The organism is Dyadobacter luteus (assembly GCF_003383615.1).
Classification (GTDB): Bacteria; Bacteroidota; Bacteroidia; order Cytophagales; family Spirosomataceae; genus Dyadobacter; species Dyadobacter luteus.
Genome location: NZ_QNUL01000011.1, coordinates 57672 through 115342, shown reverse-complemented (window position 1 = coordinate 115342; position 57671 = coordinate 57672). Strand labels below are relative to the sequence as shown.

Annotated in this window: 52 protein-coding genes (2 of these 52 cut by a window edge); 27 read left to right on the top strand and 25 right to left on the bottom strand. The window is 43.0% G+C overall.

Translation table 11 applies throughout. The features are described from left to right. Positions 1-606: the 3' portion of a Holliday junction branch migration DNA helicase RuvB gene (ruvB, locus tag DSL64_RS14990; RefSeq protein ID WP_115831728.1), read on the top strand. The gene continues 420 nt to the left of window position 1, outside the view; only the last 606 of its 1026 coding nucleotides appear in the window; its start codon lies beyond the left edge, outside the window; it ends in the stop codon at positions 604-606. 114 nt (positions 607-720) lie between these two features. Then, positions 721-1149: a (deoxy)nucleoside triphosphate pyrophosphohydrolase gene (locus DSL64_RS14985; protein WP_115831727.1), complete on the top strand. Its 429-nt coding sequence runs from the start codon at positions 721-723 to the stop codon at positions 1147-1149. On the opposite strand, the gene DSL64_RS14980 is transcribed toward DSL64_RS14985, so the two are convergent. After that, on the bottom strand, positions 1132-2493 hold the full coding sequence (locus DSL64_RS14980) for a dihydroorotase (RefSeq protein ID WP_115831726.1): 1362 nt from the start codon (positions 2491-2493) through the stop codon (positions 1132-1134). The two genes, DSL64_RS14985 and DSL64_RS14980, sit on opposite strands and share 18 nt — an antisense overlap. A 160-nt stretch (positions 2494-2653) precedes the next feature. Between DSL64_RS14980 and DSL64_RS14975 the strand changes: the two genes are divergently transcribed. Continuing rightward, complete coding sequence (locus DSL64_RS14975) at positions 2654-3349, top strand: ComF family protein (protein WP_115831725.1); 696 nt, start codon at positions 2654-2656, stop codon at positions 3347-3349. A 60-nt stretch (positions 3350-3409) separates the two neighbouring features. Here the strand turns inward: DSL64_RS14975 and gldJ are convergent, their stop codons facing one another. Next, the gene (gene gldJ / locus DSL64_RS14970; protein WP_115831724.1) at positions 3410-4663 is read right to left on the bottom strand and encodes a gliding motility lipoprotein GldJ; all 1254 of its coding nucleotides are present in this window, start codon (positions 4661-4663) and stop codon (positions 3410-3412) included. Between the two features lie 100 nt (positions 4664-4763). Then, positions 4764-8111 carry a transcription-repair coupling factor gene (gene mfd, locus DSL64_RS14965; RefSeq protein ID WP_115831723.1) on the bottom strand — a complete coding sequence of 1116 codons (3348 nt, stop codon included), beginning with the start codon at positions 8109-8111 and terminating at the stop codon, positions 4764-4766. Between the two features lie 305 nt (positions 8112-8416). Between mfd and pnuC the strand changes: the two genes are divergently transcribed. After that, a complete protein-coding gene (gene pnuC / locus DSL64_RS14960; protein WP_115831722.1) occupies positions 8417-9043 on the top strand; it encodes a nicotinamide riboside transporter PnuC in 627 nt (208 codons plus the stop codon). A gap of 62 nt (positions 9044-9105) precedes the next feature. Here the strand turns inward: pnuC and DSL64_RS14955 are convergent, their stop codons facing one another. The 3 genes from DSL64_RS14955 to DSL64_RS14945 all read right to left on the bottom strand — a co-directional run bounded on the left by DSL64_RS14955 (position 9106) and on the right by DSL64_RS14945 (position 10425). Next, positions 9106-9549: a barstar family protein gene (locus tag DSL64_RS14955; RefSeq protein WP_115831721.1), complete on the bottom strand. Its 444-nt coding sequence runs from the start codon at positions 9547-9549 to the stop codon at positions 9106-9108. Positions 9550-9612: 63 nt separating this feature from the next. Continuing rightward, complete coding sequence (locus DSL64_RS14950; protein WP_115831720.1) at positions 9613-10065, bottom strand: ribonuclease domain-containing protein; 453 nt, start codon at positions 10063-10065, stop codon at positions 9613-9615. Positions 10066-10128: 63 nt separating this feature from the next. Further along, positions 10129-10425, bottom strand: coding sequence for a muconolactone Delta-isomerase family protein (locus tag DSL64_RS14945; protein ID WP_115831719.1), 297 nt, complete (start codon positions 10423-10425; stop codon positions 10129-10131). A gap of 291 nt (positions 10426-10716) precedes the next feature. Here DSL64_RS14945 and DSL64_RS14940 point away from each other — a divergent pair, with 291 nt between their 5' ends. The 5 genes from DSL64_RS14940 to DSL64_RS14920 all read left to right on the top strand — a co-directional run bounded on the left by DSL64_RS14940 (position 10717) and on the right by DSL64_RS14920 (position 15773). Continuing rightward, positions 10717-11286 carry an RNA polymerase sigma factor gene (locus DSL64_RS14940; protein WP_115831718.1) on the top strand — a complete coding sequence of 190 codons (570 nt, stop codon included), beginning with the start codon at positions 10717-10719 and terminating at the stop codon, positions 11284-11286. Further along, positions 11258-12805, top strand: coding sequence for an outer membrane beta-barrel protein (locus tag DSL64_RS14935; protein ID WP_115831717.1), 1548 nt, complete (start codon positions 11258-11260; stop codon positions 12803-12805). The genes DSL64_RS14940 and DSL64_RS14935 overlap by 29 nt, the downstream gene beginning before the upstream one ends. Before the next feature lie 502 nt (positions 12806-13307). Beyond that, positions 13308-14603 (top strand): LVIVD repeat-containing protein, encoded by a 1296-nt coding sequence (locus DSL64_RS14930; protein ID WP_199539401.1) that lies wholly within the window; start codon positions 13308-13310, stop codon positions 14601-14603. Positions 14604-14626: 23 nt separating this feature from the next. Continuing rightward, the gene (locus tag DSL64_RS14925) at positions 14627-15211 is read left to right on the top strand and encodes a hypothetical protein (RefSeq protein ID WP_115831716.1); all 585 of its coding nucleotides are present in this window, start codon (positions 14627-14629) and stop codon (positions 15209-15211) included. Between the two features lie 28 nt (positions 15212-15239). After that, positions 15240-15773 carry a hypothetical protein gene (locus DSL64_RS14920; RefSeq protein ID WP_115831715.1) on the top strand — a complete coding sequence of 178 codons (534 nt, stop codon included), beginning with the start codon at positions 15240-15242 and terminating at the stop codon, positions 15771-15773. Between the two features lie 48 nt (positions 15774-15821). Here DSL64_RS14920 and DSL64_RS14915 read toward each other — a convergent pair whose 3' ends face one another. Beyond that, entirely contained in the window at positions 15822-16976 is a 1155-nt protein-coding gene (locus DSL64_RS14915) for a glycosyltransferase family protein (protein ID WP_115831714.1), read from the bottom strand. Between the two features lie 2 nt (positions 16977-16978). Beyond that, the gene (locus DSL64_RS14910) at positions 16979-17836 is read right to left on the bottom strand and encodes a UDP-2,3-diacylglucosamine diphosphatase (RefSeq protein WP_115831713.1); all 858 of its coding nucleotides are present in this window, start codon (positions 17834-17836) and stop codon (positions 16979-16981) included. Between the two features lie 174 nt (positions 17837-18010). Between DSL64_RS14910 and DSL64_RS14905 the strand changes: the two genes are divergently transcribed. From DSL64_RS14905 to DSL64_RS14890, 4 genes are all read left to right on the top strand, one after another. Next, a complete protein-coding gene (locus tag DSL64_RS14905) occupies positions 18011-19462 on the top strand; it encodes an energy transducer TonB (RefSeq protein ID WP_115831712.1) in 1452 nt (483 codons plus the stop codon). Between the two features lie 127 nt (positions 19463-19589). Beyond that, on the top strand, positions 19590-20453 hold the full coding sequence (locus DSL64_RS14900; protein WP_115831711.1) for an SPFH domain-containing protein: 864 nt from the start codon (positions 19590-19592) through the stop codon (positions 20451-20453). Between the two features lies 1 nt (position 20454). Continuing rightward, the gene (locus DSL64_RS14895; protein ID WP_115831710.1) at positions 20455-20631 is read left to right on the top strand and encodes a type II toxin-antitoxin system antitoxin; all 177 of its coding nucleotides are present in this window, start codon (positions 20455-20457) and stop codon (positions 20629-20631) included. Between the two features lie 149 nt (positions 20632-20780). Further along, positions 20781-22961 carry a S9 family peptidase gene (locus DSL64_RS14890; RefSeq protein WP_115831709.1) on the top strand — a complete coding sequence of 727 codons (2181 nt, stop codon included), beginning with the start codon at positions 20781-20783 and terminating at the stop codon, positions 22959-22961. Between the two features lie 283 nt (positions 22962-23244). On the opposite strand, the gene DSL64_RS14885 is transcribed toward DSL64_RS14890, so the two are convergent. The 4 genes from DSL64_RS14885 to DSL64_RS14870 form a co-directional block, all read right to left on the bottom strand. Further along, positions 23245-24777 (bottom strand): M20/M25/M40 family metallo-hydrolase, encoded by a 1533-nt coding sequence (locus DSL64_RS14885; RefSeq protein WP_199539400.1) that lies wholly within the window; start codon positions 24775-24777, stop codon positions 23245-23247. 170 nt (positions 24778-24947) lie between these two features. Further along, on the bottom strand, positions 24948-28235 hold the full coding sequence (locus DSL64_RS14880; protein ID WP_115831707.1) for a S41 family peptidase: 3288 nt from the start codon (positions 28233-28235) through the stop codon (positions 24948-24950). Positions 28236-28305: 70 nt separating this feature from the next. Then, positions 28306-29286 carry a porphobilinogen synthase gene (gene hemB, locus DSL64_RS14875; protein WP_115831706.1) on the bottom strand — a complete coding sequence of 327 codons (981 nt, stop codon included), beginning with the start codon at positions 29284-29286 and terminating at the stop codon, positions 28306-28308. Between the two features lie 153 nt (positions 29287-29439). Continuing rightward, on the bottom strand, positions 29440-30126 hold the full coding sequence (locus DSL64_RS14870) for a response regulator transcription factor (protein WP_115831705.1): 687 nt from the start codon (positions 30124-30126) through the stop codon (positions 29440-29442). 188 nt (positions 30127-30314) lie between these two features. Here DSL64_RS14870 and DSL64_RS14865 point away from each other — a divergent pair, with 188 nt between their 5' ends. From DSL64_RS14865 to DSL64_RS14855, 3 genes are all read left to right on the top strand, one after another. Then, positions 30315-31325 carry an alpha/beta hydrolase gene (locus DSL64_RS14865; RefSeq protein ID WP_115831704.1) on the top strand — a complete coding sequence of 337 codons (1011 nt, stop codon included), beginning with the start codon at positions 30315-30317 and terminating at the stop codon, positions 31323-31325. Between the two features lie 140 nt (positions 31326-31465). Further along, positions 31466-32290, top strand: coding sequence for an enoyl-ACP reductase FabI (locus DSL64_RS14860; protein WP_115831703.1), 825 nt, complete (start codon positions 31466-31468; stop codon positions 32288-32290). Positions 32291-32476: 186 nt separating this feature from the next. Then, positions 32477-33256 carry a hypothetical protein gene (locus DSL64_RS14855; RefSeq protein ID WP_115831795.1) on the top strand — a complete coding sequence of 260 codons (780 nt, stop codon included), beginning with the start codon at positions 32477-32479 and terminating at the stop codon, positions 33254-33256. Between the two features lie 2 nt (positions 33257-33258). Here the strand turns inward: DSL64_RS14855 and DSL64_RS14850 are convergent, their stop codons facing one another. The 4 genes from DSL64_RS14850 to DSL64_RS14835 all read right to left on the bottom strand — a co-directional run bounded on the left by DSL64_RS14850 (position 33259) and on the right by DSL64_RS14835 (position 37546). Then, entirely contained in the window at positions 33259-33906 is a 648-nt protein-coding gene (locus DSL64_RS14850; RefSeq protein WP_115831702.1) for a Uma2 family endonuclease, read from the bottom strand. 65 nt (positions 33907-33971) lie between these two features. Then, positions 33972-34304, bottom strand: coding sequence for a hypothetical protein (locus DSL64_RS14845; RefSeq protein ID WP_115831701.1), 333 nt, complete (start codon positions 34302-34304; stop codon positions 33972-33974). Positions 34305-34309: 5 nt separating this feature from the next. Then, positions 34310-36769 carry a penicillin acylase family protein gene (locus DSL64_RS14840; protein ID WP_115831700.1) on the bottom strand — a complete coding sequence of 820 codons (2460 nt, stop codon included), beginning with the start codon at positions 36767-36769 and terminating at the stop codon, positions 34310-34312. A 48-nt stretch (positions 36770-36817) separates the two neighbouring features. Next, positions 36818-37546 carry a copper homeostasis protein CutC gene (locus DSL64_RS14835; RefSeq protein ID WP_115831699.1) on the bottom strand — a complete coding sequence of 243 codons (729 nt, stop codon included), beginning with the start codon at positions 37544-37546 and terminating at the stop codon, positions 36818-36820. A gap of 347 nt (positions 37547-37893) precedes the next feature. Between DSL64_RS14835 and DSL64_RS14830 the strand changes: the two genes are divergently transcribed. Both DSL64_RS14830 and DSL64_RS14825 read left to right on the top strand, forming a co-directional pair. Further along, positions 37894-38115, top strand: coding sequence for a DUF2795 domain-containing protein (locus tag DSL64_RS14830; RefSeq protein ID WP_013927448.1), 222 nt, complete (start codon positions 37894-37896; stop codon positions 38113-38115). Positions 38116-38296: 181 nt separating this feature from the next. Beyond that, positions 38297-38950, top strand: a complete 654-nt coding sequence (locus DSL64_RS14825; protein WP_115831698.1) for an AlbA family DNA-binding domain-containing protein — start codon at positions 38297-38299, stop codon at positions 38948-38950. A gap of 6 nt (positions 38951-38956) precedes the next feature. Here DSL64_RS14825 and crcB read toward each other — a convergent pair whose 3' ends face one another. The 3 genes from crcB to DSL64_RS14810 form a co-directional block, all read right to left on the bottom strand. Next, on the bottom strand, positions 38957-39325 hold the full coding sequence (gene crcB / locus DSL64_RS14820) for a fluoride efflux transporter CrcB (RefSeq protein ID WP_115831697.1): 369 nt from the start codon (positions 39323-39325) through the stop codon (positions 38957-38959). Positions 39326-39330: 5 nt separating this feature from the next. Next, positions 39331-39690, bottom strand: coding sequence for a DUF3127 domain-containing protein (locus DSL64_RS14815; RefSeq protein WP_115831696.1), 360 nt, complete (start codon positions 39688-39690; stop codon positions 39331-39333). A 77-nt stretch (positions 39691-39767) separates the two neighbouring features. Next, positions 39768-40907, bottom strand: coding sequence for a cystathionine gamma-synthase (locus DSL64_RS14810; protein ID WP_115831695.1), 1140 nt, complete (start codon positions 40905-40907; stop codon positions 39768-39770). A gap of 66 nt (positions 40908-40973) precedes the next feature. On the opposite strand from DSL64_RS14810, the gene DSL64_RS28965 reads away from it, so the two are divergent. From DSL64_RS28965 to DSL64_RS14785, 6 genes are all read left to right on the top strand, one after another. Then, positions 40974-41147 (top strand): hypothetical protein, encoded by a 174-nt coding sequence (locus DSL64_RS28965; protein WP_158547927.1) that lies wholly within the window; start codon positions 40974-40976, stop codon positions 41145-41147. Beyond that, positions 41089-41721 carry a TVP38/TMEM64 family protein gene (locus DSL64_RS14805; protein WP_115831794.1) on the top strand — a complete coding sequence of 211 codons (633 nt, stop codon included), beginning with the start codon at positions 41089-41091 and terminating at the stop codon, positions 41719-41721. Before DSL64_RS28965 ends, DSL64_RS14805 begins: the two co-directional genes overlap by 59 nt. Before the next feature lie 145 nt (positions 41722-41866). Then, a complete protein-coding gene (locus DSL64_RS14800) occupies positions 41867-43450 on the top strand; it encodes a sodium:solute symporter family protein (RefSeq protein WP_115831694.1) in 1584 nt (527 codons plus the stop codon). Between the two features lie 107 nt (positions 43451-43557). Further along, a complete protein-coding gene (locus tag DSL64_RS14795; protein ID WP_115831693.1) occupies positions 43558-44526 on the top strand; it encodes a dihydrodipicolinate synthase family protein in 969 nt (322 codons plus the stop codon). 10 nt (positions 44527-44536) lie between these two features. Then, complete coding sequence (locus DSL64_RS14790) at positions 44537-46528, top strand: SUMF1/EgtB/PvdO family nonheme iron enzyme (RefSeq protein WP_115831692.1); 1992 nt, start codon at positions 44537-44539, stop codon at positions 46526-46528. 28 nt (positions 46529-46556) lie between these two features. Further along, positions 46557-46880, top strand: a complete 324-nt coding sequence (locus tag DSL64_RS14785; protein WP_115831691.1) for an RNA polymerase sigma factor — start codon at positions 46557-46559, stop codon at positions 46878-46880. A 141-nt stretch (positions 46881-47021) separates the two neighbouring features. Here DSL64_RS14785 and DSL64_RS14780 read toward each other — a convergent pair whose 3' ends face one another. Next, the gene (locus DSL64_RS14780) at positions 47022-47759 is read right to left on the bottom strand and encodes a DUF6733 family protein (RefSeq protein WP_115831690.1); all 738 of its coding nucleotides are present in this window, start codon (positions 47757-47759) and stop codon (positions 47022-47024) included. Between the two features lie 1243 nt (positions 47760-49002). Between DSL64_RS14780 and DSL64_RS14775 the strand changes: the two genes are divergently transcribed. Continuing rightward, positions 49003-49878 (top strand): AraC family transcriptional regulator, encoded by an 876-nt coding sequence (locus tag DSL64_RS14775; RefSeq protein WP_115831689.1) that lies wholly within the window; start codon positions 49003-49005, stop codon positions 49876-49878. On the opposite strand, the gene DSL64_RS14770 is transcribed toward DSL64_RS14775, so the two are convergent. The 4 genes from DSL64_RS14770 to DSL64_RS14755 form a co-directional block, all read right to left on the bottom strand. After that, a complete protein-coding gene (locus tag DSL64_RS14770) occupies positions 49875-50309 on the bottom strand; it encodes a DoxX family protein (protein WP_115831688.1) in 435 nt (144 codons plus the stop codon). The genes DSL64_RS14775 and DSL64_RS14770 overlap by 4 nt on opposite strands. Positions 50310-50382: 73 nt before the next feature. After that, positions 50383-51189: an alpha/beta fold hydrolase gene (locus DSL64_RS14765; RefSeq protein ID WP_115831687.1), complete on the bottom strand. Its 807-nt coding sequence runs from the start codon at positions 51187-51189 to the stop codon at positions 50383-50385. A gap of 54 nt (positions 51190-51243) precedes the next feature. Then, positions 51244-52318 (bottom strand): peptide chain release factor 2 gene (prfB, locus tag DSL64_RS14760; protein WP_115831686.1). Its coding sequence is split into 2 segments (ribosomal slippage): positions 51244-52257 and positions 52259-52318, totalling 1074 coding nucleotides; the frame shifts between segments, so codons are not numbered across the junction. 175 nt (positions 52319-52493) lie between these two features. Beyond that, positions 52494-52862 carry a four helix bundle protein gene (locus tag DSL64_RS14755; protein ID WP_115831685.1) on the bottom strand — a complete coding sequence of 123 codons (369 nt, stop codon included), beginning with the start codon at positions 52860-52862 and terminating at the stop codon, positions 52494-52496. A 300-nt stretch (positions 52863-53162) separates the two neighbouring features. Here DSL64_RS14755 and lpdA point away from each other — a divergent pair, with 300 nt between their 5' ends. Both lpdA and DSL64_RS14745 read left to right on the top strand, forming a co-directional pair. Next, complete coding sequence (gene lpdA, locus DSL64_RS14750; protein WP_115831684.1) at positions 53163-54560, top strand: dihydrolipoyl dehydrogenase; 1398 nt, start codon at positions 53163-53165, stop codon at positions 54558-54560. 407 nt (positions 54561-54967) lie between these two features. Further along, positions 54968-56737 carry a response regulator gene (locus DSL64_RS14745; RefSeq protein ID WP_115831683.1) on the top strand — a complete coding sequence of 590 codons (1770 nt, stop codon included), beginning with the start codon at positions 54968-54970 and terminating at the stop codon, positions 56735-56737. A gap of 13 nt (positions 56738-56750) precedes the next feature. Here the strand turns inward: DSL64_RS14745 and DSL64_RS14740 are convergent, their stop codons facing one another. Next, on the bottom strand, positions 56751-57671 hold the 3' portion of the coding sequence (locus DSL64_RS14740; protein ID WP_115831682.1) for a polysaccharide deacetylase family protein. It continues 75 nt past the right edge of the window; the window shows 921 of its 996 coding nt (coding positions 76-996); its start codon lies beyond the right edge, outside the window; it ends in the stop codon at positions 56751-56753.

The following is a 57671-nucleotide window of genomic DNA, read 5'->3' as shown; positions in this document are numbered from 1 at the left end:
GATAGTGGTCCTAATGCCCGTAGCATACAAATCGGTCTGAATCCCTTCACCTTGATCGGGGCGACCACAAGGGCCGGCATGTTGACCTCTCCGTTGAGAGCTCGTTTTGGTATCAATGCACGGCTTGAATACTACGATGCTCAGCTATTAACAACTATCCTGAAGCGCTCTGCAGCCATTTTGGGAACACCTATAGATGCTGACGCGGCATTTGAAATAGCCAGGCGCAGCCGTGGTACCCCACGTATTGCCAACAACCTTTTGCGACGCACAAGAGATTTTGCACAGGTGAAGGGAGATGGGAAAATTACAGTTCCTATTGCGGAGATAGCCTTGCGTGCACTTGATGTGGATCAGAATGGTCTGGATGAAATGGATAACCGGATACTCAGCACCATAATAGAAAAATTCAAAGGTGGGCCTGTGGGACTTTCCACGATTGCTACGGCTTGTGGAGAAGAAGCAGAAACCATCGAGGAAGTCTATGAGCCATTTTTAATACAAGAAGGTTACATGAAAAGGACTTCAAGAGGAAGAGAAGTGACAGAAAAAGCCTACAAGCATTTAGGGATTTTACCAAGACACAGGTCTGGTGAGTTGTTCTGAAAAATCGTTAATCGCAGATTATTAAATAATTATCTCGTTGGTATCGGTAGCCAGCCAGTATCTTTTTAGTACAAAATTTCTTACTTTTGCGGAGAATTTAGTGTAACCGCGTGTATGATTGAAACTCTAGTTCCTGTAAAGTTAGTGGTGAGAGTACCTTGTGCTGTAATTGAACACAACGGTAAGATATTGGCAGGTCAGAGAAGTGCGGCATTATCATTTCCTCTCAAATGGGAATTCCCAGGCGGAAAACAAGAGGAAAATGAAACTGATGAACAGACACTGGCGAGAGAAATACAGGAAGAACTTGGTGTTGAAATCAGAGTTATACAGCCATTACCGGTAACAGTGAAAGACCAGGGATGGCGTGAAATTATCCTGGTTCCTTTTGTTTGCGAGCTGGTAACTACAGATATTCTGCTCACTCCGGAACATGAACAAATCATGTGGTTATATCCGGATGATCTGCCTTCTCTCGATTGGACAGAAGGCGATCTTGGGATCATCCAGAGCTACTATCAATATCTAGCGGTTAAACCGTAATCTTTGTCCTTTTACCGTTTCGTCAAATTGGCCATTTTGATATACCAGATGGCCTGATACAAACGTGTGGGTAACACGGGAACCGAATTCAACTCCTTCAAAAGGAGACCATCCGCATTTGGCATAAATATTTGATTTCTCAACATTTGTGCTTCCATGAAGATCAATCAGCACAAGATCTGCGTGGTATCCTTCACGTATGTAACCTCTCTTTTCAATCTGAAAACAATCTGCCACAGAATGCGTCATTTTTTCTATTGCCGTTTCCAGAGGTATTTTGCCTTGTTTACTTAATTCAAGCATTACATTCAGGCTATGCTGCACCAAAGGAAGTCCGGAAGGTGATTGCCAGTAAGGCTGTGCTTTTTCCTCAATCGTATGCGGAGCATGATCTGTAGCAATAACGTCAATCCGATTTTCTAGAAGAGCCTGTAATATGGCCTGCTTATGATGTGGCGCTTTGATGGATGGGTTACATTTGATCTTGTTGCCAAGCGTATGGTAATCTTCTGCATCAAACCATAAATGATGTACACAAGCTTCAGCAGTAATCAATTTAGGCTGATTGTTTGCCAATACAATATTGCCGTCCTTACGTTCTCCTACCTCAAAAAGATAAACTTCTTCTCCCGTTGAAATATGTAGTATATGCAGGCGTGTATTGTGCTTATGTGCCAGTGAAACTGCAAAAGTGGACGATGCCAGACAAGCTTCCTCGTTTCGAACGAGTGCATGAATATTGTAAGGTACATTCTCACCGTATTTTTCTCTGAAATACTCCATACGTTGCTTCACTGTGGGCTCATCTTCGCAATGCGTTGCTATGAGGCAAGGCGCATTGGCAAAAACTTTCTCCAGTATTTCAGGAGCATCAACCAACATATTTCCGGTAGAAGATCCCATAAATATCTTGATTCCGCAAACCTCCCTTGGATCGGTACGCATGACTTCATCGTAATTGTCATTGGAAGCACCCATGAAGAAAGAATAGTTGGCCAGTGAGGTTTCCTTTCCGATCTGATATTTATCAGCCAGCAGAGTCTGCGTCAGTGCGTTTGGAACCGTATTTGGCATTTCCATGAAGGATGTTACTCCACCGGCTACCGCAGCTTTCGATTCTGTGTAAATGTTGGCTTTGTGAGTAAGTCCCGGTTCACGAAAATGAACCTGATCATCAATAATACCCGGAATCAGGTGCAGCCCCTGCGCGTCAATTACTCTATCCGCATTCAGGTGTTGCAGATCTTTACCAATGCGTGAAATGTGACCATCAGCTATTAGTACGTCAGATTGCTGAATTGAATTTTCATTCACTACCAGGGCATTTACAATAAGCGTTTTCATTCCGGATCAGGATTTAATGACCCTGCAAAGTTATTCAGTGCCGGCACAATTCCGAATGTTATTCAGGGCGGTTTTTTGTTTATTTCCGTATTGCAGAAACAGGTAGGATTGAGTTGAAATTGAAATATTTCCCAACCATCTCATGTATTGACTGTTAGGTATGGTGATACTAAAAAGTTTCTGGCTCGATTTCGTAGACCTGATATTTCCGCGCTGTTGTGAGGCTTGTAACAAAAGTCTGCTGGGTAATGAGGAAGTGATTTGTACAGTTTGTCGCATGACATTACCAAGGATTGAGAAAAATGGTGTTTACGCAGAAGACATTCAATATCGCTTTGTAACAATACCGGAAGTGCTTTCCACGCAATCATTTTTACTTTTTACAAAAAGAGGCAAGGTTCAAAAGTTGCTGCATGGACTCAAGTACCGTGGTAATAGAGAAATTGGTTTGCTGTTGGGATTTATGTTTGGTCAGGAGTTGCAGGAGGAGGGAAGACTTCCATCGGTAGAGTTGATTGTAAGTGTTCCTCTACACAAGCGAAAAATGGCAAAAAGAGGCTATAACCAAAGTGATTTGCTGGCGGAAGGATTGTCACGTTCAACAGGTATTCCCTGGAGTGCAACCGCGCTTGTCCGAAATAAATTTACGGAAACGCAAACGGGAAAAAGTAAGCAGGAACGTCAGGATAACGTCGCTGGTGTATTTGCTGCTGACCAGGGGTTAAATTGCAAAAGTGTTATAGTGATTGATGACGTGCTTACCACCGGAGCTACATTAAGTGCCTGTGTGGAGACGCTGAAAACCGCAGGATGCACAGAGTTTCATATACTCACAATTGCTGTAGCGCAGCACTAATAACGCAAAAAGCCGCTGTTCAACAGAACAACGGCTTTTTGCAAAAGTCTCTTACTATTATTATTTACGACTTCCTGTAGCGATCATCGCGCAACGGAAACCAACCATTGCAGTTGCAGAATCCTGATCCATGTAGCGACGTGTTCCCGGAGACAACCAGTAGGCTACATCTGCCCATGAACCACCTTTGTAAACACGCAGGTTATCGTTGATTACAGAGTTTGAATTTTTCGTATCGTAGTTTTTAGCATCATCCTGGTAACCATCGCGGCGGAAAGAGTTCAAGTCATTCACATCTGTGTTAGACATTGGACGGTACACGTCATACACCCATTCGCTCACGTTTCCAGCCATGTCATACAAGCCGTTGTCATTAGCAGGATAAGAACGTATTTCCTGAGTGATAATAGCTCCATCATTGGTTTTTCCGGCAATACCAGCGTAATCACCAGGTCCACGCTTAAAGTTAGCTAACATAGTTCCTTGCTTACGACCACGAGGGTTACGCATTGTAGAACCATCCCATGGATAAATTCTTTGATTCGACTGGTTTTCGTCAGAATACTGCGTTCCGATCATTGCAATCGCAGCATATTCGAATTCAGCTTCAGTTGGAAGACGGTACGGAGGCATTACGTATCCGCTCTCAATTCTTAGCTGAGGAGCAGGTCCTGCACTAGCCACTTCCGCTTCAGCAGCAGCTGCTGCTTTCTTTTTCTTTCCGAAAGAAAATCCTTTTTTCTTACCTGCAGCAGCACCGGCGGTATTGTTAGCCTGGCTCACAGCAGCAGTACGCCATGCACAGTAGTCATTAGCCTGAACCCATGACACACCCACAACCGGATACAGACGGAATCCAGGGTGACGCAGGTACATAGTTACATAAGAGTCGTTGAATGACAGTTCGTTGAACCAAACTGCAGTATCAGGTAAAGCTTTTGCATAAAACTCCTCAGAAGAGTCTCTTTGAACAGCATTTAAATATTCAAGGTAGTGAACGTTGGCAACCTCTGTCTGATCCATGTAGAACGACTGGATACTGACTGTACGCTTCGGATTATCTCTTCTTCCCATCACTTCCTCTTCCAGAGAACCCATGGTGAAACGACCTCCTTCGATATAAACAAGATCAGGGCCGGCAGGCAGCGCCTTATATTGCTTAACTTCAAAGCCATCTTTACCATTGTAAGCCAAGCCAGTCTTCGAGCTGCTTTTGCCCGGCTTCAGGCTGGTTGGCCTTTTTTTACTACAGGAAGTGGCCGCTAATAACACAACTAAAATCAGTGCGATCGACCGGATACCCATCTTATGCATGCAAATCATTGCTTTAAAGTGACTTAAGTGTTTGTCTTTTTTTATAGTATGCGCAACCGCAAATGTATGAAATGAATCGAAATTATTCTCTAAAACTTCGCTATTGGGTCATTTCCATCAAAATTTTCCTGCCCTGGTCAATGTTTTTGACATTTTCACAAATCAGAATCAATTTCCCCTTTTGATCTTTGAATGACATTTGTTTGGGATGCATTTTGATGTAATCAATAACCCGACCGAACTTCGCCGATTGGAAAAACTCGTCATTCTGCGAAGTAACGAAGTATCCTTTCATTGTATTGTTTTTTAATGTCAGTTTTTCAAAACACAGGCTTTCAGCTTCCCATCTCAATCGGACAGTTTTCAGAAGATCCTGAACCTCAGATGGCACAGGACCGAACCTGTCAAGAATCTCCTGTTCAAATTTTCCGAGCTCGGCATCGGTTTCAATATTGTCCAGGCGCGTATATAACGAAAGTCTTTCTGAAATATTCTTGACATAATCATCAGGAATCAACGTCGCAAAATCTGTTTCGATCTGACAATCGGCAACCAGCTTGTCGGGCAGGCCTAATGTGCCGGCGAAAAGATCTTTAAACTCATTATTTTTTAATTCTTTTACAGCTTCATCCAGCATTTTGTGATACAATTCGTAGCCTAGATCATTCACAAAACCACTTTGCTCCGCGCCCAAAAGGTTTCCTGCTCCGCGTATATCAAGATCCCGCATCGCTACTTTGAAGCCGTCACCCAGCTCGGAAAATTCTTCCAAAGTCTGAAGCCGTTTGCGGGAATCACTTGCCAGTGTTGCCATAGAAGGCGTTACAAGATAACAGAACGCTTTTCTATTGGATCGGCCTACACGCCCGCGCATCTGGTGCAAGTCCGAGAGTCCGAACATGTGGGCCGAGTTAATAATGATAGTATTAGCATTCGGAATATCAATACCTGACTCAATTATATTGGTTGAAACCAGAATGTCGTATTCCCCCTCGATGAAATTGACCATCACCTTTTCCAGCTTGTCACCATCCATTTGGCCGTGCGCCACACCAATCCTTACATCCGGAACCAGGCGCATGATGATATTGGCAATAGACTCGATATCATTGACACGATTGTGGACAAAGAAAACCTGTCCGCCGCGCTGAACTTCAAAGCTGATGGCATCACGGATAAATTCTTCGCTGAAAGTATGAACTTCGGTGGTTACCGGCTGACGGTTTGGTGGAGGCGTTGCAATAACAGACAAATCTCTTGCGCCGAGCAGAGAAAAGTGAAGCGTACGTGGGATAGGAGTAGCTGTTAACGTTAATACATCCACATTCACACGCATTTCTTTCAGGCGGTCTTTTGCTTTCACACCAAACTTTTGCTCCTCATCCACAATCAGCAGACCAAGATCTTTGAACTTCACATCTTTATTCAATATACGATGTGTACCGATCAGAATATCAATTTTTCCTTCCTCTGCCTGTTTCAGCGTGTCTTTGATTTCCTTTGTTGATTTGAAACGGTTGATATAACCAACACGTGCCGGGAAGTCGGAGAGCCGGTCAGCAAAAGTTTTGTAATGCTGCATCGCCAGAATGGTGGTTGGAACCAGCACAGCAACTTGTTTGCTGTCACAAACGGCTTTAAAAGCTGCTCTTACAGCAATTTCTGTTTTTCCAAAACCAACATCACCACATACAAGCCTGTCCATAGGATGTGCTTTTTCCATATCGTCTTTGACGTTGGCAGTGGCCGTTGCCTGGTCGGGTGTGTCTTCATATATAAAGGAAGATTCCAGCTCTGCCTGCATATAATTGTCAGGAGAGAACGGAAACCCCGGAGCTTGCCTGCGTTTGGCATATAGCGCAATGAGCTCGTGGGCAATGTCTTTAAGTTGTTTTTTAACCTTCGATTTTTTAGCCTCCCATTCTCCCGACCCCAGTTTACTCATGGTAGGAGGTGTTCCTTCCTTGCCGGTATACTTGGCTATTTTATGAAGGTTATGTACGCTGACATACAGGAGATCATTATCCCGATAAATGAGTCGGATTGCTTCCTGTTCTTTTCCATTCACATCCTTTCGCTCCAAACCAGCAAAACGACCTATACCGTAGTCGACGTGTGTTACAAAATCCCCTACATGGAGAGAACGTAACTCTTTCATCGTGATCGCTTTTGACTTACTGAATTTTTCTTTCAGCTTGTATTTATAAAAACGGTCAAAAATCTGGTGATCCGTATAGCAAGCCACTTTCAGGTTTTCGTCCAAAAATCCAGACCGAAGTGATATGTGCAGTGACTGAAATTTCAGGAATGGATCCAGATCATTGAAAATTCTTTCCAGGCGATCCAGCTGTTTGGGTTGCTCTGAAGCAATTACATTTACATAACCTTTGGATTGATTTTCAAGCAAATCATCCAACAGGCGCTTAAAGTCTTTATTAAAAGAAGGCTGGGGCTTTGAGGCGTAAGGAAGCCGATTCTCTGTTTTAAAATAAAACCGTTTACCAAATTCAACCGTTTTGAATTTTTTGATAAGATTGAGAAAACCTCTGCGTGTTTCGAACAAATCCTGAGGATTAGATACGATCTGTACGCCTCCCGAGGTAACTTCCTCCAAAGCACGTTCGGCTCTTTCGAAGCATTTTTCAATTACCTCCAGGGAAATCTCGGCATCCTTAAACCAAAGAATAGCAGTATCCGGGAAAAAGCTAAAAAATGATTCCCGGGTTTCCTGTGTGAGCTTTTGCTGAATATCAGGAACGATATTGATTTGCTTGGCAGTTTCAATGGAAAGCTGTGTATCCGGATCGAAAGAGCGGATTGTCTCCACTTCGTCGCCAAAAAGCTCGATACGGAATGGGTGTTCGCTTGCGAAAGAAAAAACATCAATAATACCTCCGCGAACAGAAAACTGGCCAGCCTCAAAAACGAAGTCAGTCATCTCAAAACCGTAACTGCCTAAAAACTCAGTCAGGAAAGAAGGGTCAAGCTTTTCACCTACTTTTACCGAAAACGTATTTGCTTTCAGGGAGCGTTTATTAATTACCTTTTCAAAGAGTGCTTCCGGATAGGTTACGATCTGGAAATTACCCGGCTTGCTTACATTGAGCTTATTAAGGATTTCGCCACGCATGAGCACATTGGCGTTATCCACCTCCTCATATTGATACGGACGTTTGTAAGAAGTCGGATAAAAAAGTACTTCCGTCTTTCCGAGCAGATTTTGTAAATCGTTCTGGAAATACGCAGCTTCCTCCCTGTCTGTCAAAATGTACAGAGCAGGCCCCGGCTTCTTTTGTTGAATGGCCGAGCAAAGTACAGCGTCGAGACTACCCGTAAGTCCTTTGATCTGTACATGATCAAATTCAGGACTTTTGGAATTGATTTGTGTAAGGAAAAGATCAAGATAACTGTCTCCTCCGTAAAGTGTTAATAGGTCTTTAACTTCCAACGTAGTGATATAATTGGATGGATACTGGCTGTAACAAAAGCAGTACAGATCCGGTTTGGATACAATATTATTTTTCTGATATCATTTTCAAACACTGAAAATGCAAAAAGCCGTTACAGAAAATTCTCCGTCCGGCACTTAGAAATAACAGCAGAAATTTTCCTTTTGTTACTGTTATCAATTTTTATACAAAAATAAAGCAAAACAAAGGTTTGAACATGCTCTTTAACCTGAATTGCATTAATTTTCAGACTTCAACCATTCATCAGGCCGGATGTCCTGATTCGCTCTTATAAACACCAACGATGATTGACTGGCTCAATGAGGCTGTTTCTATATATGGCATTGTCACTACTCCATTGGAGATTCTCGGATTTATCACCGGCGCGATATGTGTTTATCTGAATACGCGCCAGAATGTGCTGGGGTGGTTTTTCGGAATTGTAAATGCTGTGCTTTATGCCGCCGTGTTCTGGCAAGTGAATCTCTACGCTGATATGGGTTTGCAGGGATATTACTTTTTCACAAGTATGTATGGCTGGTGGATGTGGAAATTTGGAGGTAAAAGTCATGATGGTATCAGCGTTTCCAATACTCCAAAGCAGCTTTACTTCGTTTTCAGTCTCATCTTTATCGCAGCAACCCTGTCATGGGGCTTTCTGCTGGGAAGATATACCGATGCAAGCCTTTCCTATGCCGATTCCGCACTCACTGTCGCCAGCCTGATCGCGCAATGGATGATGGCGAGGAAATACATAGAGAACTGGATTATCTGGATTGTTGCCGATGCTTGCTACGTTGGTATGTATTTCTTCAAGGACTTGCACCTCACAGCAATTCTCTATTTCGTGTTTTTGGTGCTGGCTGTCATCGGTTATCTACAATGGAAGCGGGATTTGCCCACCGGTCTGAACGCCCAAAAGGCGGTCTGAACGGTAATTGCCTCAAAAGCCAGTTTGAGCAACAGACGTACAGAATTCGGTTTGACTGAAAATTAAGCAACCGACCCAAACGGAATTTCCTGCTCTTCCAGCATAGTTCTGATCCTGTCCGAATCACCAAAAATAATACGCAAGCTTTTCTTCGATGATTCGTCGTCTTCGTCCATCCATTTCCAATCCTCTGCTGTAGCGTCAAAAATATCAAGAATGGTCAAAATTCGTTCGTCACCCTTTTCTTTTGAGAGCCAGTCCGAAGAGTGACTGATGTAGATGATAACTTCTTCCTGCTCTATCCACTCCAGATCATTGATCATTTCATCTAAGGCATCCAGATTCTTTCCCGAGTAATCAGGGAATTGCAGTGCTTGCCCAATTTGTTCATGGAATTCCTTCATGGACGTCGCCTTTTGTCCGTTCACTTCGCCAATGAATGCTTTTGGAAATATGCTTTTTAAATTCTCAGTATCACTGGTGAGCAAAAAGTGTGTGTTTTTCATAAAATCTATGTGCAGACTGTTGAATATCAAATTTAAGGATTGTGTTGGTTAGCGTTGTTATGCTTATTTTAATTCTTCAAATGTTTCGTAATGATCCCGGGTATACCATGCCCTCTTTTCTGAGGTAACCAGTCGTTCAGCTCCCCGGTTTTTGCCCTGCTTTTTAGGGTTCACATCCCATTCTCTGTATCTGGCGGGCTTGTTCATATGGTCTTTTTGAGGCAGTCGTTTCTCATAATTCCCGAATTTCCGTCCGCCTGCATAACCCTCCGGAGCTGTATTGTGTTGTCTGATATAGGCCAGCACAGTATATACTTTCTCAGGGATGTTTCCTTCATTCTTCCTGCTTGCCGAACTTTTGTGAGGCTGTTTTGTCTTTGGGGAAGTTTTAGAATGAGATTGATCCCGTGTAGTATAATCGCTTTCCTGTTGCGAACCATGTCCCGGCTGACACGAAAAGATAATAAGTGCAAAAAGCCAGAAAAAATATTTCCTAAAAGACGAAGAGAATGACATCTGCCTTATTTTTATTAATAAAACGCCTCACCATTGGTCAATAGTGAGGCATTTGTAAAGATTCTAATTCAGTGAAAACATGGGCAATCGTAGTGCAACTACATTGTTGAACATCAGTCTGCATATTTTGGGATCCATGAAATCAATCAACGGAAACTCAGAAACGATAGACATTACCTCAAACTCACTCTCTGCTCTTACCACACACCAAAGTTTCGAATAATCATCGGATAATGCATAGGACATCATAATGCCCTGCTCCATCATTTCATTAATTTTCTTTCTCTGTGCAGGTATTTTTGCTGTAAATTCCTCCGACATCACAGCCGGAAGCATGATTTCAACCATATACTGGCTCATGGGCGATAGAAGGTTAGGTGTACAGAAATACCTTAAATTTTACTCCTATATAAAAGGAAATGGAATGCTTAATAGTTCCAGTGATGTCTAACGACAATAGGTGCCTATCGATTTGACAGACAATGTAATTTATTTTTCAATTGTTCCAACCTTTTGAAAATGGCCTGTGTCATGTAGAATGCTGGTAGGTATAATAAGGCTGGCGGAATGATTAAAAAACAGTATTCAACTATCTTTGGGATAGAGGTGCTGAATTAACTATAAACCGAACGAAGCACCCCTAAACTTCGGATGACCTTTAACGAACAGGAATTGGTGAATGGCTGTAAGCAGCGCAACCGGCTCGCTCAAAAACAATTGTATGATGTTTTTGGGGGTAAGCTGTTTGCTATATGCCTGCGCTACACCAAAAACAGGGCGGATGCAGAGGATGTGCTACAGGATGCGTTTATAAAAATTTATGAAAATATAAGTTCATTCAGAAACGATAGTCCACTCGAATATTGGCTAAGATCTGTGGTTGTAAACACAGCACTGAACCACCTGAGGCAACAGAAGTACCTGAAAGAGCTGGATGATATAGAAGTATACGAAAATGGAATTGCAGACAGAGAGGTTACTCTTGGAGACTTTCAGATGCAACAGCTGATGGGGTTCATTCAGGAGCTGCCTCCCGGATGTCAGGTAATATTTAACCTTTATGCAATAGAAGGATATCAACATAACGAAATTGCCCAGAAACTGGGTATATCTGAAGGAACCTCAAAGTCACAATATGCGAGAGCGAGAGGCATACTTCAGCAAAAACTGAACAAGGAAAAAAGATTTGACGATGGATCCGTCCGAAATAAACAATTTTGAAAATCAGTGGAAAAAGGCTTTTGATGAAGCCTCTGAAACTCCTCCGCCTTCGGTGTGGGATGAGATAGAGGCACGCCTTGACCGTGATGAAAAAGATATTATACCGCTTTGGTGGCGCAGGCCGAAGCTGTGGTATGCTGCTGCGTCAATAATTGCACTGTTGGTTGTAGGGGGAGGTTATTTTATCAATAGATCTACTAATATCACAGGTCCTGAAGTTGCAGGAAGAATAAGCCAACAAGCTTCGGAAAACAAAACTGAAAAAGCAGACAGCGATTTAAATGATAGCTCTTCTCTGGCGTCTGATGAAGTAAAAGCAGACAAGATTGCAAAACAGGAATCTTCGACAGAAAAAGTGCAGGTGCGACGTGAGGGTTTGCTTGCTGGTACCAGACCAAAAAAATCAAAAGAGCAATCTGTCAAGGATATTCCGGTTGACTCACGGGCATTTATCGCCAGGGAAGATCGTGTTAAGGAGCAAAATGTTGCTAACAATACCGTGGATGAGACATTCGCTAAAAGTGCATCAGAGGTTGTAAGTAAGGAAGTTACCGATTTGGAAGTTGCCATGCCGGATGAAAGAATGGTGGCGGAAGCTGCACGGACGGGCTTAGAAGTGGGTGCACTGGAAGGAATAGGTGTGAGTGAGCTGGATGTGTTCTTTCAAAAACGGTATGTTTTCTATAAGCCAAATGCTATTCAGGAGGAAAAATTACCGGAGCTGAAGAAAAAAGGAGAGTATTGGGCTGGAATTGGTTTGATGCCTGCTTCCTTCAATCCTGATGTCCAGATCAAAGATGCACCTACTGCTTTTTCTTCTGCACAGAATTATAGTTCGCAGCAATCTTACAGACAAGGATCTGCTACCGGTACGAGTAAAGCCGGGAACGCCTATGCTCTGCAAACGCAGGCAGGTATGAAATTATCGAAACACTGGTCTCTTGAAATGGGCGTGAGTTATCTCAAAGGTAACTCCAGCTATGAGGGCGGCGGTTATGTATTAAATACTTCGAGCGCCAGATCTACGAACATGCTGGAGGATGCGCTGGTGAACTTATCTGCGGCCAAGTCGGGAGTTGTAAATTCTCCTTCGATTGGAGCAGGAGGTGGAACCTATGAAAGCCTGGCGGGAAATGCATTTATTGATGTAAACAGGAATGTAAGTAACAACTATCAGTATTTGCAGCTGCCGCTGCAGGCGGGTTTTACCTTGAATCCTGATAAAAAGCTGAGTTATTCTTTGCTTGGAGGGATGATGGCCAACTTTTTCCTGAGTAATGAACTCGAATCCGCAGCCGGACAGATGATCCGAACAACTGCGAGTGATGAAGTATACAGAAGCATGAATTGGGCGGCAACTACAGGACTGAGGTTCAATTACAAATTATCGGACAGGTGGAAGGCAAGTCTGATGGGATCGTACCAGAGGGCTGTATCGTCGGGTTTCAGAGCCAATCAGAGTCTGGAATCTCATCCATATCTGTACGGTGTTTCCTGGGGAATGCGCTATTCTTTCTAAATTTTTCAAAAGCCTTCCAACCTTTCAGGCTTGAATTGACTCTTTCTTTAACAGAGATTTAAACAGAACTAGTTTGACGGATAATACCGGATGATTAAAGAGCAGATCTTTTAAATCTATTAGCCATGTTAAAATTTAATATTGCCCGAATAAAGTGCTAAAAGGGCATCGGCTGTTTGCAATCAGCTTTCAGCCATGCGGTAACTTTCATTCTGATAAATATTTAGGATATATAATTGGTCACTGACATTTGAACTGTCTGTTAAAATACCAATTCCCATATTCTGGTACTGCTATATGCTAATGGCTAGAAGCAAATTGCTGATAGCTAATAAAGATAAAAAATACTGGTTTCCAGTATTTTCGGGGTGCGTTATCGTCCGAAGGCCTTGCTTTCGGACGATTTTGTTTTAGCGGTTACAACCATTTTGCAACAGACGGAGTCATAGCATTATGTGGTTAAATAATGTAACATCTTCTATAGCTTAAAACCTTGTTCGTTATGAAGGAAAAATTACTCCCCCTGATTATCATTGCTTTGACTACGACCCTGTGGTCGTGTAATGATAAATGTAAAGAGACTCGTGTGAAACGCGAATTTACACAGGTAACCCGTTCCCTGATGGAAATCCGCACGCAGGTAAAGGCGGAAACTGCACGTGAAATGGATCGTCCCGGAAAGATATATGTGAAGGGTAGCTATCTGTTCATCAACGAGATCAAGAAAGGAATACATGTATTAGACAACAGCGACCCTGCCAATCCCAAATTCGTTTCGTTTATCAATATTCCCGGCAATGGCGATATCGCTGTGCGAGATCAAACGCTTTATGCTGACAGCTTTTCAGATCTCGTGGCGCTGGACATAAGCGATCCTGTAAATGCAAAGGAAACAGGACGTGTCAAAAACGTATTTAAAAACGGAAGTTTCGATGGCGGATCCTGGTCATTAAATGAGACCGTAGGCGCGATTAACGACTCCGATGCCCGGTTTGTTACGGAAACCGTGACGACCAACTGTGAGGATACGCCATTTCCTATCAGCTGGTGGGGAGGAGGATGGTTTTTCTTGGCAGACATGGCTTCATTTAGTTCTTCATCCGCTGCATCGTCCAGTTCCGGCGGTACAAATGGGCAGGCTGGTTCAATGGCGCGCTTTGCCCTGCATCAAAATTTTCTATATGCAGTAGGGCAGAATAATTTGCAGTTATTCACAATCGATAATCCCGCCCAACCTCAACAATCGGCCACTATCAGTGTTGGTTGGGGTATAGAAACTATTTTCCCTTATCAAAATAAACTTTTCATTGGTTCAACAACAGGGATGTATATATATGATAATAGCAATCCTGCTGAGCCGAAGCAGCTTTCCGTTTTCCGGCATGGGCGCGCATGTGACCCGGTGGTTGTACATAATGACGTGGCTTACGTAACATTACGTACGGGAAATGCCTGTGCAGGAGCTCAGAATCAACTTGATCTGATTGATGTGAGCAATGCTTCGTCCCCGCAGTTAATCAAGAGTTATCAGATGCAGAATCCGCATGGTTTGAGTATTGATTTTCCGACACTTTATTTATGTGAGGGGGAGTACGGACTAAAGCTGTTTGATGTGAAAGACAAGTTCGCTGTAGATAAAAATCAGATTGCACACTTCAAAGGAATGGACGCTTATGATGTCATTTCATTAGGTAAAACACTTCTTCTGATTGGCAAAGATGGCTTTTATCAATATGATGCTTCGAATCCTAATGATCTTAAACAAATCAGCAAAATTCCTGTAGGCAAGTCAATTTAAGCTCTCACATCAAATCAGTGCATATGATAAGGACTATTTTAGTAGGGATAGGTTTGTTGGCGTGTCTTCCCGGCTTTGCCCAACAAAAGGATCGTTTTGCAAAAAGATATGTAAACCATACCGAAGCGGGTGTATTGCTTGGTCGTGTGAATTATGGCGGAGGTATGGGAGTTTCGGAAACATCAGAAAATAAAGTGAGTATCACCGCTCAGGTGTATCAGGGAATTCAGTTTAGTAAGCCATTTTCAGCAGGTGTGAGTGTGGGAATGGATTGGTATAAAGCTGCGCTTATCAATCCTATAGCACTTGGAGTACGGTACGATCTTACCAGAGGCAGTTCTGCGCGGCTCTACGCTTCGGCAGATGCAGGCTATGGGTTTGCGTGGTTTCATAGCGATGCTGAAGGTTTCAAAACGAAGGGGGGGCTGATGGTGAATCCGGGTATAGGTATGAAGTATGGTAAGCCGGATGGTGCCGCTTTTACGATAGGACTTAGCTGGAGACGACAAGAAGTGGAAGTGACCAAGCCTCTTCAATGGCAACAGATCGAAAGGTATGAAGAGAGGGTCTATAACAGGCTGGCTCTTCGGGTGGGAATGTCATTTTAAAAATTTATAACTCAACGAAATCGGAAATATGATGATGAAAAAATCGGCAACTTCTTTTCTCTTTCTTGTACTCATAGGCTTACTGTTTTCCTGCAGTGATGCAGAGCCTGAATTTAACAGTGACTTGAAAAAAAGTGAAGATGTGTGGAAAGCATTCAGGGAGTCGTCGGGCAATACATATCGTTATACTGTCAGTTTTCAGTCATGGACGGGAACTGGTACCGAAACGGTCATCTCTGTTGCAGAAGGTAGGGTAGTCAGGAGAGCATTCAGGTATACCGGAATTCAGAACCTGCCTGAGAACTTTCCCGAAGCTGAACTTGAGTGGGTTGAAAATGAGAGTGAATTGGGTAAACATGAGCATTCAGCAGCTCAACCAATAACGCTCGATGAGGTTTATAACAAAGCGAAAAGCGAATGGCTTGTGAAAAGAAACGCTGCAAAAACCTACTTTACGGCTGAAAACGCCGGAATGATTTCAAGCGCCGGTTACGTCGAAGATGGCTGCATGGACGATTGCTTCAGAGGAATACGAATAACCGCTATTACAGCAGGTAAATAAATATCCGGCTCTTTCGCAAAACGATTCGCGAAAGAGCCGAATGAATAACTACAAGAACGAATTTAATATACGTTGAGCAAAGAAAGGCATTACACCTGTTTTTCGTGACAGCTCAGGTCTTTTGACTGCTGAAGATACTTCACTCAAAAATAAGGCATCACCCCGCTGATACCAGTTTCTGAAGGTTTGAGACTGGCTTTTATGGTTGGGTAAATATTCCAGAATTTTTGATAAATCGAAGGTTTCGGATTTGATACCAGCTCCCGAAATTACTCCATCTATTGCATTACATTGTTGTTCGAAGTGGTTGGGAACGGGTACCATCATCACAGGTTTACCCAGATACATGGCTTCGCATACCGATTCGAAACCGGCAGTAGTAACTAGCGCTTTGCAGGAAGCAAGTTTATTCAGGTATTTTTCGCTGTTAATGCGGTGGAAGGTAAGGGTATTGTCAAATACAAATTCATCCGACACATTAGGATTGTCCCAAAAACAGTGTAAAGCTACTTCCGGGTGGGCCTGATGCCATTCTATAATCTGTTTGCTGAGACTGTGGTGCGTCATATAAACCAGCAGGAAGTCTCCCGCTGAAGTTTGTAAGGAACGTAGTTCTCTTCGTAGTAAAGGCGGAACAACAGCAATCTTATTCTCGCTGTTCCCTTCCATTTCCCTGAAAGAAAGAGCCAAACGCTTATGTGCCAACCAGGAAGCTGCTCTGGAATTCAGGTTAATCAGGAAACGATTAAAAATGCTTTTTTCAGGGAAAACGAATTTGGGATGCATCAGTAAATACTGATGTGCTATGCAAAGCATTGGGATTTGCGGACGAAAAATAAGGTTGTAAAGTCCGCTGTAAGTCTCGTAAAAACTAATGATCAGGTCAGGTTGTATTTCGTTAACCTTGTCATGAATCGTCCGTAGCTCCTTGATATACTGCCCTGCATTTCTGAACAAGGAATAAACCGTATGACCTACGTTCATACCTTTTCCCCCCGGATTATAAGCAATAGCCGGTGCAATAAACTCGTAAACCGGGGCTTTAATCTGTTCTGCAAAGAATGAAGGAATAACCCGGTTGGTTGCTTTTCCCACGAGTGCTCCCACTACCTGGTGGCCTGCACTACGCAGAATTTGACTCAGCGAGATAGCTTGTGTCATGTGTCCACGCCCTTCTCCTTGTACCAGAAACAGAATTTTCATGATTACATGATTTGTTGATTTCTACCCAAAAAAACGCCTGTAAAAGCTACTTGTTTATCATTTCCTGGCACATGATCAATAATAGTAGCATTAGTAGATTTCTTCTCCTGGCTCATTTGCTGGTCATAATAAAGCAGGCTCCAATTTCCTTCGAAATCTTCAACCAATGCGCTCAATGTTTCTACCCAGTCTCCTGAGTTCATGTATTTGATCCCATCAATCTCACGTATAGCCGGATGGTGTATATGTCCGCAAATTACGCCGTCACAATCTCGTGACCGGGCCAGCTCGGTAAGTTTTTCTTCGAAGTCGCTCATGTAATTCACAGCGAGCTTTACCGACTGCTTGATGCGTTGGGAAAGAGAATAGTAAGATAATCCCCTCCATGCGCGGTATTTGTTATAAAATTTGTTCAGCCAAAGAAGGAAGGTGTAACCAATATCACCCAGATATGCCAGCCATTTCAGGTTGCTGGTGATGGAATCGAACACGTCTCCATGTGTAACGTAAAATCTTTGAGCTCCTGAGTTTAGCACGTAGTCTTTTCTGATCTGAAAATTTTTGCCTAACCGGAGCGGAATGATCTGATCGAGGAAATCGTCATGATTCCCGCGGATGTAAATAACCTTCGTGTTATTATCTTCAATCATCTTTAATACCCGCTTAAAAAACATTGTGTGTTTCCGTTTCCAGACACCATATTTTTTTAGCTGCCAGGCGTCGATAATGTCACCGTTCAGGATTAATTTTTTGCAGGAATAGCTTTTCAGAAAACTGGTAACCTCCTCTGCTTTCGACCCACCTGCTCCGAGGTGAAGGTCCGAAATGATAATCGTCCGGAAATGAGTTTTATCTGCCATGTTACAAATATTCTCATTTAATATTAACTGGATGTTATTGTCAGGTTATCAGTAAGTTAAGAAAATGGCTGTCTCTCCGATAAATAAGATTGTACAGCTATTTCGACGTTTTGGGCAGTTTTTAAAGGAAATAAAAGCTATTTTTATAATTCTCATCTCTAACTAAATTAACCAATGAAGGGGATTTTTATCAGTTTTCTATTTTGTTGCTCGTCTGTTTTTGGCCAAAATGTTTACCTGGCTCACGAAGTTGAACAGCCTGTCGAGCCTTCCGGAGGAATTGGAATTTTCAATCAGTTTATAGCAGCTAATCTCCAAATTCCTTTTAAAAGTGCTGTTCGGGGAATTGGCGGTCGTGTCTATATAAAGGGCGTCGTAGAAACTGATGGTACTATGACAGACTTGCAAGTGATAAAGGGGCTTGATCCGCAATGTGATCAGGAAGCACTGCGTGTTTTAACCTTATATAAGGCTTGGAAGCCAGCTGTAAAAGGAGGCGAAAAAGTGAGGCAATATATGTCTTATCCTGTCACGTTCAAGGCCGAACCTCCGATCAATTTTGATAGTACGAGCTATGGAATTACAGACTACTATGACAAAAAATTCTACGCTACATCTGATACGGAAAAGGCGGAGTATAGAGTAACCAGGTATCTGGATGAAAGAGGTTTCCTGAAATCCGATGTGGTTTCTGAACAAAAGCACGGTAAAAAGTGGTCCAAAATGGTAACGGTGCCCTTTAAGAAAGAAGAGGTATGGTATAAACACGGATACACTGCTAACAAGATGGATTCGGTAAGGGCGTACCAAATTTCGGCAAAAGATGATAATCTGACGAGTTACGTTTCAGAAGCCACATTTCTGCCTGATGGGCGGTTACTAGCCGAAACCCAATATGGAAGTAATAACAAGAAGTCGAAGCTAAAAGAATTTGACCCGAACGGACTGCTCAGAAAACTTCGTATTTACGAGGATTCTTCCTCCACTGAGATAGTGTGGTATGACAATGGGCAGTTAAAAAGCGTGGTGGAATATCCTGCGGAGCCAAACCTGACAGGAAAAGATCTGGTATACATCAATAGTTGGGAAAAGGATGGAACCTATCGGGTAAAGGACGGGAATGGTATATGGCGGTCGGAAGGAAGCGAGTTTCATGGAAAAACTTATATAGAAGGAGGGCAGGTTGCTGACGGACATAAAGAAGGCGAGTGGACAGGGAAATGGAATGATGGACAGATCCTGTACAGAGAGATATATGCCGCAGGTTCATTGCTGGAGGGAGCTTCGTATGAAAATGGAGAGGAAACGAAATATTCCAAAGCTATTGTCCAGCCAGAGTTTAAGGGTGGCACAACCAACTTTTATAAATTTTTAGGCCAAAATATGGTGTATCCCATAGAAGCTGCCCGCAGGGGTATGGGAGGAAAAGTATTACTTTCCTTTGTAGTATGTGAAGATGGCAGTTTGTGTGACTATAAAGTTGAGAAAGGTTTAGGTTTTGGTCTGGATGATGAAGCTTTAAGGGTTGTGAAAAAAATGACCAATCACTGGGAGCCAGGGGAGGTCCGTGGAAAAAAGGTGAAAGTAAAATACAATCTCCCGATTAATTTTCAGATACAAAGATAAAGTTTCACCGCTCATCCCATCCCGAAACCATTCAAAATGTTTCGGGATTTTTTGTGCCCTATGTAAATGGTTATGAGGATGAAAGTGATTATATTGTGATATCATTTTAATATCAAATTATATGACTATGAATGAAAAAGAATTACGCTCAATATCCGGCTATACGCTGTTTGCGTTAGGCCTGGCTATGTTATTCGGAGGAGTCTTGTATGTGGTCCTGACGGGTAGTCCGGTGCTTGGGGTGATCATATCTGTTATCGGCTTCATTGTGCTGATCGGCCTTACGGTTATTAATCCTAACGAAGCGGTGGTAACCACGTTTTTCGGAGACTATATGGGGACGATGAAGCAGAATGGTCTGCGTTGGGTCAATCCTTTTTTCAAAAGGAAAAAGATCAGCTTGCGTGCCCGGAATCTGAATGGACAGAAACTGAAGGTGAATGACAAATTGGGGAACCCTATCGAAATAGCAGCGGTAGTAGTATGGCGTGTAGGCGATACAGCCAAAGCCTCGTTTGAAGTAGATGATTATGTAAAATATGTAGAGATACAATCTGAAGCGGCTGTGCGACACCTGGCTGGGATATATGCCTACGACAGCATGGAAGATGAGGAAGTGGGGGCGCACGAAGTAACTTTGCGGGATGGCAGCGGAAAGATCAATGAAATGCTGGAGGCTGAGCTGACCGAAAGATTGAGCCGTGCAGGCATTGATGTACTGGAAGCCCGTATCAGTCACCTTGCTTATGCACCGGAAATCGCCGGAGCCATGTTGCAGCGCCAGCAGGCATCAGCAGTGGTAGCAGCACGCCGACAGATCGTGAATGGAGCTGTAGGAATGGTTGACATGGCGCTTGAAATGTTGTCGGATAAAGGTATTGTGGAGCTGGATGAAGAACGCAAGGCTGCCATGGTATGTAATCTGATGGTAGTATTGTGTGGTGAAAAATCGGTGACGCCGGTATTGAACGCCGGAACTCTGTATCCTTGATATGGCAGAAAAAAAAGCTTTTGTTTTACGCATTAATCCTGAAATGCTGAAGGAACTGGAAATGTGGGCGCAGCAGGATTTCAGGTCCGTAAACGGACAGATCGAATATTTGCTCAGTGAGGCCATTAAAAAGCAGAAACGCTCCAAAAATAAGGGCACCTCATCTGAAATGGATTAACAGTTGAAGAGATTGTACGATAGCAGGCTGACAAATGTTCCGTCTGCTATTTCGTTTGCTCCGGCAATTGGAAATGATGTTTTTCTCTGTCAATTCGTTAAAATTGTAATATTATAGTTGTCATACTATTTAATTCTTAACCAAAATCAATGAAACAGGTACTAAAAACTGTTGTTTTAACCCTACTTTCCTTTCAGCTTTTTGCACAGATTCCAGCCAATTTTCAGTGGTTATCTGATGGTAGTGGCTACCGTGATGTAGTGCAGGGGGAAATTGTAGAAGTGAAATTACCTTCAAAGCAACAAAAGACATTTATTTCTCAGGCACAGCTGACACCGCAGGGTGGAACGGCTCTGCCAATCAGAAGTTATACAGTAAATAAGGATGCCGATAAGGTGTTGATCTATACCAATACGGAACGCGTATGGCGCTATGACACAAAAGGCGATTACTGGGTGTATGATCTTAAAGCGCAAACATTGAAGCAACTTGGAAAAGGGCTGGGGAAATCGTCCCTGATGTTCGCCAAGTTCTCCCCTGATGGGAAAAAAGCAGGTTATGTAAGCAAACACAATGTGTATGCCGAAGATTTGCAGACTGGCGAAGTGAAACAACTGACCAAGGACGGAACAGACCGTGTGATCAACGGAACTTTCGACTGGGTTTATGAAGAGGAGTTTGATTGCCGTGATGGATTCAGATGGAGCGATGATAGCAAGTCTATCGCTTACTGGCAGCTTGATGCCCGCAAGATTCGCAACTTTTTGATGATCAATACTACTGATTCGATATACTCTTTCAATATTCCTGTAGAATACCCGAAAGTGGGTGAAACGCCTTCTCCGTATAAAATCGGGGTGGTGAATATTGCCAATGCTGAAACAAAATGGATGAACATCCCGGGTGATCCGCAGAATACTTATTTACCAAGAATGGAATGGTCTGGCGTGGCCGACGAGCTGGTGGTACAACAATTAAACCGCCAACAGAATGAAAGCACGCTGATGTATGTAAATACTAACACGGGGGCGGCAAGAGCATTCTATACAGAAAAAGACGATGCATGGATCGATATCAAAAGCCGTTGGGAAGATGATCCTGTAGGTTGGGATTGGATCAATGGTGGTAAAGAGTTTATCTGGGTAAGTGAAAAAGACGGATGGCGCCATGTATATCGCGTGAGTCGTGATGGGAAAAAAGAAACATTGATTACGACAGGCAATTTCGATATGATCAATCCGGTCAGAATTGACGAGAAAAACAACGCCTACTACTTCACAGCTTCGCCTGATAACGCTACACAGAAATATCTGTACAAAGCACCTCTGAACGGTAAAGGTGAGCCTAAGAGATTATCTCCGGTAGATCAGGCAGGAACGCATAGTTACGAAATATCTCCGCTGGCGAAGTTTGGTAAACATAGTTTCTCCAATGCAAGATTACCTTTCATGACAGAATGGGTTTCTTTCCCGGATCACAAGGCTATTGATCCTGAAAATTCTATCACTGAAACGATGAAGCGTATTCGCGTAGCAGCAATTGACATTGAATTCTTCAAGGTAAAGACAGAAGAAGGAGTGGAAGTAGATGCCTGGATGGTAAAACCAAACAATTTTGATCCTGCCAAGAAATATCCGATTGTATTTATGGTATACGGCGAGCCTGCAAGCAGCACTGTAAAGGATACGTATGGAACAGGTCGTAACAGGCTTTACGATGGAAACATGGCTGAAGATGGCTATATCTATGCTTCTGTGGACAACAGAGGAACTCCGATGCCAAAAGGAAGAGCTTGGCGTAAGGCTATTTATAAAGGAATTGGTATTATCAACATCAGAGATTATGCTGGTGCAGCAAAAGCAATGTTTGAGAAATATCCGTTTATTGATACGGAACGCGTAGCTGTACACGGTTGGAGCGGTGGAGGATCGTCAACATTGAACTTGTTGTTCAAATATCCGAAGCAATTCCAGACAGGAATTTCTGTAGCGGCGGTAGGTAACCAGCTGACTTACGACAACATCTATCAGGAGCGCTACATGGGTGTGCCTAAAGAGAGTAAAGCAGATTTTATCAACGGTTCTCCTATTACGCATGCCAAGAACCTGGAAGGCAATCTGCTGTATATTCATGGTACGGGTGACGACAACGTGCATTACCAGAATGCAGAAATGCTGGTAAACGAGCTGATCAGACATAACAAGGTATTCCAGTTTATGCCTTATCCGAACCGCTCGCATAGTATTTCAGAAGGTGAGGGGACATCAAGACATTTGAGAACTTTGTTTACCGACTACCTTAAAAAGCACTGCGCTCCGGGAGCTAAGTAGCGCGACCCGGTCTGAACAACGCAGTTGGTCTGAACGGGTCGCGACTAATTCCGGTCTGAATGACGAAGCCAGTCTGAACGGTTCCACATCACCGGTCTGTACGATGTAATCGGACTGAACGGATGTATAAAATCAAAAGCCGGACCGATGAGGGTTGACCTCATTAGTCCGGCTTTTTTTGTCCTGAACAAACTTCCCGTTCTGAACAACGGTAGTTGGTCTGCACGTTTGGGCGTACAAGTAAATCTCCGTTCAGCCTGACTTCGTCATGCAGACCGGAAATTTACTTCACATATAACTTCTTTGCAGCCTCTTCATATTTATCTCCTGCAACCCATTGTGGTGCTTTTGGCATATCGGCAATCAGTCGTGCAGCGTAGGTATAAGCCTGGCTGAATTTCTGCAAATAACCAAAATTGATGGTTTCAGGATTATCACTTACCTGGTGGTAGTTTTTCATGATATCACCGTTAAATTCTCTGAAACCCGGTGTGAATGTCGGAGCAGGAATCCCCTTTTTCGCAAAGCTCACATTGTCCGAGCGATCAAAAAGACCTTGCTCAGGAGAAGGATCTGCAAATATGCCCAGACCAAATGCTTTGGCAGCTTTTTCCATTTCAGCTTTCGCACCCGTACGATCCAGACCCATTACTGCTACGATTGTGGTATCATTATATCCGGCGCCATCAGAGTTGATATTGAAAATACATTTGTTTAGTGGAAGTAAAGGATGTGCCGCATAATACTGGCTGCCCAGCAAACCTACTTCTTCCGCTGTAAGCGCAACAATCAGTACCGAGCGCTTTGGTGGTACTTTTGAAAATGATTCAGCCGCAGTCAGCAAACCTACCACACCAAACGCATTGTCGCGTGCTCCGTTGAATATACTGTCTTCAGCGGTAAAGGGTTGCCCACCTTGTTTCCCAACCCCAACATGATCGTAATGGGCAGTGAGCAGGATATATTCATCTTTCAATTTTGGATCAGAGCCTTCGATAAAACCAACCACATTGTAGCTGTTGATCAGTTTGGTTTGTCTTCCACTGGTTTTGAAATGGATCTCTTTTACATTTCTTAGTGCTCTTGTAAGATTAGCGTCTTTGCCATTTACCCAGGCATGAGGAATTGTTTTTCCGGCTGCAGACTCAGGTGCCAGTCCGATTTTTTCACCTGTAAAATATTTGTTGACCATATTCCAGGGCATCGGCGCATTGAAAAGCTCAATTATGGCCAAAGCACCCTTTTCAATAGCTATTTTTCGCTTCTCGGTAGAGGAAGCAATGATTTCAGAAGGGGTCTGTACGTCGGGTGTACCACTTTGTACCAGTACGATCTTATTCTTTACATCCAGATTTTTGTAGTCATCCCAGCCTTTCGCGGCATTTTCCAGTCCATAGCCGGCATATACCAACGCAGCGGTGGTGTCCGTAGCGCCACCTGTCATCAGAATCCAGTCGTCACCGCTTTTCATTGTTGTAGCCTCAGCCACAATTTCCCCTGATTGGTTAACACCCAGTTTTTCAAACGGTACATTCTGAAAATAAGATTTGGTTGGTGATGCAGCATTTTCCGAAGCAACCGGTTTCACACCCAGTTTACGAAACTGCTCGGCAATGTAACGAGCGGCCACATAGTTGCCTTGCTCACCAGTACGGCGCCCCATCAGCTCGTCAGAGGCCAGAAAGCGCATGTGTGCTTCAGTTTCCGATGGTTTTATGGAGAATTCGGGAGGCGTTGTATTTTTCTTCTGAGAAAAGGAAGGAGCGCTAAATAGCGTAAGTCCTGCAGCTAATAGAATTGGAGATAGTTTATTCATAATTTTTGGTCATAATTCTCTTTCAGGCAATTAAGAACATTTTTTTGGTTTTTAGTAAAACTTTTAAACCCAATGGCTACAGAATATGATAATTGGATAGCAGTTGTCCTAAATAGAAAACCATCCGATAGCGGCGTGCTATGGATGGTTTTACCATTTTTTGAACTCGTTTATTTCCCAGACTTATTCGGGAAAGCCGGAATATTCGGTACACCCTTCTGTCCTGGCTCCGTTAATTTTTTCTTCATCTCCTCAATGGCTCTTTCCAGCTGCTGATCATTGCCAAGGTATTCCTGGTGAGGATCGTTGCTGATATCAATATCAGGAGAAACCCCTTCACCCTCAATGATAAATTTAGAACCATCCGCTGCGAAATGCGCGAATTCAGGTTTACGAAGGTCGCTGCCGTCGATAAATGGTAAGGAACCACGAATACCAACAACACCTCCCCAGGTGCGTTGACCAACCAATGGTCCGATATTATACAGTCTGAACTGGTACGGGAACATATCGCCATCTGAAGCGGAATACTGGTCAATCAGACAGATTTTCGGTCCGATCTGTGCGTCAGGTTTGACTGTTGATGATTTACTGTTACGCATCATAGCACCTAATCCAGGCTCACGACGTAGTCGCTCGATAATCATAGGAGAAACATTTCCTCCGCCATTGCCACGGTCATCAATTATTAAAGCCTCTTTGTCTAACTGAGGATAGAAGTAGCGTGCAAACTGATTCAAACCTTCCGGGCCCATATCAGGAATATGAACGTATCCGATTTTACCTCCTGAAGCTTTGGTTACCTTCGCGATATTGTCCTGCACCCACTGGTGGTAATACAATTCAGATTCATCTGCAATTGGCTTAACAAATATTTTTTTGCTTCCTTTTGCTGATGCTGTACCGTTAACTTCAATTTCTACAACCTGTCCGGCTTTACCGATCAGGCCTTCAAACAAGTTTGCAAAACCTTTTACATCATTTCCGTTGATACTGATGATGAAATCACCCGGTTTCACATCAAGTCCCGGCGCGCGAAGCGGAGACACCAGTGATTTGTTCCAGCTTTGACCCGAAAGAATGGTTTCAATTTTATAATATCCGCTCTTATCTCTGCTGAAAGTAGCGCCAAGCAGTCCCATTTTAATTCTTTCAATTTCCGGACGTTCACCCGGATTGGTATAAGCATGGCCTACATTCAATTCCCCGATCAGTTCACCAATTACATAGGTAAGATCGTTCCGGTGGTTCACATGAGGCAACAGCACTGCATATTTCTCATGCATCGCTTTCCAATCTACACCATGCATTTTAGGATCATAAAAATAATCCCGCATCTGTCTCCAGCTTTCGTCATAAATCTGCTTCCATTCCGCGTGCAGGTCTGTATTGGTTTTGAGCCCATCCAGGTTCAGCTTGTTTTTCGGCTCCAGTTTGGACGTACCAAGATCTTCGATATAGATGTCAGCCATCTTTCTCAGCAGAATTTTCTTGCCGTCAGCACTTACAACATAACCGCCAAAATCTCCGATCTCTGTCTCTTTTTTATCTTTCAGGCTGAAAAATTTAAATGAACGATCTTTGCCTGCTGAATTGGATGTATAATAAACACCATCGTTAGTTGCTACCAGCCTATAGTAGTTACCTGCAGCCACTGGCAAACTTTCAATCCGATCAGCCAGATTTTCTTCATCTACTTTTACAGCAACACCCGTATTGGCTTTGGGAGCCTCAGTTTTAGCAGTTTCTTTTTTTCCTTTCGAGGTTGCAGATGCCGGTTCGGGAGCTTTATCTTCCTTCACATCCACTTCATCGTTTTCTATACGGAAAGATGATTTCGTGTCTGCCGCCAAACGTACGAAGTAAGGTTTCGACATATTGGAGTAGGAGTGGTTCCATTCCGTGCTACTGTAGGTCGGGTTAAAGTCGCGCTGAGAAACGAAATACAACAATTTGCCATCCGGACTGAATGTCGGCTGTGAGCTGTTGTACCAGTTATCCGTGATCTGAACAAATTTTTTCGTGTCGATATTATAAAGTTTGATCGTCTCAAACTCTCTTGCTCTGCCGGGTTCTGTATAGGCTACCCATTTGTTGTCCGGAGAGAAAACGTAGTCATCGATTTCCCTGTGATCGTTATGAACAATAGCTATTTTCTTGCCAGATGCTACTTCGATATAATATAAATCCTGATTTCTGTCTGCCAATAAAATCAGCTTGCTGTCGGGGCTCCATACCGGATTGAACTTATAACTTCCACCACCTTTTGTCAGTTGTTTGGCAGGTTCAGAACCATCCTGTTTGCGGATGTATACCTCGTCTTCACCTGTCTGATCCGACAAATAGCTGATCCACTTTCCATCTGGACTCCATTCTACATTGCGTTCGTGGGCATTGCTGGTTTGGGTCAGATTACGCACGACACCGTTTTTGGCAGGAACAGAAAACACCTCACCACGGGCACCTAATACGGCACGTTTTCCATCCGGAGAAATCGCATAGCTATTAATGGCTTTGGAAGCATCAGTTTGCTTATGACGACCAGAAGAAAAATCTTCTGAAATTGTGATATTCAGCTTGTCTGTTTTTCCGGTTGCCAGATCGTACAGATAAATATATCCGCCGTTTTCAAAAGCAATGGCATTGTTTCCGAGTGATGGGAACTTGCAATCGTACTCTTTAAAATCAGTTACCTTTTTGGTTTGTTTGGTTTGTGTATCGTATTCAAAGAGGTTAGCAACCCGGTCTCTGTCGCTCAGATAATACACCTTGTTTTTATGGTACATCGGGAAGATATCCTGAGCAGGATTATTCGTCACGTTCTCAGTCTTACCAGATTTTACATCGAAAATCCAGATATCATCCGCCATACCACCTTTATAGTATTTCCAGGTACGGAACTCACGGAAAACCCTGTTCATGGCCAATTTTGATCCATCTTCGTTGTAGCTGCTCCAGCCACCTACTGCAAAGGGCAGCTCTTCGCTGATGTCTCCGCTTATCGGAGCCTTGTAGAGTTTGCCTTTAAATGCATTGAAAGAAGTACCACGGCTGCGGTATACAACATTTTTGTCGTCCGGAGTCCAATCCATTACAATGTTGTTTGGACCCATTCTGTCGGCAACATCATCCCGTCCCAAAGTTGCGGTATAGGTAATACGCTTTGGTGTTCCACCGTTTGCAGGCATTATGAACACTTCCGTATTTCCATCGTATTGTCCGGTAAAAGCGATTTGCTTACCATCATGACTAAACTTTGGAAACATTTCATAACCAGGGTGGCTGGTTATCTTGCGGGCAACGCCTCCGGTTTTGCCAACGGTATATAAATCTCCCGCATAGGAGAATACTACCTGATTGTCGTGCACTGCCGGAAAACGCAGCAATCGTGCTTCCTGAGCATGAAGCGCAGTTTGAGCCAGTCCGAGAAGTAGGGCTAAGGTGTAGGTTTTTTTCATAGGTATTTAAAAAGAACATGACGGTCAACAGTTCTGAACGAACATTGACCGTCATGCATAGGTTAATTGTTTACTGATTCAGAATGATGGCAGCTTCCTTCGCGAAATAGGTCAGGATACATTTGGCTCCGGCACGACGAATACCCATCAGCACTTCCATCATGGCACGATCACCATCGAGCCAGCCATTGAGAGCTGCCGCTTTGATCATGGCATATTCTCCCGAAACGTTGTATGCTGCAATTGGAATATCAAAATTTGCGTCGAGTTCGCGGATAATATCGAGGTACGATAATGCAGGTTTTACCATCAGGAAATCAGCTCCTTCTTCGAAATCCTGTTGTGCTTCCAATAATGCTTCCCGCTTGTTGGCAGGATTCATCTGGTAGGTTTTTTTATCCCCAAACTTCGGCGCAGATTCGAGTGCATCACGGAAAGGGCCATAAAATGCGCTGGCGTATTTAGCAGAATAGGACATAATGCTCACGTCTGTAAATCCTTCAGCATCAATATAATCGCGGATGTATCTTACACGTCCATCCATCATATCGCTTGGGCCAAGTATGTCAGCTCCGGCTTTTGCCTGAGCCAGTGACATTTTTCCAAGAATTTCAAGTGTAGCATCGTTCAGGATTTTTCCGTTTTCCACAAGTCCGTCGTGACCGTCGGAGCTGTATGGGTCCATGGCCACGTCTGTCATGATAGCCAGTTCAGGGAATTTTTCTTTAACAGCCGTAATGGCTTTCAGATAAAAAGTATCCTCTTTATAACTTTCTGATGCGATACGATCCTTTTTACTTTCGGGATAATTGGGGAAAAGATCGATTCCCCGGATTCCAAGGTCAGTAATTTCTTTCAGTTCTTCCAGCAGATTGTCAAGCGAATACCTGTAGATACCCGGCATGGATTTCACTTCCACCTTTTGGTTGGAGCCTTCCTGAACAAACATGGGGAAAATAAAATCGGAAACCTGCAAAGTTGTTTCCTGTACCAAATCACGAATTGCAGAAGATTTTCTATTGCGTCGTGGGCGACGAGAGATATTGAACATAAGCTTTCGGCGATCAGCAGTCGGCTGTCGGCTTTTTAATTTAAGGCAGTAAATATATTACAGAAAGAACGATGGAGAAATATAGAGAGTTTCAAAGAACAAAGTTTTATCACCCCCAAGCCATTTACTCTATGCCCCCTGCCCCAGGCACTTTCACCCAACCATCAGCTTAAATCCTTCGCCATGCAAATTCATGATCTGAATAGAGGTATCCTCACGGAAATGCTTGCGGAGCTTGGTTATATACACGTCCATACTGCGGGCATTGAAATAGGAATCGTCTCCCCAGATGGTTTTAAGCGCAAAACTCCGACTGATAGGCTGGTTAATATTCTGGCAAAAAAGTTTGAGTAGTTCTGACTCTTTACTTGTAAGCCGGGCAGATTTTTCGCCGTTGATTAGCTGTTGATGGTCATAATCGAAAGAGTAACTCCCAATTTGAAATACTTTGTTTTCTTCAGGCTGATCGGGCTGCTTACGGTAGCGACGGAGTATAGCTTCGATTCGCAGTAAAAGTTCTTCCCTGTCAAACGGCTTTGTTACGTAATCGTCTGCACCGACGCGGAACCCCTGCATGGTATCTTCCTTCATGGATTTGGCAGTGAGGAAGATAATGGGTACATCACGTCCGCTCATTCTTACCTCCTTTGCAAGAGAAAAGCCATCTTTCTTGGGCATCATCACATCAAAAATACACAAGTCATACTCTTTGTCTACAAAGCTTTGCCATCCCTGTTGTCCGTCCGTTGCAAGGTCTGTCGGAAAACCTTTGTCAATCAGGTATTCCTGAAGTAAAGAACCAAGATTGGCGTCGTCTTCAACAAGTAGGAGGTTGGGCATAGCGAATGAAGTCTCGTTAGAAAATTGTTTTAATGTACTTATTGATGAATAAACGCAGGTTTATGCGTTGCCAGCATTTAAAATTACAAATTCGGCCCGATTCGTGAATTTGCCGTATAGTCAAATGTAATTTTGTGCCTAAAACTACCGAACTTTCGGTGTTAAAAAACCTTCTAAATTCATAATTTATGTTAAAGATTGTGATCTATGTAGTTTTCGGAATAGCAATGATTGCAGTGCTATATTTCTCAGGTCCTAAAGTTCCTGCTGTTCAGTTTGATCCGGTATTGCCCGTTGTAAAACAGGATCTGGTTGCTTTGGAACAGGAAGTCAATCAGACTGAGAAGGCCATTGCCATGCTCAAACCGGATAATCAGGCGCGGATTGTCTGGGCTGATTCAGGCAAAAAAGAGAAAACACCTTACAGTATCGTATATATCCATGGATTCGGAGCGAGCTGGGCGGAGGGAGAACCTGTGCACCGCGATCTTGCCAGAAGATATGGAGCGAACCTGTATCTGGCGCGTATGCACGATGCCGGCATCAGTGATCCGGATGCATTTGATGACCTTACACCTGAGAATTTTTTGCAGGAAGCGAAACGCGCTTTGTCTATCGGTAAAGCACTGGGCGACAGCGTAATCGTTATCGGAACTTCGGCAGGAGGGCTGCTCTCCGTATATCTCGCTTCTACTAATCCTGAATTAAAAGGACTTGTTCTTTACTCTCCCTGTATGGCAGTGGCTAATCCGGCGATTAAACTGATTACCGGACCATGGGGTAGAAAAATATTATATAACGTGATGGGAGACTACCGTAAAACTGCAGATGCCGAGCCGGGAAGGGCGGCGTTCTGGCTACAGAGTTATCGCACCAACGGATTGCTTACTTTGCAGCAAACGATTGACGCTGTCGCCAAACCAGAAGTATATGAAAAGATCAAAATACCTGTTTTTTTAGGCTACTACTATAAAAATGAAAAGGAGCAGGATCAGGTAGTTTCGGTGAAAGCGATGCAGGATATGTTCACGCAGCTGGGCACACCAGCGGGGCTGAAAGTGGAAAAAGCGTTCCCTGAAAGTGCGGACCATGTGATTGCTTCCTACCTGCGTTCGAAGGATGTGAAAGGAGTATACGAAGCAACAGACTTGTTTTTTCAGAAGCAACTCGGGCTAAAACCCAGTTTAGAAATCAATTAAAGGTATTAACAGACAAAGGAAAATTGCAGTAAAATGCTTTACTTTGCCGGCTTGATTTGGAATTGTCAGGTTAGAAAAACGAGATTTTCACATTGCCAGGCGCTGTTTGGCTTTTCAGACTTAATAATAATAACAAAACTATGGCTTACGGTTTATTAAAGGGAAAAAGAGGTATTATATCAGGTGCTCTTGACGAGAACTCAATTGCCTGGAAAGTGGCACTTAAAGCAAAAGAAGAGGGTGCTATATTTACCCTGACCAATGCTCCGATCGCAATGCGTATGGGAGGAATTCAGGAGTTGGCAAAAGCCTGCGATGCTCAGCTTATTCCGGCCGATGCCACTTCAGTTGAAGATATTGAAAATCTTTATAAGCAGTCGATGGACGTTTTGGGTGGGAAAATTGACTTCGTACTTCACTCCATCGGAATGTCTGTAAACGTGCGCAAGGGAAAATCTTACGGAGACCTGAACTACGAGTGGATGCAGAAAGGATTAGATATTTCCGCGATCTCTCTGCACAAATTCTTGCAGGTTGGAGAGAAACTTGACGCGATCAGCGACTGGGGTTCAGTAGTAGCTTTGTCATACATTGCAGCACAGCGTACCTACTCTTTCTACAGCGACATGGCTGAGGCGAAAGCGATGCTTGAAAGTATTGCACGCAGCTATGGATACCGTTATGGAAAGGCTAAGAATGTACGTGTAAATACCATTTCTCAGTCTCCTACTAAAACCAAAGCGGGTTCAGGAATTGAAGGATTTGATGCTTTCTACGACTTTGCCGAAAAAATGAGTCCACTTGGTAATGCTACTGCGGACGACTGCGCGAATTATGCGATTACATTGTTCTCAGACCTTACAAAGTATGTGACGATGCAGAATCTTTATCATGACGGAGGTTATTCGTCAACCGGTATCTCTGAAGAGCTGGTAACGATGATTCAGCAACAGAATCAGCAATAATTGCTTCACCGGCTCGCCGGAATAGGTCAAAAATCCCTTTACGATTGTATTCGTAAAGGGATTTTTGCATTTCTGATAAAATATTTGTGTAACTGCTCCGTTTCGCGTTGTATGATATAGGTGAACTAATTAGCTTCGCCCGATATTTGTACCACAATGTTGAAAACAAATCCCCTTTATTATATGATGACTTCCTTTCGGCTAAAATTTCTCCTTTCAATAGCTATCCTGGCAATGCTCGCTGCTTGTGGCGGAGATAAAGAGGAAACTAAAATTGTGGCTGATGCTCCCGTATATACCCTGGTTTTTTTGGATAAAACCCAGAGTGTGAATGTGAATAAAAACTATGTGAGTGAAAAATACCGCCAGGCGCTTACTGATATTGTCGAAAACAATATGAAAAACAAAGGCGACAAGCTGGAAGTATATTTCATTCATGAAAATACATCGAAGGCCAGAGCCATGTCGGTGATGATCCGTAGCGAAAAAGACAATATGGATGCAGCCAATGCTACCGACCGTGAAGCGATTGAAACTGCGTATTCGCTTTCACTTCAAAAGGAAAAAGGAATTTTCCTGAGACAGCTTTTGGCAAAACTGGAGCAACAAAATACAGGATCTTCCAATCAGGAAACGGATATATGGGCTAGCTTTCCTGTTATTGCGAAGGCCAATGAGAGTGGAGCTGATGTGAAGGTATATTATTTCAGCGATATGATCGAAAGTGTGAAAGGTGCGGATCGCCGCGATTTCCATGTGAAGCCACCAAGAAATGATGAGCAGGCAGAAGAAGAGGCGAAGGCGGATGTTAAAAAACTAGAGCAATATACCATTGGTTCTCCTCAGGTAACGATCGTTTCTCCGTTTGAACCAACAGCTTCGTCTAAAGAAAATAACCCGCATGTGACACATTACTGGCAGTTGTTGTTCCAAGAGTTGGGTGGAGTGAGTGTAGAGGAGTTATAGTATTAAAACGCACGAATGGCTTTCAAATTCTCAGTTTCGTCAAAAATAGCGCGGATGGGAATTTGGAAGCCGTCGATGACGAAGCTTTTTACCAATCCTTCTGAAGATTTGAGTACAAGAGTGTATTCAGCACCTTCGAGATGATATTGTTCCAGCGTTTGCTTTTCCGGATCAATAATCCAGTATTCTTCAATTTTATGTGACTGATAGTCTTTGTACTTGACGCCACGGTCGCGCTCTTCGGTAGAATCTGAAAGTATCTCAATTACCAGATCAGGTGCAGGGAATAGTATCTGATCTTCGGTGAAGTGGACAGATTTCTCGTTTTTAAAAAAACATATGTCTGGTTCGTAATCATTACGTGTCAGAGTAATCATGATTTTTTCAATCCCTACGAAACCCAGGTTGTTTTTCCCGGCATGTATACTCAATAAGCGATGAAGAAGTCCGCTTGCTACATTGTGTCTCTTCTTTACGGGAGAATGGATAACAACCTCACCGTTTATAAACTCTACCTTTTCTTGTTCCGTAATTTCATTATAGAACTGAATACGTTTTTCTTTCTCGCGATTAAGCACGGCATGTGCTTCCTGAAGCAGAAAATATGCGTCCGGCTCACTCAGTATTTCGGAAATAATACGATTACTCATAAATAGAGATATAACGATTTCTATTCAAAAATAAGAAATTTACTGATAATAAGCCTTGATATTAGCTACCAAATCTTTCGCGCCAAATGCCCCGACAAACCTGCAAATCCTCCAACAAGTCCACCTACTAATGTCGTGACGGCAAGTAGGAGAAACCCATTGGGAAGTGAAAATATTTGTGCAATTCTGTTGGACATGGCGCCTTCCGAACTTGTATGCAGGTACAATCCATAGCCAAACCATAAAATTGCGATAGCCACAAATCCTGTGGCAAATGCTTTGAAGGATGTTGCCGTCGGTTGCCAGGCCAGTGTGATAAACGGAATAAGGGCGGCTGTCCACCAAGGGCCGAAATATTGGCAAATTGCCGCCACGATGATGATAATGATCAGATTCATGGTTGTTATTTCTTTTTGAAGGTTATACCAGATGTAAGTCGTGGATGAGTTTGGTCAGGCGATGAAAGAAATACCAGTTCATTCAGCTCTCCGTTTTCCCATTTTTTAAGCATATTCAGGTAGTAAGGACTGCCCGGATTGCCGGATTGTCCTCCCGGATAGATCCCGTATGCTTTCGGATTAGGACCCAGTTCAACCACCATTCGCCACGATGGACCATTTCGCTTTGTAATTGCATTCACAATCCCTGAGCCCCCGCCGACTTTAATTGCCGGTGCATTAAATGGTTTCAGACTTCTGCTGAGGTGGCGTATTTCAGTATTTTTCACATCCGACCAGCTCCATTTCGGGCTCATCTCGCCATGGTATTTTTGGAGGGTATCCAAAGTAGCCTGAAAACTGCTGAGTACAATATCAGGCATGGTTTCCTTTTTTGAAGTATTGATATTGTCAAACCATTTTTCATTGGGTTGATTGAGCAGCATATAAATCGTTCTGTCACGTGAAGGCTGTTTCATCGGTATTTTATCAGAACTGAACTCATCATCCCATATAAACGATTGTAATAAAGGAAACCACGTTTCGAAGATAGAGGCCGGAATGGATTCGGGATTGTTGACATAATTCCATTTATCCAGATTGGTCTTTGCAGCCTTTTGCGCCGGACTAAGTGGTGAGCCATCCAAAACAGACAAAAGCCTTGGTAACACATTTCTTGCCAATACATTGAAATTGTCGTTCTGAAGTGTTCTCAGACTATCTGCATTGGCGCCTTTCATAGCAGCAAGCCGCTCGTTGATACGTACACCGCGTTCAGACGGTGCAAAAATCCAGTTGATGTAATAAGGATAAGTCGGGTCTGTGGACGATTGATTCGCTGAACTTACAAATCCTCTTTCTGGATTTTTTACAAACGGATTTTGTTCCGCAGGAATCCATCCTTGCCAGTCGTCCGAGGTATCGGTTCCATCCAGCAGGAATTTTCCCTGATCCTTATATTTCAATGGAAGTTTTCCGTTTACAGTCAAGGCTATGTTTTTCCCATTATCTGCAAATACAAAATTCTGAGCAGGGCCCACATACTTTTTCAATGCAGCGCGATAATCGTCGTAGTTGTTTGCTTTATTAAGCTCATAGAAAGTAAGAAAGCTATTGCCTGGTTCATGTCCGATCCATTTTATGGCAAGATTAGGTGCATGTTCTCCCGATTCATCCGTTTCAGTTACCGGCCCATGATGCGTATAAACAATCTGCTCTTTAACAGGCTCCAGACCTTTTACATACACAATTTCTTCCCGCCTGCTGGTGGCTTTCCATTGGTTGTCGTGCCAGTATTGTGAACGCGTGCTGTCTTTGAATTTGATTTTATACAGGTCAAAAACATCGGCGTCGACATTGGTTACTCCCCATGCTAAATTTTTATTAAAACCAATAATCACCGATGGAATACCGGGTAACGAAACGCCATATACATTCATTTCCGGCGTATGCAACTGAACCTGATACCAGATCGACGGCAGCGTTAATTCCAGATGTGGGTCATTGGCAAGGATTGGATAACCCGTGATTGACTTTTCTGCGGATATTGCCCAGTTATTGCTCCCGATTCCCTCTGGTTTATTCTCATCTCGCGGCATAATGACACCGGCAGTTACAGGCTGGCTGACAATCGGAGCTGAATCGGTCTGCTTCAGAGGATTCTCTACAGGTATAGGCAGACGCTGAAAATCCCAGGTGGTACCGGCAGGTATAATCGGACTTTCCTGAAAAATGGGATAGTCGGGGAAAAGATCTGCAATGACGCCCTTTCCATATTTTTTCAGAACGTTTGTGATCCGGAGATCATTCGCCCTTCCGGCCAATGTCAGCGTCATTTGTTCGAGCATATACATGGTATTGATCGGCTTCCATGGCTCCGGCGCATAGCCAAGCAGCTTATACTCGACTGGATAATCCTTTGGTTTCAGTTGATCTATGTAGGCGTTTACTCCTGCCGAATAGCCTTCTAACGCGGTTTTAGAACGTGCTTCGCTCATGGCTACTTTTAGATTGGCCTCGGCCCCGTAGCCCATTCCAAGCCGTCGGCTTCTTTGATCCATCTCCAGCGTGGCTGGTCCCAGGATTTCGGATAATCTGCCGGCAGCTGCACGAGTCTGCAGATCCATTTGCCATAGTCTGTCTTTGGCTGTGAGGTAGCCCTGTGTATAAAAAAGATCGAAATCATTTTTGGCGAAAATATGAGGCACACCCGTATCATCAAACCTGACAATGACGTCGTCGTGGAGTGCATCTGCTTTCAATACAATCTCTTCATGATTCACTTCCTGCTTTTCTCCATTTTGCCAGAATCCGGAAAATGGACTTAGAAACGGACCCAATGCCGGTGCTGGTCCCCAGGGACGGCTTAGCGCATAAATGAGTCCGGCTGTAATGGGGACAGATAGGATAGCCTTGAAAATTTTCATAGAAAGCAAACTTTGGGTTTACAACATATTTTCTTCAAGCGTAAAGAATCAGGAAACTACTTGCACGATGGCCTCAACGAGATTGATGTCGCTGTACATGACAGAACGCTCGTCAGGAATTTCACCTGCCATAGAGATGCCTTCCGGGAAAAATTTCTGCCTTGCCGGACGGAATGCCTTGGCTGTCAGGTGTAATGCATGGACACCTGCACCAGCCAACTCTGCTGCATTTAAATGATTCACACCTCCTCCTGCCATGATTTCTATAGCGGATCCTGCTTCTTTGGATAACTTGCCCAGTAACTCCACCGCTTCAATTGCACGCGGTTTTTGACCGGATGTAAGTATGCGTGATGCGCCGGTAGCAATTACAGCCTTAAGCGCTTTATGCGGATCGGGTGTAAGGTCAAAAGCGCGGTGGAAGGTGACTTTCATTGGATGGGCAAATTCGATCAGGTCGCGTGTACGTTCTATATTAACCTGCCCGTCAGGATGTAAAATGCCTAAAACGACACCATCAGCGCCTAATTTTTTAGCTAAAGCGATATCCTTTTTCATAATTTCTTCTTCAAAGATATCGTATACAAAGTCTCCGCCGCGCGGACGAATCATGACGTAAAGTTCGATTTGTATATGTTCCCGAACCAGCTCAATCAGCCCGGCGCTGGGAGTCGTTCCGCCTTCGCCCAGTCCCCCGCAAAGTTCAATTCTTTTGGCTCCGCCAGCCTGAGCATTAATACAAGATTCCAGAGAGTAGGCACAAACTTCAATAGTCATAATTGTAATAAAATAAATGGATATGGGAAATTACAAAAGTGGATGAGAAAATGACAAGGAACTTTGATATTCGTCAATTTGGGAGGTGTTGTGCAGGAGGCGGGAACAGGTACTCCGAACTTGGTATAGCAATGCCCTTCAAGGCATTCGGATATCAGTAACAGGCAGGATTTTAATCTGAATCTTATAATTTTAAATAACTTATAATCAGTCAGTTAAAATATTTTTCAAAATATTTTTTGACTAAAAACAATTATTTTTCTTTTTTTTCGCTTAAAGCTATTAAAAGATGCAGAATTTTTTACTTTTGCAAAAATTGTTAGAAACTATTAATAGGCGAAAATACTATGTACTGGACACTCGAACTTGCGTCATATCTTGAAGATGCTCCCTGGCCAGCTACCAAAGACGAGCTAATTGACTTTGCAATCAGAACAGGCGCTCCGTTAGAGGTTGTTGAAAACCTGCAGGAACTTGAAGATGACGGACAACCTTACGAAAGCATTGAGGAAATTTGGCCGGACTATCCGACGAAAGATGATTTCTTCTTTAATGAAGACGAATATTAAATGAGAAGACGGCACAATCCATGCCGTCTTTTTTATTGCTTTGAATTTCTACACAAAAACTACCGGCAGGCTTTTTTTATACCAATCAAAAACGTAAATTGTTAATCTAAACATAGCAACAGACAGAAAGAATACTCTACAATAATTTGTCATAATCCGGGATATTCAATCCATTCTGCTAATGGAACTTCGATTGCTGAAAGAACTGGTAAAGAAAGGTGAGGGTGAGCATGTGGAATTTAAACTGAAATCCAATCACCCGGAAAAGATTGTTCGTGAAATGGTTGCTTTTGCCAATACGGGCGGCGGTAAGCTGTTTGTAGGAGTGGGTGACGACAAAACGATCAAAGGTCTTAAGGACGCAGAGGAAGATGAATACACGCTTACCAAAGCGATCAACAAGTATATCTTCCCGAAAATAAATTACAAAACTGAAAAAATCCCCATTTCATCAGACCGAGAGGTACTGTTGATAACAATTCCGCGTAGTGTGGATAAGCCTCATTATGTGGTGGATGAATCAGGAGCCCGCCAGGCGTATATCCGGGTGGAGGATAAATCTATTCAGGCTAGTCGCGAAATGAAGGAAATTATGCGACGCGGACGTGGAGACAGGGATATCAGATTTCAGTATGGAGAGAAAGAGGAAAAGCTGATGAAGTTACTGGATGAAAAAGAGTCTGTAACGGTGGATCTTTTTGCAGCGTTTGCCGGAATTCCTCGTAAAATAGCCTCGAATACGCTGGTGGTGATGGTGCTCGCCCGTATATTGGAAGTTCACCCGCACGAAATGATCGATAAGTTCACCATGTCGATGGCGTATCAGTCCAATTAGGTTTTTTTATTTCATCAGCCATAATCCTGTGAGTGTGGCTACCGCACAAAGTGCCATATTCAGTAGGACGTTGGTAAGCGCATCAGTAAATCTGTTGTTAGAAATAAGCTGAATGGTTTCGAACGTAAAGGAAGAGAAGGTACTGAAGCCGCCACAAAATCCAACTGCGACAAAAGCACGGTAATTATTCATTGTTTCTTCCGGCTTTTGTAACGACCATCCTGCGAAAACGCCGATAACAAAGCAGGCTACTATATTGGCCGTCAGTGTACCAAAAGGGAATACTGACGACCATTTTGTAAATAATTTCCCAGCTCCGAATCTGGCCAGGCTACCCAGGCCACCTCCTACAAAAACAAGAATGAGCTGGTTCATATAAATCAGAATGGCAGATCGTCCGATTCGTCTTCTGTGAAAGTTGTTACAGGAGGGAAAGGGTTGCCCGCTTGTGCCGCTGGCGCGCTGCCGCCATTGCTTCCTGCCTTGTCCACTTTCCATGCTTTTACTTCTGTGTACCAGCGAGAGTTGTATTCACGGCTTTCTACATCGATAGAAGCGGTAACTGAATCATTTACTTTTAATCCAGCCTGATCAATTTTGTCTCCCCAAAGAGCTATACAAACTTTTTTAGGGTATTGCGACGGGATTTCAAGGATGAATTCCTGCTTGCGCCATGTTCCGTTTTTGCCCTGACCCGATACCTCCGGAAGTAATGCAATGACAGTTCCTGTTAATTCCATATCTATGATTGATTTTTTTGAATGCTTAAAATGTGGTGTCAAAAGTAAGCTTTTTGCCCTTCGATTGCAAAGATGCATTAGTCAATTGCCTGTTCCAGATCGGCAATCAGATCTTCAACATCTTCAATACCAACACTCAAACGGATCAGTGTATCTTTTAGTCCTACTTTCTCACGTTCTTCTTTAGGTATACTCGCATGTGTCATACTCGCAGGGTGCGTACACAGCGATTCCACACCGCCGAGGGATTCCCCGAGTGAGAATAATTGCAATCGTTCCATGGTTCTGACGGCTTGTTCATACACATCGCCCTTTAACTCAAAGGAAAGCATTCCGCCGAAATCTTTCATTTGTTTTTGCGCCAGTTCATGACCTGTATGTGACAGCAATCCGGGATAATAGACCTTACCAACTTTTGGATGATTTTCCAGCCACTGGGCAACTTTCATCGCATTTTCACAATGTCTCTGCATTCGGATATGCAACGTTTTTATTCCCCGCAATACCAAAAAACAATCCTGTGGACCAGGAACTGCGCCACTGGCGTTTTGTATAAAAGCAAGCTGCCTGGCAAGTTCGTCATTGCTGGTGATCAGCGCGCCCATTACGGTATCTGAATGTCCGCCCAGGTATTTGGTAACAGAGTGCATGACGATATCCGCACCCAGATCCAGCGGGTTCTGCAAATACGGAGAGGCGAAGGTATTGTCAACTGCCGTAAGGATTTTCTTTTCTTTACATAAATTGCATACAGCCTCAATATCAATTAGTTTTAATAATGGATTAGTGGGTGTTTCGATCCAAACCAGCTTAGTCTTATTTGTTATGGCACTTTCGATATTGGAAATGTCACTCATATCTACAAAATGAAACACCAATCCGAATGCCTCGAAAATTTTCTTCATGATCCGGTACGATCCGCCATAAATATCATTGGTGGCAATAATCTCGTCTCCGGGACGGAATAGTTTCAGCACGGCGTCCGTAGCAGCAAGTCCGGAGGCGAAACAAATTCCATGGGTACCATTCTCCAATGCGGCCAATGCATTTTGCAAGGCAGTTCGCGTAGGGTTGTGTGTGCGGGAATATTCATACCCTTTGTGTTTACCCGGACTTTCTTGCACGTAAGTGGAAGTCTGGTAAATAGGCGTCATTATTGCACCGGTAGTAGGATCAGGCTCAACGCCTGCATGTATGGCTATGGTAGCGAAATTCATGTTTTTGAGCTTATAGCCGTTAGCGTACAGCTTTTGGCCTTAGGTTATTTTAACAAAGATAAAATTATGAAAAACCTTTTGGCTGTAAGCGGCGTTGAAAGGAAAGAAAGTATTTATTACAATGCAGTCAGAAAAAGCATCGGGCGGGAAGTTTTCGCTACCAGTAATTATAAGCGTATTAATGACTATTGTGCCATTGGTTACGACATCGCTGGCAACGGCATGGGCAATAAGTCATGAAACCATGCTGAGAGGATGGTCGATGGAAATATGGATCGGTGTAACCTTGCTGCTTACCATCGCCTCTGCCGTGGCACTAACGCCACCGACGTTTCTGGCATTGGTATATGGTTACTTTCTGGGCTGGATCGCGATTCCATTGTTATTCGCGCTGAACCTCGGCGCAATCGCCATCGTTTTCGTGCTTTCCCGTTTCCTACAGCCCGAGTCTGTAAGAAATTATCTCGTACGTATTTATCCTCAGGCCGGGCGATTGCTCAACCGGTTTCACCAGAATGAATTGCGTTTGATTTTCTTCGCAAAATTGTCTCCTATATTGCCTTTTGCAGTAGCCAATCTGTTTTTCTCGCTGGCCGGCGCTCGTTTCAGACAAATTATTGCCGGAGGTACCCTGGGTATGATTCCGAGAACGATACTCGCCGTGTGGGCCGGTAAGGAAGCGCAGGATATTGCCTACTTACTGGAACATCCGAATGAAGGCTTGGCTACCAAAGTTGTGATTCTGGTATTGATCATAGTGTCCACGCTGGGAATGGGGTATTTCTTCAAAGACCGGACAACGGTTTCGGAGTAACTCTCGTACATGTCAAATAAAGGGTTGGTAAGTTGCCCGAAGCATTGTATGATAATATTCTACAATAATTCGCTACGAAACCACATAAAAGCATCAGCTTTATCCTGTTTATTTGCAATTAAGTTATACTTATTAAAAAAGTAGAATGAAATCCTTACCTATTATTGATCTCGCTATTGTAATTGCCTATCTGGTGGCGATGGTCGCTGTTGGTGTTTTCTTTTCAAGAAAAAATACCACCGCTGATCAGTTTACCAAAGCATCCGGCAAAATTCCCGGCTGGGCGATAGGGATTTCTATCTACGCTACGTTCCTGAGCAGTAATACTTTTCTGGGAGTGCCTGGTAAGGCCTATGGAAGCAATTGGAATTCCTTCGTATTCAGTTTATCGATGCCGCTTGCAGCCTGGATTGCTACTAAATACTTTATCCCTTTTTATCGAAGTACCGGAGAAGTATCGGCTTATACACATCTTGAACACCGTTTTGGGGCATGGGCAAGAACCTATGCGGTGATCTGTTTTCTGCTCACACAACTGGCAAGGATGGGATCCATTTTTTTCGGAATTGCATTGAGTTTACAGGCTTTGACAGGCTATCCGATGTCTACAATTATGGTTGTAGTAGGTGTTTGTATCGTGCTGTATACCGTGATGGGAGGTATGGAGGCTGTAATCTGGACGGAGGTGGTACAGGGTGTTATCAAGACCGTAGGCGCTGTAGTGATTCTTTATCTTGTGATCAGCGGCATGGACGGTGGCGTATCAAAAATTGTGGATATTGGCAATGCAGATAATAAATTCAGTTTAGGAACATTTTCACCTGATTTTATACAATCGTCTTTTTGGGTAGTACTTCTGTATGGTTTCTTCATGAACCTGAACAACTTCGGGATGGATCAGAATTATGTACAGCGTTACCATACTACCTCCTCAGTGAAGGAAGCCGCAAGTTCAATCTGGCTATGCGTATACCTGTATTTGCCAGTTTCATTACTGTTTTTTGTGCTCGGATCTTGTTTATATGCCTATTACCAAAGTAGCCCTGAGCTGCTGAATGCGGTACGGTTACAGGCAGCAGCTGAGCGTTTGCCGCAGGGAACTGCCGCGGCGATTCAGCAATTGGCGAATACACTTACTCCCGCAGAATACGGTGACAAAGTGATGCCGCATTTCATGGTAACCAAGGTTCCGGTAGGATTGCTGGGGTTGATCGTAGCAGCCATTATGTCGGCAGCTATGAGTACGATTAGTTCAGGAATGAATGCGTCGGCAACTGTTTTCTCTGTGGATATTTACCAACGTTATATTAAGCCTGATCTTACCGCAAACCAATCCATGAGGCTGCTATACATTGCCACTACGGGATTTGGTTTGCTGGGGATGGTTACCGGGATAGCTATGATCGGTGTGAAAAGTGTGCTGGATATCTGGTGGCTGTTGTCCGGAATTTTTGCCGGAGGTATGCTGGGACTGTTTTTATTGGGAATGATATCAAAGACGACAAAAAATACGGAAGCCTTTACCGCCACAATAATCGGAATCATCGTGATTGTCTGGATGACATTCTCGCCAAAATTATCTGACGAATACGCGTATTTACGTAACCCTCTTCATCAAAATATGATCATGGTTGTTGGCACGCTGACAATATTTTTAGTTGGCATGCTGCTTACCAGATTGAAAGGAAAAAAAGGTGTTACGCCTGAAGTAATGATGGATACGCACTGAAAACGTGTATAACCATAATAGACTTTTGTGGGATTGCCGAGAATGATTTCTTAGAGTGATCTCTGAGCGAATTGCGATCTATTCAAGAATACCAACCAATAAAGTGTATGACTGCTATTCCTAAACCTTCCTCATTACCACAGGGCTTCATCCCTGTGATGCTTACCCCATTTTTTGAAAACGGCGACGTTGACTATGATGGGCTGAAAACATTAACAGATTTCTATATTGAAGCAGGTGCTGCCGGGCTTTTCGCCAATTGTCTTTCAAGCGAAATGTTTGAACTGAGTGAAGACGAGCGTATCGCTGTTACGCAAACTGTTGTGGATCAGGTTGCTGGCCGTGTGCCGGTGGTGGCAACAGGCACATTTGGCGGACCTATTGCTGAACAAGCTGATTTTGTTAAACGTATATATCAAACCGGCATTCAGGCAGTGATTGTTATTTCGGGACTTGTAGCTGCTGAAGACGAATCAGATCAGGTATTTTTAGAAAGGGCACAGGAGTTGATCGCATTGACGGAAGCTATTCCACTCGGGTTTTATGAATGTCCTGTGCCATATAAGAGATTGATAAACAGTGATATATTGGCTCAATTGCTAAAGAGCGGAAGAATTGTTTATCATAAAGACACTTGTCTGGATGACGTTGAAGTAGCGCGTCGTCTTGAAGTAGCAAAAGGGTATGAATTTGGATTGTACGACGCCTACATGGTGAATGCTGTTTCATCTTTGAGAGCCGGCGCAGCGGGCCTTTCCTGTATACAGGGGAATATTTATCCGGAACTGGTTGTGTGGATATGTAAACATTTTAACGATCCAGAAAAGCAGGGAGAGGTGCAAAAAGTACAGCAGTTTTTTGTGGACACGATGGATATTGTTCACGCTGCTTATCCAATTATTGCAAAATACAGCCTTCAGAAAAGGGGCTTCCCGATTTCTCTCTTTACGCGAAGAGACGTGGGTATTTTAACTTCAGATCTGACCGTTCGTATGGATACGCTGCTCGGTCAGGTTGAGCAATTGCAGGAAGAACTGGGGATTGCTGGTATATTTGACAAATATCTGATTAAATAATACATCGTTTATGAAGCGGATTCTCGCTATTGCCTTACTGTTATCAGCAGCAAATGATTCTTTTGGTCAAAAAAATTCTGCCGGAATTGATATGGTGGCTATCCCCGCGGGGAAGTTCTATATGGGAGCAGAAGGAGAGGGAGAAACTGCTGATGAAAGTCCTGTTCACAGGGTTTCAGTAAAGAGCTTTAAAATTGCGAAAACCGAAGTTACCAATGCACAATATGAAGCCTTTGACCCGGATCACAGGAAGTTCAGAGGTAAAGATGGATTCTCGAAAGAGGATGACGAAGCTGTTATTTTTGTGAGTTATCAGGATGCAAAGGCATTTTGTGAATGGCTGAGTAAGAAGGAAGGTAAAAAATACCGTTTGCCCACCGAGGCAGAATGGGAATACGTCTGTAGGGCAGGTACCGTTACCGATTTTTCAACGGGTAGATTTTTGTCAAAAGCACATCTGAAGAGCCAGAAAACAGACCGGAATCCTGAAGTTGTATCTCTTAAAGTTGCTCAGGCAGAGTCGAATGCATTCGGGGTTTATGATATGCATGGAAATGTGGAAGAATGGTGTTCTGATTGGTACGGACCCTACGCGGCTGGTGAGCAGAGTGATCCCGTTGGTCGGATTTCAGGTTTGTTCAGAGTAACGAGAGGAGGAAGCCACGGAACGCCGGTTGCCTATCTTCGCTCTTCCAACAGAATGGCGATGATTCCTGAGGATAAACATTTTCAGCTTGGATTCAGAATTGTAGAGGGTGATGTTCCAATCACGAAGCCTCTTCCGGCCATAGCGCCAACGGCTATTTTTCAGAATGTATCGCAAAAGAAATTTGAATGGAAAAAGGTTTCAGAGTCAAAACCCGTTTTCATAGAGCCTGTACGTTATGTGCATAAGCCTGAATGCCCTGATGAAGTGCCGTTTTTTCATCACAACCATTGTCCGGCCATTACATGGTGTCCTAATGGCGATTTGCTGGCGATCTGGTTTTCAACCAATCAGGAATCAGGACGGGAAATGACCATATTAGGCAGCAGGTTACGTGCCGGGCAAAGCCAGTGGGATAAGCCGTCGGAATTTTTCAAAGTACCGGATCGGAATATGACGGGCTCGTCGATTTTCCATGATGGAAAAGGAACGCTCTATTATATGAATGGTGTGGAAACTGACGGCGACTGGAAAAATCTGGCGATGGTGCTTCGGACAAGTACAGATAATGGAGCAAGCTGGTCGGCACCAGCTATGGCAGATCCGGAACATCAGGTTCGGAATCAGGTAATAGGTGGCATGTTCGAAACGAAAGAAGGATGGCTGGTGCAGGCTGGAGATGCCGATCCGGGACCGGTGGGAGGTACAGCAATCCACATTAGCAAAGATGGTGGTAAAACCTGGGAGAATCCCTATACAAATCCTGAGGTACCTGAGTTTAAAGCAGGTGGTACAGGCGGACTTATTGCTGGTATCCATGCCGGAGTGGTGCAGCTGAAAGACGGTAGTTTGATGGCTTTGGGGCGTAATAATAACATTGCGAATGCAGAAGGTGTGATGCGTATGCCCATGAGTATCTCCAAAGATATGGGTAAGTCATGGACTTATTCCGCGTCTGAGTTTCCACCCGTGGCAGGAGGGCAGCGGTTGGTTTTTCTGCGTTTAAAAGAAGGACCTTTGTTGCTGATTTCTTTCACTCATCACCCCGAAGAGCCGGATGAAAATAAAAAAGGAATGCTTTTCTCCGATGGAAAAGGAGGAACCTACAAAGGATTTGGGATGTATGCTGCCTTATCCTACGATGACGGGAAAACCTGGCCTGTTAAAAAGTTACTGACGGATGGTAAAGATCGCTATCTCAACGGAGGGGCCTGGACCGGTGCTTTTGAGATGGATCAGACTAAGGCTGAGCCAAGAGGATACCTTGCTATTACGCAGTCGCCAGATAACCTTATTCATCTTATCAGCAGCAGTATTCATTACAGATTTAATCTGAGTTGGCTATCCAGAAAATAGATTTCAGCATGTATTAACTTACTGTCCAATGATCTTCCCCACCGAACAAATTCTGAATCGCGTAACGAATGGCGATGAAAGTGCATTTGATCAGCTATGCAGGCACTTCAGCACTCCTGCATATCAATTTTGCATCAATCTGCTTAAAGATCATGATGATGCTGAAAGTGCAATCAAGCAGACTTTTGACAGGATATGGCAGGAAAGACAGCTGCTTTACACGCACTCTGATTTTAATTCTTATCTCTTCAATGTTCTGAAAACTGTAGTTTTTGAGAACCTGATTCTCTACAGTCAACAAACGGTTATGGGACAGTATATGGCCAGAATGGAAAACCTGTATAGAGGTTGATAGGAAAGTACTTTCAGGAAACTACATTTAAAGATAAAGAAAGAGCCCGCTTCGCCAATTCCGACAAATTGGGCCCGCGGGTACTTTAACTTAACTACTCAGAATATAATCGTTAAAATCTTTCGTCACTTTCTTCTTCAATCAGAAGTTGAAGAACAGATTCATTTTATAGAAATCTCCGTCAAAATTAGCTTTTGCATCGTTACCGGCAAGGTTACCGCCGAAAGAGAATCTTAAGCCTGCATTACCTTTTGTAAATTGAACGTAAGGTCCAACCCATGTATAATACTGGGATGTGCTTGTAGGCTGGCCTTCACCGCCAGAACGGAAAAGATTTTCAAAATGTGCTCCGGCAGACAGGTATGGCTTGATTTTTCCACCGAAGTTGAACCAGTAATGTACATAGTTTGCCGTTATCGGGCTCTCTTTTCTAAGTGCTCCGTAGTATCCGAAATACAGCTGTCCTTCTGTTTTAGAGCTGTTGTGATTCACTGTCAAATTGGGCACGATTCCATCTCCGATGGCATATTTTCCGGTAGTGTAGGAGGACAGCAAATTACCCATGGTAAATCCGACCTGAGGATTAATGGTAATGGTTTTTCCTGCCTGAAAACTGTATCCTACACCGAACTCAGTCCAGTTTCCCCATGCTGCAGCAGTACCAGCACCCCACTGTATACCGTAAAAGGTAAATGCAGAAGTGCTGCTCGTAGCGATAGACCCATTAAGTTGTGGATTAAATCCGAAGAAAGCATCGTGATTGAGAGAGAGCCCAATGGATACTTTGTCGTAAGCGCCCTCTGTTGAATCCTGAGCCTGAGCCGGTGCCAGGAATAAACTGGCTGCAATAGCGGAAAGGGAAAATAATAGTTTACGCATGATGTTAGTAATATTAAAAGGAGTGAAAATTTTTGGAGTAGTACAGCTCGTGTAAGCTAACGGATCTGATAAACGTAAGGCAATAAGGAGCCTTCCCAAATGCGAGTTGCCAGTTCGTAATGGTTCGTTTTACTAAGTATGAGTCGAAATTGTAATATTTAAGGGCTTTGAATGTTGGTTAGGTTTAAAAATGCTTTCGTTTGGGCATACCACTTCCATGCTGCATACAGTGGAAGCCACCCGTGTATACGCTCTGTAATGTTGTTTCTGCCAGGGATAAAGACCCGGATCTTTAGAGCCTTTTTATAAAGTAGGAAGCATCTAAGGATTGATATTTATAATCTGTGATTTATTGTGCTTATTTCAGATTTTCAATTTGTTGGTATTGTTCTTTTTTTGCTGTGCCAAATAATATTTTACATATTGTTGGTTATGCAGTAGATGATAAATGTGTTGGGCAAATATATTTATATTCTCATAACGCAAAACATTATATCGGATAAAATTTCAGCAAAAATAAATAAAAACTGCTTTTGTAATCTTATTCTAATGATGTAATAGGGCTGATATAGTTGATTTAATTTTATGTTAATTATTATAAATTTTTCTTTATGAATTTGTAATTGAATTTCAATTTACCAACAGACTTTTGACTCAATATGAATGTATTGAATAATTTTATCAACTATTTGTATACCATTTAGTTAAACTTTTATTCTATTAATTTATTCATTTTTCTAATATTTATTAAAAAACTAATTACCGATAATTATATGTATATCAAATACTTATAAAGTAAATAATGTTACTCATTAATTTTTTGTTTATTTAATATTGTTGATTGTTATAGTCATGAATGAAAATTTTAATTTTTCTATTCGCCGTATATTTAGCTTGTAATTTCAGTTTGTATATTCCTCTTGAAAATATGAGATTCAGTATCTGGATGTATTATTTGTCTGATATTATGGTGATCGGTAGTGTTGCAATAACTCATTGAGCTCAATTTGTTTTCCCATGATTTTAGAATTTGTACTTTATTTATAATTCGGCATTATTACTCTTGTGAGTATAATTCTGTAAAGACAGGTTGGAGCGATACGTGCGTACTGGCTTTGGTTTCCGAACATGGGCGAAAGAGATTTTAATTGCCCTGCCTGTGTAGGTCGCTTTGGAAATAATTCAGTATATACAGGGAAAATTGACTTATAAGGACGATGTATATACCTGATGTACTGTTATTATGAAGCCGCACTTTCATCGCGTTCCGCTTAAATCTCAAAACTCTTTCAGTGTTCGCCACGAGCAGGCCGCAGGTTTCGGCACGGTTTGGCATTACCACCCGGAACTTGAGTTGCATTATCTCATCAAAGGAAGGGGTGTGAGACTTATAGGTGATAACATCGGCAATTTCTCGGATGGCGAGCTCATATTATTGGGCGAAAATCTCCCGCACGTATGGAGGATAGAGGAGGGATCCGGCTCAGGAGTGGAGGTCATTGTGATTCATTTTTTGCCCGATTGTTTTGGCAGTGACTTTCTCAGCCTGCCTGAGACTTATTTGTTACCGAAATTATTCGAAAGGGCAAAAAGGGGCTTAATTATAGAAGAGGGTGCTGCAAAAGAAAAAATTGTGAAGCTGATGCAGCAGGCTGCAAATGCTACAAATATGGAAAAGCTTATCCTCCTGTTGTCAATATTAAGCGCACTCGCAGAAACTGCAGACAAGACGGATATAACGTCGGGACATGCATTTTATAAGTCCAATGATATGGAGACGCTGCGCCTGAACAGAATTTATGAATTTACACTTGCTAATTACAAAAATGATATCAGCCTGCAGCAAGTGGCTGCTATTGCCAACCTGGGGGTAACTTCATTTTGCAGGTATTTCAAACTGATGACCCGTAAGACATATAATGACTTTCTGGTTGAGATCCGCATTAGCCATGCCTGTCGTCTCCTGATTGAAGACAGGCTGGCCACGGAAGTGATCTGTTTTGAATGCGGGTTTAATAATGTATCCAATTTCTACCGCCATTTCAGGAAGGTAGCAGAAATGACTCCTTTGGAATACAAGAAAAAGTACCTCTATAAAACGGAAGTGCTGTCTGCCTAACGATCATGATTTTTCATCCATTCATCCATTGAAAATCTGCCGGAGCCAATTACTGAGAATAGGACTACAAGAAATAGCACAATTAAAGAAAGCCACAATTCAGAATTGAGGTAAGAGAAGCCAGTTCTCATGTTTACAAAAAATACAGCGGTGATGAGGATCGGAATCTGGATAAGCGCTGAAAGCCTGGTGAGGCAACCGAGTGCAATCAAAAATCCTCCGAAAATGTGTGCAAATGCTACGTAGTGAACTGCAGTCACAGTCCATAACCGAATGTCCAGCTCACTTACCAACTCAGAGAGTTTGGTGGTATCGCTGATAAAACTTACACCTTTAACAAAAAGGAGTACTCCTAAGCCAATACGAACAGCATCCAGCCAGGCCGGGTGATGCGTATCGCCCCAATGTTCGATTCGATTCATCATGTTCATAACTTTTGGAATGTTTTGGTTTTAAGAAAGTTAGTAACAATGATGGATTATATCAAGAGATAATTTTTCTTTTTTAAGGTTTGAAAAATACATTCGTAGCGATGAGGTAAGCTACTTTTTCCACGAGTTGTGTATGACCGCTTTGTAATATCATCGATTTATTTTCAGGGAGTAACTTTCTGAGTTTATCGACAGCAGAAGGTTTTAATAGTTTATCAAATTTTCCTGTAAAAAGTAGCAGATCAATATTTTGAGATTGCGTCAGCTTGTATAGCGACGAGATATTAAAGTGAAAATCGCGGAAGCTAACCCAGGAATTGTATATAGTACGCCGCTTTTCGGGTGTATTTAAAACCTGTTGTGTAAAACGGTAGAGGCTACTGTGGATAAGTCCTGTTTTTTGCAGGAAGTCAGCCGATTTAAAAAAGACAGATGGATTTTTCATCAGCCATCGAAACAGACTCCTTGCGGCTTTGGAGCGGGAAGCGATGGTATATAGAGGGTGTTCAGATACACCGTCCGGAGCTATGAGGAATGCTTTATTGATTTGTTGAGGAAATAATTCCAGTGTCGCCAAGGCAAATCTCCCACCCATGCTGAAACCGGCTATATCAAACTGTTTAATTTCATTTTCTTTAAGAAATGGAGCAATGGTGTCGTGCCAAGCTTTTTTGCTTATCAATTCATCCTTAGCCCAAAAGTCGGGAATATTACTACTACCATGAAAATAGAGGTCAAAAGCATAAATGGTATAATGGCCTCCAAGGTGATCTGCAAAGGGTTGAAAACATGAACTGCCTGTTTGTCCGATGCCGTGAAAGGCCAGTAGAATGTTTGGGCCAGTGCCTAGTTTGTGGTAGTGTAGATTGTTTCTGAGCATTCACGAAGTTAAAAAAAGAATCTCCGGGACAATTTGCCTGGAGATTCTTATATTTTACGACTCCATCAAGTAAGCCTTAATGAAATCATTGATCTCACCATTTAATACAGCTTCGGTATTTGAAGTCTGGTGATCGGTACGATGGTCTTTAACGCGACGATCGTCGAGTACATAACTGCGGATCTGGGATCCCCATTCGATTTTACGTTTGGAAGCTTCCACTTCTGCACGCGCTGAATTCCGTTTTTCTAATTCTATCTGGTACAAACGAGATTTCAAGAGACGTATGGCTACTTCTTTGTTCATCAACTGGGAACGCTCCTGTTGACAGGCGATAATGATTCCCGATGGTTTGTGATGCAGACGAACTGCAGTTTCCACCTTGTTCACATTTTGTCCACCTGCTCCACCGGAACGGTAGGTATCCCACGTAATATCCGCAAGATTGACATCAATTTCGATGTTGTCGTCAGCCAGTGGATACACATATACTGATGTAAATGAAGTATGGCGCCTTGCGTTGGAATCAAAAGGTGAAATACGAACAAGGCGGTGCACACCATTTTCCGATTTCAAGTTTCCATAGGCATATTCGCCATCAATCTCCAGTGTAACCGATTTGACTCCGGCCACGTCGCCATCCTGCAAATCTACCTCGCGTACTTTGTAGCCGTTTTTCTCCGCCCACATGATATACATCCGCATCAGCATGGAAGCCCAATCCTGCGATTCAGTTCCACCAGCACCGGAGTTGATCTCAATTACAGCCGGGAGTTCGTCACCTTCTTCGCCCATCATTTTCCGGAATTCTATTTCATCCAGCTTGTCAGAAAGCTTTTTGCCCTCTTCGTCCACTTCTTCTTCAGTGGCTTCGCTGGCATCATAAAATTCCCAGATCGTGTCCAGGTCGTCGCGGAGGCGCGCCAGTTCTTCATACCCATTGGTCCAAAATTTGAGCCCACGGATTTCTTTCATTGTTTTTTCAGCGCGGGTGGAGTCACTCCAGAATTCCGGTTGCACCGTTTGCTGTTCGAGGTCTTCTAGTTGTCTTTTACGGTTACCGTAGTCAAAGATACCTCCCCAAAGCCTCTACACGGGCCTTCAAGTCTTTCAATTGCTCTGCTGTCATTTGAAGTTTAAGTTAAAAATGAAATTTTTTGTCGGAAAATGGTCATTAATTGTCAAGAGTAGTCAGAAAGTTGTCATGGATAGTTATTGGTGGTCAGGAAGTGGTCATTTGTTGCAATCAAGGTACAAAGCTGACGGCTTCATGACTATAAATGGCAATTCTCGACAAAGCCTGACTATCCCTGACTTGAATTTGTCTTCCCAATCGTCTTAATATAGTTATTAAGCTTGACTGACAACGATTCGCAAAGTTGATTCAATTCTTCGAATTTTTCTATTGAAATCAGATTTCTGTTTTTTGCCTTTGTTAGCCATGTGCTGGTTTCTTTTAAAGAACCTCTGGAATAGAAACAAAAGTTCAGATTCTCTTTATAGTGATATCTCCCAAACCCTTCGGCAATATTGGCAGCAACAGAATCCGCAGCACGAACGAGTTGTTTACCAATAGTGTCTTTGATATAATAATTCCATGTTTCAGTCAGCTTCCATACTTCTTCCCCCAAAGTCATAGCCATTTGATAAATGTGTAGCTCTTCAAGTTTCATCAAACAATCAGGTTAAACGCGTTGACAGGTGTATCATCTTTGATGGACGGCTAATCTTCTCTAAGTAACATCCTTGTATGTGGCTTATTTCCCAGCTTAAACTGAAACTTCTTTCAACCACTGACTACAAGTTGACATCCAGAACAATATTCGACCGTTCTTGACAATACCTGACAAAAATGGCTACACCTGACCATACTTGACAATACCTGCCTATAATTGTCAATTGCCTGACTATAATTACTAACTTTGGGGCAAAATTTTTGTCAACCCATTTCTTACAAATAAAAATACCAGAAAATGGCTCAAACATATGACGTGATCGTTGTTGGAAGCGGTCCCGGTGGTTATCCCGCAGCAATCCGTGCCTCTCAATTAGGCCTTAAAGTTGCAATCGTTGAAAAAGAGAGTTTAGGTGGAATTTGCTTGAACTGGGGTTGCATCCCTACAAAAGCACTTCTTAAAAGTGCTCAGGTGTTTGAATACATCAAGCATGCCAAAGATTATGGTATTAATGCCGGAGAGTATTCTGCAGATTTCGGTGCGGTGATCAAACGTAGCCGTGGAGTTGCTGATACAATGAGCAAAGGAGTTTCCTTCCTGATGAAGAAAAATAAGATTGATGTCATCATGGGAACTGGTAAGGTAAAAGGCAGTAAAACCGTTGCTGTTACCGACAAAGACGGAAAAACTACTGATTACACTGCAGGGAAAGGTGTTATCATCGCTACTGGTGCTCGTGCGCGTGAGCTGCCGAATATCAAAATAGACGGAACAAAAGTTATTGAATATCGTAAGGCAATGAGCCTTGAAAAACAGCCTGAATCTCTTCTGGTTGTAGGTTCAGGAGCAATCGGAATGGAATTCGCTTATGTGTATGCATCAATGGGAACCAAAGTTACTGTTGTTGAATTCCTTCCAAACCTTGTGCCTGTTGAGGACGAGGATATTTCTAAGGAAATTGCCAAACAATACAAAAAACTGGGTATCGAAACGCTTGTCAATTCTTCAGTTCAGACTGTAGATACAAGCGGAAAAGGATGCAAAGTTTCTGTTAAAACTCCGGATGGCGAGAAAACTTTCGAAGTAGACGTAGTATTGTCTGCTGCCGGAATTGTTTCAAACATCGAAAACATCGGTCTGGAAGAAACAGGTATCAAAACAGATAAAGGTAAGATTTCAGTTAACGAATGGTACGAAACCAGCGTTCCTGGCTTCTATGCAGTCGGAGACTGTACGCCTGGTCCGGCTTTGGCACACGTGGCTACTGCGGAAGGTATTATCTGTGCTGAGAAAATCGCAGGTCACAAAACCGAAGCTTTGGATTACGGTAACATCCCGGGATGTACTTACTGCCAGCCAGAAATTGCTTCTGTTGGTCTTACTGAAAAGAAAGCACGTGAAGCAGGTTATGATATCAAAGTAGGTAAATTCCCTTTCAAAGCGTCTGGAAAGGCGGTTGGAGCAGGCGTTACTGACGGTTTCGTAAAAGTGATTTTTGATTCGAAATATGGTGAGTTCCTTGGAGCACACATGATCGGAGCTAACGTGACAGAAATGATCGCGGAAGTAGTTGTGGCACGTAAACTGGAAACAACTTCTCACGAAATCATGCGTGCGGTTCATCCTCACCCAACCATGTCTGAAGCATTGAAAGGTGCTGTTGAAGCAGCTTATGGTGAAGCGATAGATCTTTAAGTTATCGGCCGTCAACTATTGGCTTTCGGCTTTTTAAAATAATAAGGCCCTGATGACTTTGGTTGTCAGGGCTTTTGTTTGTATAGGTTTGCTTTGCCGGATTGACGAAGGCTGATTCAAATGATATTTAATAAAGAGCAATGTGGCCAATATCTTGCACAAGAAGATCGGGCGATCAGCAACGAATTTGGGACTCACAACAATGACTCGCATTCCAGTTGAGATCGAGGAAGGGATGAATTAACTCAATTGTCTAAATAGCTGAAATATCTTCTATGTTTTAATCGAAAACATTACTATTCTTTTGTGAGATGACTATTGGTGCTTCCTAAAGTTATACTACTTAAAAAACATCACTTTTTTAGTTGTATCTTCGGGCACTTAACGTTAAATAGTTAGATTCAGCATTGGATACGGTAGTATATTCAAGTCATTTTGAGGCTGTTTGGGAAAAAGAACATGAACGCAAATCGCAATGGGGGCATCGTGTTTTTTCAATTGCGCTTATTCTTGGCTACCCCGCCTTATCGGTACTGTACTACTTAAATAACCATCCTAATGTCATAGAACTTTTTCAACTTGTAGGATCTGCAAGTTTGTGTTTTTCTGTGATTCTGACCTGGCATTTTTTCTACGGATTATCAAGTCAGAAACTGGCATTCTATAATTACCTCATTCTCATTGTCTTTCATTCAGCAATTCTGGCTACAATACCTCATCAGGCTTATGAGAGAGCCTGTTTTAATATGACGATCTGCCTGATCTTCTATTGTCTGGTGATTCGCTGGCCGATTCGAAAAGCTATTCAATGTTCGGTTCTGGTATTAATCTTCTTTCCTGTAGCGCTATATCGGCTAAGCCCTCATGCTCTGGCTTTGTTTATGAGAGAAGGTGGTGTGTTTTTCTTTTTAGCGCAATGTGCCTTTCCTTTTATTGTGTGGCAGCGCTACAGCAATGAAAAGAGGGCCTTCTATTATCAGCATTCGTTGAGGGAGCAAAACGACCTGTTAGAGAAGCAGGTGGCAATTGCGGAGCAAGCTACCCGGGCGAAGACAGATTTTTTATCTATGATGAGTCACGAAATCAGGACGCCGTTAAACGGAATTGTAGGTGTGGTTCACCTGATGCTCAAAGAAAAACTTCAGTCAGATTTTCAGAAGGAGTTAATTCAAACATTACAGTTTTCTTCCAACCACCTTATGGCCGTTGTGAATGATATTCTGGACTTTAATAAGATTAACTCAAATCATGTAAAGCTGGATCACAAGCCGTTTGATCCGGTTCTTCTCCTGGAGAATCTGAAGAAAACTTTTCTGCCTAAATCCAGAGACAAGAATCTGGATCTTGTTTTTGAAGTCAGAAACAAACTTCCATACCGGCTTATCAGCGACGAAGGAAGGCTTCATCAGATTATCACAAATCTGATTCATAATGCGATTAAGTTTACTGAGTCGGGTGTAGTGGTTTTGTCGGTAAGAGAAATAAGCCGCAGTGAACAAATAATCCGGTTGCAATTTGAGGTAACTGACACTGGTATAGGAATTCCTTTTGATCAACAGTCTACTATATTCGATCTGTTTACCCAGGGAGGCAACCAGGGGACAAAAAAAAATGAAGGAACGGGTCTTGGACTTACGATTACAAAAGAATTGCTTCGTCTTTTTGGAAGTGAGATACGACTGAAAAGTATCCCGGAAAAGGGTACAGAATTCTCGTTTGATATTGATTTTGAATTTACAGATTTGGTGGAGGTAGAAGCTCCAATGTCTCTACCCGTGCAGCCTGGACAATATGCGGATGCAAAGGTGCTCGTAGTGGATGACAATACCACAAATATTTTATTGGCTACTACTTTTCTGAAGAAAAAAGACATTGTAGCAGACACTGCGGCGAATGGGAAGGAGGCATTTGAGAAGTTTCTGAGCAGACCTTATGATCTTATACTCATGGATCTCAGGATGCCTGTGATGAATGGCTTTGAAGCTACGAAGTTGATCAGGGAACATGGATCAGATATTCCGGTGATAGCAGTTACGGCTTCCTCTTTTGAAGATGAAAAAGAGCGGGCGATGAGTAACGGCTTTTCCGATTATCTGGTTAAGCCCTTTCTGCCCTCTGACTTTTATAATATGGTGTTTGCCCATTTAGATAAAAAGGCCAAATCTGTTGAGATTTAGCCTTTTTAACATGTTATTTCACCTTCTTTCTCCGTTCCATCGCTTCCCGCCAGGTTGTCAAAATAATACCCTCTTTTTCAATGTATTTTTTGAGTTCAGGATCAATCATAGCAAGGAAATCTCCTTCTCTGGTAACGTGAGAGTCTGAGATATGAGGAAAAATTTCGGAATGTATAGTACAATGCATAATTACCATAGTCAGTCCGGGTCTGATGTTTTTAATGGCATTGATATACTTTTCAGTTTTATACTTCTGAAGTGCTTTTTCCGACTTATCTCCGTTTTCGGGGCCCTTCCAGCCATAGCTGCTATTTTCGAGATCGTCCAGAACGGGCAATCCTGCATCCCAGAGTTGTTTGCCCACCATCCGCGTCATGGCAAGCTGGTCACTAATCACTTTTTCCTGTTGCTGCACTACGGTATTGTGCCCACCAGGAAACATTACCGGGATTTTCTCTTCCATACCTACTTTCAAATACCGTTGCAGGAATTCGGGGGTTGCAAACAAGGTTCCCATGTGCGAATCCAGGTGTGTTGGTTCCAGCCCCATGGTACGCGCGCGCTCCAGCTGGGCGCGAATCTCAGTCTCTACCTCATCCGGAGAGGCATTTTTAACCACTTCACCAACACTTCTCCACATCGCTCCCTGTGAGTCAACGAGTCCTTTTACTTTAGGCTTTCCTGCCAATGGCCCCCAGCGGTAATCCTGCCATTCAGAGGTGAGTGTAAGGTGCAGACCCGCGTCAATATCTTTGTTGTCTTTCCAATAATTCACGAATCCCGGTACCCATCCGCATGGCATCATCACGCTTAATGAGTTGGCAACACCTTCGCGAATTGCCTTAATCGCTCCCTGATTAGATTCATACGACATGCCTACGTCGTCCACATGTATAATGAGAACCTTTTTGCCTTTAGGATAGCCCAGTTTTTC

Excerpts from the sequence above, each read along its gene's own strand:
- DSL64_RS14985 (WP_115831727.1), top strand. The coding sequence starts at position 721 with ATGATTGAAACTCTAGTTCCTGTAAAGTTAGTGGTGAGAGTACCTTGT.
- DSL64_RS14980 (WP_115831726.1), bottom strand. The coding sequence starts at position 2,493 with ATGAAAACGCTTATTGTAAATGCCCTGGTAGTGAATGAAAATTCAATT.
- DSL64_RS14975 (WP_115831725.1), top strand. The coding sequence starts at position 2,654 with ATGGTGATACTAAAAAGTTTCTGGCTCGATTTCGTAGACCTGATATTT.
- gldJ (WP_115831724.1), bottom strand. The coding sequence starts at position 4,663 with ATGCATAAGATGGGTATCCGGTCGATCGCACTGATTTTAGTTGTGTTA.
- pnuC (WP_115831722.1), top strand. The coding sequence starts at position 8,417 with ATGATTGACTGGCTCAATGAGGCTGTTTCTATATATGGCATTGTCACT.
- DSL64_RS14955 (WP_115831721.1), bottom strand. The coding sequence starts at position 9,549 with ATGAAAAACACACACTTTTTGCTCACCAGTGATACTGAGAATTTAAAA.
- DSL64_RS14950 (WP_115831720.1), bottom strand. The coding sequence starts at position 10,065 with ATGTCATTCTCTTCGTCTTTTAGGAAATATTTTTTCTGGCTTTTTGCA.
- DSL64_RS14945 (WP_115831719.1), bottom strand. The coding sequence starts at position 10,425 with ATGAGCCAGTATATGGTTGAAATCATGCTTCCGGCTGTGATGTCGGAG.
- DSL64_RS14940 (WP_115831718.1), top strand. The coding sequence starts at position 10,717 with ATGACCTTTAACGAACAGGAATTGGTGAATGGCTGTAAGCAGCGCAAC.
- DSL64_RS14935 (WP_115831717.1), top strand. The coding sequence starts at position 11,258 with ATGGATCCGTCCGAAATAAACAATTTTGAAAATCAGTGGAAAAAGGCT.
- DSL64_RS14930 (WP_199539401.1), top strand. The coding sequence starts at position 13,308 with ATGAAGGAAAAATTACTCCCCCTGATTATCATTGCTTTGACTACGACC.
- DSL64_RS14925 (WP_115831716.1), top strand. The coding sequence starts at position 14,627 with ATGATAAGGACTATTTTAGTAGGGATAGGTTTGTTGGCGTGTCTTCCC.
- DSL64_RS14920 (WP_115831715.1), top strand. The coding sequence starts at position 15,240 with ATGATGATGAAAAAATCGGCAACTTCTTTTCTCTTTCTTGTACTCATA.
- DSL64_RS14915 (WP_115831714.1), bottom strand. The coding sequence starts at position 16,976 with ATGAAAATTCTGTTTCTGGTACAAGGAGAAGGGCGTGGACACATGACA.
- DSL64_RS14910 (WP_115831713.1), bottom strand. The coding sequence starts at position 17,836 with ATGGCAGATAAAACTCATTTCCGGACGATTATCATTTCGGACCTTCAC.
- DSL64_RS14905 (WP_115831712.1), top strand. The coding sequence starts at position 18,011 with ATGAAGGGGATTTTTATCAGTTTTCTATTTTGTTGCTCGTCTGTTTTT.
- DSL64_RS14900 (WP_115831711.1), top strand. The coding sequence starts at position 19,590 with ATGAATGAAAAAGAATTACGCTCAATATCCGGCTATACGCTGTTTGCG.
- DSL64_RS14895 (WP_115831710.1), top strand. The coding sequence starts at position 20,455 with ATGGCAGAAAAAAAAGCTTTTGTTTTACGCATTAATCCTGAAATGCTG.
- DSL64_RS14890 (WP_115831709.1), top strand. The coding sequence starts at position 20,781 with ATGAAACAGGTACTAAAAACTGTTGTTTTAACCCTACTTTCCTTTCAG.
- DSL64_RS14885 (WP_199539400.1), bottom strand. The coding sequence starts at position 24,777 with ATGAATAAACTATCTCCAATTCTATTAGCTGCAGGACTTACGCTATTT.
- DSL64_RS14880 (WP_115831707.1), bottom strand. The coding sequence starts at position 28,235 with ATGAAAAAAACCTACACCTTAGCCCTACTTCTCGGACTGGCTCAAACT.
- hemB (WP_115831706.1), bottom strand. The coding sequence starts at position 29,286 with ATGTTCAATATCTCTCGTCGCCCACGACGCAATAGAAAATCTTCTGCA.
- DSL64_RS14870 (WP_115831705.1), bottom strand. The coding sequence starts at position 30,126 with ATGCCCAACCTCCTACTTGTTGAAGACGACGCCAATCTTGGTTCTTTA.
- DSL64_RS14865 (WP_115831704.1), top strand. The coding sequence starts at position 30,315 with ATGTTAAAGATTGTGATCTATGTAGTTTTCGGAATAGCAATGATTGCA.
- DSL64_RS14860 (WP_115831703.1), top strand. The coding sequence starts at position 31,466 with ATGGCTTACGGTTTATTAAAGGGAAAAAGAGGTATTATATCAGGTGCT.
- DSL64_RS14855 (WP_115831795.1), top strand. The coding sequence starts at position 32,477 with ATGACTTCCTTTCGGCTAAAATTTCTCCTTTCAATAGCTATCCTGGCA.
- DSL64_RS14850 (WP_115831702.1), bottom strand. The coding sequence starts at position 33,906 with ATGAGTAATCGTATTATTTCCGAAATACTGAGTGAGCCGGACGCATAT.
- DSL64_RS14845 (WP_115831701.1), bottom strand. The coding sequence starts at position 34,304 with ATGAATCTGATCATTATCATCATCGTGGCGGCAATTTGCCAATATTTC.
- DSL64_RS14840 (WP_115831700.1), bottom strand. The coding sequence starts at position 36,769 with ATGAAAATTTTCAAGGCTATCCTATCTGTCCCCATTACAGCCGGACTC.
- DSL64_RS14835 (WP_115831699.1), bottom strand. The coding sequence starts at position 37,546 with ATGACTATTGAAGTTTGTGCCTACTCTCTGGAATCTTGTATTAATGCT.
- DSL64_RS14830 (WP_013927448.1), top strand. The coding sequence starts at position 37,894 with ATGTACTGGACACTCGAACTTGCGTCATATCTTGAAGATGCTCCCTGG.
- DSL64_RS14825 (WP_115831698.1), top strand. The coding sequence starts at position 38,297 with ATGGAACTTCGATTGCTGAAAGAACTGGTAAAGAAAGGTGAGGGTGAG.
- crcB (WP_115831697.1), bottom strand. The coding sequence starts at position 39,325 with ATGAACCAGCTCATTCTTGTTTTTGTAGGAGGTGGCCTGGGTAGCCTG.
- DSL64_RS14815 (WP_115831696.1), bottom strand. The coding sequence starts at position 39,690 with ATGGAATTAACAGGAACTGTCATTGCATTACTTCCGGAGGTATCGGGT.
- DSL64_RS14810 (WP_115831695.1), bottom strand. The coding sequence starts at position 40,907 with ATGAATTTCGCTACCATAGCCATACATGCAGGCGTTGAGCCTGATCCT.
- DSL64_RS28965 (WP_158547927.1), top strand. The coding sequence starts at position 40,974 with ATGAAAAACCTTTTGGCTGTAAGCGGCGTTGAAAGGAAAGAAAGTATT.
- DSL64_RS14805 (WP_115831794.1), top strand. The coding sequence starts at position 41,089 with ATGACTATTGTGCCATTGGTTACGACATCGCTGGCAACGGCATGGGCA.
- DSL64_RS14800 (WP_115831694.1), top strand. The coding sequence starts at position 41,867 with ATGAAATCCTTACCTATTATTGATCTCGCTATTGTAATTGCCTATCTG.
- DSL64_RS14795 (WP_115831693.1), top strand. The coding sequence starts at position 43,558 with ATGACTGCTATTCCTAAACCTTCCTCATTACCACAGGGCTTCATCCCT.
- DSL64_RS14790 (WP_115831692.1), top strand. The coding sequence starts at position 44,537 with ATGAAGCGGATTCTCGCTATTGCCTTACTGTTATCAGCAGCAAATGAT.
- DSL64_RS14785 (WP_115831691.1), top strand. The coding sequence starts at position 46,557 with ATGATCTTCCCCACCGAACAAATTCTGAATCGCGTAACGAATGGCGAT.
- DSL64_RS14780 (WP_115831690.1), bottom strand. The coding sequence starts at position 47,759 with ATGCGTAAACTATTATTTTCCCTTTCCGCTATTGCAGCCAGTTTATTC.
- DSL64_RS14775 (WP_115831689.1), top strand. The coding sequence starts at position 49,003 with ATGAAGCCGCACTTTCATCGCGTTCCGCTTAAATCTCAAAACTCTTTC.
- DSL64_RS14770 (WP_115831688.1), bottom strand. The coding sequence starts at position 50,309 with ATGAACATGATGAATCGAATCGAACATTGGGGCGATACGCATCACCCG.
- DSL64_RS14765 (WP_115831687.1), bottom strand. The coding sequence starts at position 51,189 with ATGCTCAGAAACAATCTACACTACCACAAACTAGGCACTGGCCCAAAC.
- DSL64_RS14755 (WP_115831685.1), bottom strand. The coding sequence starts at position 52,862 with ATGAAACTTGAAGAGCTACACATTTATCAAATGGCTATGACTTTGGGG.
- lpdA (WP_115831684.1), top strand. The coding sequence starts at position 53,163 with ATGGCTCAAACATATGACGTGATCGTTGTTGGAAGCGGTCCCGGTGGT.